The 55,428-nt window shown below is 67.9% G+C and carries 60 protein-coding genes and 4 tRNA genes (1 of these 64 only partly in view); 43 read left to right on the top strand and 21 right to left on the bottom strand.

The features are described from left to right. Positions 1 to 190: 190 nt before the first annotated feature. Complete coding sequence (locus ACWDXS_RS24885; protein ID WP_378991035.1) at positions 191 to 1,216, bottom strand: HAD family hydrolase; 1,026 nt, start codon at positions 1,214 to 1,216, stop codon at positions 191 to 193. Between the two features lie 88 nt (positions 1,217 to 1,304). Between ACWDXS_RS24885 and ACWDXS_RS24890 the strand changes: the two genes are divergently transcribed. The 5 genes from ACWDXS_RS24890 to ACWDXS_RS24910 all read left to right on the top strand — a co-directional run bounded on the left by ACWDXS_RS24890 (position 1,305) and on the right by ACWDXS_RS24910 (position 6,804). Further along, complete coding sequence (locus ACWDXS_RS24890; RefSeq protein ID WP_378991033.1) at positions 1,305 to 1,586, top strand: glutaredoxin family protein; 282 nt, start codon at positions 1,305 to 1,307, stop codon at positions 1,584 to 1,586. A 206-nt stretch (positions 1,587 to 1,792) separates the two neighbouring features. Continuing rightward, positions 1,793 to 2,656, top strand: coding sequence for a redox-sensing transcriptional repressor Rex (locus tag ACWDXS_RS24895; RefSeq protein ID WP_378634153.1), 864 nt, complete (start codon positions 1,793 to 1,795; stop codon positions 2,654 to 2,656). 76 nt (positions 2,657 to 2,732) lie between these two features. Then, positions 2,733 to 4,205 (top strand): glutamyl-tRNA reductase, encoded by a 1,473-nt coding sequence (locus ACWDXS_RS24900; protein ID WP_379313521.1) that lies wholly within the window; start codon positions 2,733 to 2,735, stop codon positions 4,203 to 4,205. After that, positions 4,202 to 5,233, top strand: coding sequence for a hydroxymethylbilane synthase (gene hemC / locus ACWDXS_RS24905; RefSeq protein WP_379298615.1), 1,032 nt, complete (start codon positions 4,202 to 4,204; stop codon positions 5,231 to 5,233). Before ACWDXS_RS24900 ends, hemC begins: the two co-directional genes overlap by 4 nt. Then, positions 5,230 to 6,804: a bifunctional uroporphyrinogen-III C-methyltransferase/uroporphyrinogen-III synthase gene (locus ACWDXS_RS24910; RefSeq protein ID WP_378634163.1), complete on the top strand. Its 1,575-nt coding sequence runs from the start codon at positions 5,230 to 5,232 to the stop codon at positions 6,802 to 6,804. The genes hemC and ACWDXS_RS24910 overlap by 4 nt, the downstream gene beginning before the upstream one ends. Before the next feature lie 56 nt (positions 6,805 to 6,860). Here ACWDXS_RS24910 and ACWDXS_RS24915 read toward each other — a convergent pair whose 3' ends face one another. Beyond that, positions 6,861 to 7,139, bottom strand: a complete 279-nt coding sequence (locus ACWDXS_RS24915) for a hypothetical protein (protein WP_364403472.1) — start codon at positions 7,137 to 7,139, stop codon at positions 6,861 to 6,863. 254 nt (positions 7,140 to 7,393) lie between these two features. On the opposite strand from ACWDXS_RS24915, the gene ACWDXS_RS24920 reads away from it, so the two are divergent. From ACWDXS_RS24920 to ACWDXS_RS24945, 6 genes are all read left to right on the top strand, one after another. Further along, a complete protein-coding gene (locus ACWDXS_RS24920) occupies positions 7,394 to 8,572 on the top strand; it encodes a serine hydrolase domain-containing protein (protein WP_449969175.1) in 1,179 nt (392 codons plus the stop codon). Between the two features lie 42 nt (positions 8,573 to 8,614). Beyond that, positions 8,615 to 9,592: a porphobilinogen synthase gene (gene hemB / locus ACWDXS_RS24925; protein WP_449969178.1), complete on the top strand. Its 978-nt coding sequence runs from the start codon at positions 8,615 to 8,617 to the stop codon at positions 9,590 to 9,592. Beyond that, on the top strand, positions 9,589 to 10,101 hold the full coding sequence (locus ACWDXS_RS24930; protein WP_378991025.1) for a hypothetical protein: 513 nt from the start codon (positions 9,589 to 9,591) through the stop codon (positions 10,099 to 10,101). The genes hemB and ACWDXS_RS24930 overlap by 4 nt, the downstream gene beginning before the upstream one ends. 59 nt (positions 10,102 to 10,160) lie before the next feature. Next, positions 10,161 to 10,283 carry a hypothetical protein gene (locus ACWDXS_RS24935; protein ID WP_281258081.1) on the top strand — a complete coding sequence of 41 codons (123 nt, stop codon included), beginning with the start codon at positions 10,161 to 10,163 and terminating at the stop codon, positions 10,281 to 10,283. 30 nt (positions 10,284 to 10,313) lie between these two features. After that, the gene (locus tag ACWDXS_RS24940; protein WP_449969182.1) at positions 10,314 to 10,577 is read left to right on the top strand and encodes a hypothetical protein; all 264 of its coding nucleotides are present in this window, start codon (positions 10,314 to 10,316) and stop codon (positions 10,575 to 10,577) included. Positions 10,578 to 10,653: 76 nt separating this feature from the next. After that, positions 10,654 to 10,878 carry a hypothetical protein gene (locus tag ACWDXS_RS24945; RefSeq protein WP_449969185.1) on the top strand — a complete coding sequence of 75 codons (225 nt, stop codon included), beginning with the start codon at positions 10,654 to 10,656 and terminating at the stop codon, positions 10,876 to 10,878. On the opposite strand, the gene ACWDXS_RS24950 is transcribed toward ACWDXS_RS24945, so the two are convergent. After that, a complete protein-coding gene (locus ACWDXS_RS24950; protein WP_378991023.1) occupies positions 10,879 to 11,265 on the bottom strand; it encodes a hypothetical protein in 387 nt (128 codons plus the stop codon). It abuts the gene before it with no gap. Positions 11,266 to 11,472: 207 nt separating this feature from the next. Between ACWDXS_RS24950 and hemL the strand changes: the two genes are divergently transcribed. The 8 genes from hemL to ACWDXS_RS24990 all read left to right on the top strand — a co-directional run bounded on the left by hemL (position 11,473) and on the right by ACWDXS_RS24990 (position 18,910). Beyond that, positions 11,473 to 12,792, top strand: coding sequence for a glutamate-1-semialdehyde 2,1-aminomutase (hemL, locus tag ACWDXS_RS24955; RefSeq protein WP_378991020.1), 1,320 nt, complete (start codon positions 11,473 to 11,475; stop codon positions 12,790 to 12,792). Positions 12,793 to 12,911: 119 nt separating this feature from the next. Next, the gene (locus ACWDXS_RS24960; protein WP_378943160.1) at positions 12,912 to 13,529 is read left to right on the top strand and encodes a histidine phosphatase family protein; all 618 of its coding nucleotides are present in this window, start codon (positions 12,912 to 12,914) and stop codon (positions 13,527 to 13,529) included. Continuing rightward, the gene (locus ACWDXS_RS24965) at positions 13,526 to 14,167 is read left to right on the top strand and encodes a TlpA disulfide reductase family protein (RefSeq protein WP_379318188.1); all 642 of its coding nucleotides are present in this window, start codon (positions 13,526 to 13,528) and stop codon (positions 14,165 to 14,167) included. Before ACWDXS_RS24960 ends, ACWDXS_RS24965 begins: the two co-directional genes overlap by 4 nt. After that, positions 14,164 to 14,400 (top strand): hypothetical protein, encoded by a 237-nt coding sequence (locus tag ACWDXS_RS24970; protein ID WP_378991018.1) that lies wholly within the window; start codon positions 14,164 to 14,166, stop codon positions 14,398 to 14,400. Before ACWDXS_RS24965 ends, ACWDXS_RS24970 begins: the two co-directional genes overlap by 4 nt. Then, on the top strand, positions 14,397 to 15,212 hold the full coding sequence (locus ACWDXS_RS24975; protein ID WP_378991016.1) for a cytochrome c biogenesis CcdA family protein: 816 nt from the start codon (positions 14,397 to 14,399) through the stop codon (positions 15,210 to 15,212). Before ACWDXS_RS24970 ends, ACWDXS_RS24975 begins: the two co-directional genes overlap by 4 nt. Beyond that, entirely contained in the window at positions 15,212 to 16,840 is a 1,629-nt protein-coding gene (resB, locus tag ACWDXS_RS24980) for a cytochrome c biogenesis protein ResB (RefSeq protein WP_378991014.1), read from the top strand. The genes ACWDXS_RS24975 and resB overlap by 1 nt, the downstream gene beginning before the upstream one ends. Before the next feature lie 31 nt (positions 16,841 to 16,871). Further along, entirely contained in the window at positions 16,872 to 17,828 is a 957-nt protein-coding gene (gene ccsB / locus ACWDXS_RS24985; protein WP_387445679.1) for a c-type cytochrome biogenesis protein CcsB, read from the top strand. 59 nt (positions 17,829 to 17,887) lie between these two features. Then, positions 17,888 to 18,910 carry a tetratricopeptide repeat protein gene (locus ACWDXS_RS24990; RefSeq protein WP_449969192.1) on the top strand — a complete coding sequence of 341 codons (1,023 nt, stop codon included), beginning with the start codon at positions 17,888 to 17,890 and terminating at the stop codon, positions 18,908 to 18,910. Between the two features lie 12 nt (positions 18,911 to 18,922). Here the strand turns inward: ACWDXS_RS24990 and ACWDXS_RS24995 are convergent, their stop codons facing one another. The 3 genes from ACWDXS_RS24995 to ACWDXS_RS25005 form a co-directional block, all read right to left on the bottom strand. Then, positions 18,923 to 19,573 carry a hypothetical protein gene (locus ACWDXS_RS24995; protein ID WP_378634197.1) on the bottom strand — a complete coding sequence of 217 codons (651 nt, stop codon included), beginning with the start codon at positions 19,571 to 19,573 and terminating at the stop codon, positions 18,923 to 18,925. Positions 19,574 to 19,653: 80 nt separating this feature from the next. Beyond that, on the bottom strand, positions 19,654 to 19,845 hold the full coding sequence (locus tag ACWDXS_RS25000; RefSeq protein ID WP_378634199.1) for a hypothetical protein: 192 nt from the start codon (positions 19,843 to 19,845) through the stop codon (positions 19,654 to 19,656). Between the two features lie 114 nt (positions 19,846 to 19,959). Continuing rightward, entirely contained in the window at positions 19,960 to 20,169 is a 210-nt protein-coding gene (locus tag ACWDXS_RS25005; RefSeq protein WP_056814442.1) for a BldC family transcriptional regulator, read from the bottom strand. Positions 20,170 to 20,331: 162 nt separating this feature from the next. Here ACWDXS_RS25005 and ACWDXS_RS25010 point away from each other — a divergent pair, with 162 nt between their 5' ends. The 5 genes from ACWDXS_RS25010 (at position 20,332) to ACWDXS_RS25030 (ending at position 23,087) form a co-directional block, all read left to right on the top strand. Then, positions 20,332 to 20,658: a DUF4229 domain-containing protein gene (locus tag ACWDXS_RS25010; protein ID WP_378991009.1), complete on the top strand. Its 327-nt coding sequence runs from the start codon at positions 20,332 to 20,334 to the stop codon at positions 20,656 to 20,658. Continuing rightward, positions 20,655 to 21,740 (top strand): PLP-dependent cysteine synthase family protein, encoded by a 1,086-nt coding sequence (locus tag ACWDXS_RS25015; RefSeq protein ID WP_449969197.1) that lies wholly within the window; start codon positions 20,655 to 20,657, stop codon positions 21,738 to 21,740. The genes ACWDXS_RS25010 and ACWDXS_RS25015 overlap by 4 nt, the downstream gene beginning before the upstream one ends. 91 nt (positions 21,741 to 21,831) lie before the next feature. Further along, positions 21,832 to 22,053, top strand: coding sequence for a hypothetical protein (locus ACWDXS_RS25020; RefSeq protein ID WP_019049431.1), 222 nt, complete (start codon positions 21,832 to 21,834; stop codon positions 22,051 to 22,053). Continuing rightward, positions 22,053 to 22,628, top strand: coding sequence for a Clp protease N-terminal domain-containing protein (locus tag ACWDXS_RS25025; RefSeq protein WP_387445685.1), 576 nt, complete (start codon positions 22,053 to 22,055; stop codon positions 22,626 to 22,628). Before ACWDXS_RS25020 ends, ACWDXS_RS25025 begins: the two co-directional genes overlap by 1 nt. 63 nt (positions 22,629 to 22,691) lie before the next feature. Next, positions 22,692 to 23,087 (top strand): phage holin family protein, encoded by a 396-nt coding sequence (locus ACWDXS_RS25030; protein ID WP_378991002.1) that lies wholly within the window; start codon positions 22,692 to 22,694, stop codon positions 23,085 to 23,087. Here the strand turns inward: ACWDXS_RS25030 and ACWDXS_RS25035 are convergent. Continuing rightward, positions 23,084 to 23,956, bottom strand: coding sequence for a 1,4-dihydroxy-2-naphthoate polyprenyltransferase (locus ACWDXS_RS25035; RefSeq protein ID WP_387445687.1), 873 nt, complete (start codon positions 23,954 to 23,956; stop codon positions 23,084 to 23,086). The genes ACWDXS_RS25030 and ACWDXS_RS25035 overlap by 4 nt on opposite strands. A 78-nt stretch (positions 23,957 to 24,034) precedes the next feature. Further along, entirely contained in the window at positions 24,035 to 24,499 is a 465-nt protein-coding gene (locus tag ACWDXS_RS25040; RefSeq protein ID WP_449969203.1) for an SRPBCC family protein, read from the bottom strand. Positions 24,500 to 24,613: 114 nt separating this feature from the next. Here ACWDXS_RS25040 and ACWDXS_RS25045 point away from each other — a divergent pair, with 114 nt between their 5' ends. Next, positions 24,614 to 28,204 carry an AfsR/SARP family transcriptional regulator gene (locus tag ACWDXS_RS25045; RefSeq protein ID WP_449969206.1) on the top strand — a complete coding sequence of 1,197 codons (3,591 nt, stop codon included), beginning with the start codon at positions 24,614 to 24,616 and terminating at the stop codon, positions 28,202 to 28,204. Positions 28,205 to 28,258: 54 nt separating this feature from the next. On the opposite strand, the gene ACWDXS_RS25050 is transcribed toward ACWDXS_RS25045, so the two are convergent. The 5 genes from ACWDXS_RS25050 to ACWDXS_RS25070 all read right to left on the bottom strand — a co-directional run bounded on the left by ACWDXS_RS25050 (position 28,259) and on the right by ACWDXS_RS25070 (position 32,908). Next, a complete protein-coding gene (locus tag ACWDXS_RS25050) occupies positions 28,259 to 29,083 on the bottom strand; it encodes an ABC transporter permease (RefSeq protein ID WP_378990994.1) in 825 nt (274 codons plus the stop codon). Continuing rightward, entirely contained in the window at positions 29,080 to 30,066 is a 987-nt protein-coding gene (locus ACWDXS_RS25055; RefSeq protein ID WP_378990992.1) for an ATP-binding cassette domain-containing protein, read from the bottom strand. Before ACWDXS_RS25055 ends, ACWDXS_RS25050 begins: the two co-directional genes overlap by 4 nt. Before the next feature lie 59 nt (positions 30,067 to 30,125). Beyond that, a complete protein-coding gene (gene menE, locus ACWDXS_RS25060; RefSeq protein ID WP_379312391.1) occupies positions 30,126 to 31,250 on the bottom strand; it encodes an o-succinylbenzoate--CoA ligase in 1,125 nt (374 codons plus the stop codon). A gap of 358 nt (positions 31,251 to 31,608) precedes the next feature. Beyond that, the gene (locus ACWDXS_RS25065) at positions 31,609 to 32,001 is read right to left on the bottom strand and encodes a VOC family protein (protein ID WP_379312388.1); all 393 of its coding nucleotides are present in this window, start codon (positions 31,999 to 32,001) and stop codon (positions 31,609 to 31,611) included. A 13-nt stretch (positions 32,002 to 32,014) separates the two neighbouring features. Beyond that, positions 32,015 to 32,908: a 1,4-dihydroxy-2-naphthoyl-CoA synthase gene (locus tag ACWDXS_RS25070; RefSeq protein WP_056816187.1), complete on the bottom strand. Its 894-nt coding sequence runs from the start codon at positions 32,906 to 32,908 to the stop codon at positions 32,015 to 32,017. A 141-nt stretch (positions 32,909 to 33,049) separates the two neighbouring features. On the opposite strand from ACWDXS_RS25070, the gene ACWDXS_RS25075 reads away from it, so the two are divergent. The 3 genes from ACWDXS_RS25075 (at position 33,050) to menD (ending at position 36,008) form a co-directional block, all read left to right on the top strand. Beyond that, positions 33,050 to 33,496 carry a DUF6918 family protein gene (locus ACWDXS_RS25075; RefSeq protein WP_056814402.1) on the top strand — a complete coding sequence of 149 codons (447 nt, stop codon included), beginning with the start codon at positions 33,050 to 33,052 and terminating at the stop codon, positions 33,494 to 33,496. A gap of 364 nt (positions 33,497 to 33,860) precedes the next feature. Continuing rightward, positions 33,861 to 34,118 carry a hypothetical protein gene (locus ACWDXS_RS25080; RefSeq protein ID WP_378990990.1) on the top strand — a complete coding sequence of 86 codons (258 nt, stop codon included), beginning with the start codon at positions 33,861 to 33,863 and terminating at the stop codon, positions 34,116 to 34,118. 258 nt (positions 34,119 to 34,376) lie between these two features. Further along, positions 34,377 to 36,008 carry a 2-succinyl-5-enolpyruvyl-6-hydroxy-3-cyclohexene-1-carboxylic-acid synthase gene (gene menD, locus ACWDXS_RS25085; RefSeq protein ID WP_449969211.1) on the top strand — a complete coding sequence of 544 codons (1,632 nt, stop codon included), beginning with the start codon at positions 34,377 to 34,379 and terminating at the stop codon, positions 36,006 to 36,008. 59 nt (positions 36,009 to 36,067) lie between these two features. On the opposite strand, the gene ACWDXS_RS25090 is transcribed toward menD, so the two are convergent. Then, positions 36,068 to 36,322, bottom strand: a complete 255-nt coding sequence (locus ACWDXS_RS25090; RefSeq protein WP_378990986.1) for a hypothetical protein — start codon at positions 36,320 to 36,322, stop codon at positions 36,068 to 36,070. Between the two features lie 181 nt (positions 36,323 to 36,503). On the opposite strand from ACWDXS_RS25090, the gene ACWDXS_RS25095 reads away from it, so the two are divergent. After that, positions 36,504 to 37,094 (top strand): TIGR03086 family metal-binding protein, encoded by a 591-nt coding sequence (locus ACWDXS_RS25095; protein WP_449969215.1) that lies wholly within the window; start codon positions 36,504 to 36,506, stop codon positions 37,092 to 37,094. A gap of 25 nt (positions 37,095 to 37,119) precedes the next feature. On the opposite strand, the gene ACWDXS_RS25100 is transcribed toward ACWDXS_RS25095, so the two are convergent. Next, positions 37,120 to 37,752: a TetR/AcrR family transcriptional regulator C-terminal ligand-binding domain-containing protein gene (locus ACWDXS_RS25100; protein ID WP_449969217.1), complete on the bottom strand. Its 633-nt coding sequence runs from the start codon at positions 37,750 to 37,752 to the stop codon at positions 37,120 to 37,122. A gap of 82 nt (positions 37,753 to 37,834) precedes the next feature. On the opposite strand from ACWDXS_RS25100, the gene ACWDXS_RS25105 reads away from it, so the two are divergent. After that, entirely contained in the window at positions 37,835 to 38,881 is a 1,047-nt protein-coding gene (locus ACWDXS_RS25105; RefSeq protein ID WP_449969220.1) for an aldo/keto reductase, read from the top strand. Positions 38,882 to 38,886: 5 nt separating this feature from the next. Here ACWDXS_RS25105 and ACWDXS_RS25110 read toward each other — a convergent pair whose 3' ends face one another. The 4 genes from ACWDXS_RS25110 to ACWDXS_RS25125 form a co-directional block, all read right to left on the bottom strand. Then, positions 38,887 to 43,140, bottom strand: coding sequence for a molybdopterin-dependent oxidoreductase (locus ACWDXS_RS25110; protein WP_449969223.1), 4,254 nt, complete (start codon positions 43,138 to 43,140; stop codon positions 38,887 to 38,889). Positions 43,141 to 43,338: 198 nt separating this feature from the next. Continuing rightward, complete coding sequence (locus tag ACWDXS_RS25115) at positions 43,339 to 44,052, bottom strand: demethylmenaquinone methyltransferase (RefSeq protein WP_378990977.1); 714 nt, start codon at positions 44,050 to 44,052, stop codon at positions 43,339 to 43,341. 51 nt (positions 44,053 to 44,103) lie between these two features. Further along, a complete protein-coding gene (locus ACWDXS_RS25120; protein WP_449969226.1) occupies positions 44,104 to 45,246 on the bottom strand; it encodes a glycosyltransferase family 4 protein in 1,143 nt (380 codons plus the stop codon). Between the two features lie 72 nt (positions 45,247 to 45,318). Beyond that, complete coding sequence (locus ACWDXS_RS25125) at positions 45,319 to 45,759, bottom strand: DUF3592 domain-containing protein (RefSeq protein ID WP_379316246.1); 441 nt, start codon at positions 45,757 to 45,759, stop codon at positions 45,319 to 45,321. Positions 45,760 to 45,844: 85 nt separating this feature from the next. Here ACWDXS_RS25125 and ACWDXS_RS25130 point away from each other — a divergent pair, with 85 nt between their 5' ends. Then, positions 45,845 to 46,342, top strand: a complete 498-nt coding sequence (locus tag ACWDXS_RS25130; RefSeq protein WP_378658681.1) for a DUF2505 domain-containing protein — start codon at positions 45,845 to 45,847, stop codon at positions 46,340 to 46,342. A gap of 49 nt (positions 46,343 to 46,391) precedes the next feature. On the opposite strand, the gene ACWDXS_RS25135 is transcribed toward ACWDXS_RS25130, so the two are convergent. Then, positions 46,392 to 47,657 (bottom strand): geranylgeranyl reductase family protein, encoded by a 1,266-nt coding sequence (locus ACWDXS_RS25135; RefSeq protein ID WP_387445707.1) that lies wholly within the window; start codon positions 47,655 to 47,657, stop codon positions 46,392 to 46,394. A gap of 145 nt (positions 47,658 to 47,802) precedes the next feature. Between ACWDXS_RS25135 and ACWDXS_RS25140 the strand changes: the two genes are divergently transcribed. After that, a complete protein-coding gene (locus ACWDXS_RS25140) occupies positions 47,803 to 48,825 on the top strand; it encodes a polyprenyl synthetase family protein (protein WP_378634250.1) in 1,023 nt (340 codons plus the stop codon). Between the two features lie 173 nt (positions 48,826 to 48,998). Beyond that, complete coding sequence (gene htpX / locus ACWDXS_RS25145; RefSeq protein WP_378990970.1) at positions 48,999 to 49,862, top strand: zinc metalloprotease HtpX; 864 nt, start codon at positions 48,999 to 49,001, stop codon at positions 49,860 to 49,862. Between the two features lie 18 nt (positions 49,863 to 49,880). Here the strand turns inward: htpX and ACWDXS_RS25150 are convergent, their stop codons facing one another. Continuing rightward, positions 49,881 to 50,372, bottom strand: coding sequence for a YajQ family cyclic di-GMP-binding protein (locus tag ACWDXS_RS25150; RefSeq protein ID WP_378634254.1), 492 nt, complete (start codon positions 50,370 to 50,372; stop codon positions 49,881 to 49,883). Between the two features lie 176 nt (positions 50,373 to 50,548). On the opposite strand from ACWDXS_RS25150, the gene ACWDXS_RS25155 reads away from it, so the two are divergent. From ACWDXS_RS25155 to rplA, 10 genes are all read left to right on the top strand, one after another. After that, positions 50,549 to 50,631: transfer RNA gene (locus tag ACWDXS_RS25155), tRNA-Tyr, on the top strand. A 242-nt stretch (positions 50,632 to 50,873) separates the two neighbouring features. Continuing rightward, positions 50,874 to 50,946, top strand: a tRNA-Thr gene (locus tag ACWDXS_RS25160). A gap of 59 nt (positions 50,947 to 51,005) precedes the next feature. Further along, positions 51,006 to 51,081: transfer RNA gene (locus ACWDXS_RS25165), tRNA-Met, on the top strand. Between the two features lie 36 nt (positions 51,082 to 51,117). Continuing rightward, entirely contained in the window at positions 51,118 to 51,288 is a 171-nt protein-coding gene (rpmG, locus tag ACWDXS_RS25170) for a 50S ribosomal protein L33 (protein ID WP_056814348.1), read from the top strand. Between the two features lie 163 nt (positions 51,289 to 51,451). Then, on the top strand, positions 51,452 to 52,519 hold the full coding sequence (locus ACWDXS_RS25175) for a fused (3R)-hydroxyacyl-ACP dehydratase subunits HadA/HadB (RefSeq protein ID WP_449969388.1): 1,068 nt from the start codon (positions 51,452 to 51,454) through the stop codon (positions 52,517 to 52,519). 194 nt (positions 52,520 to 52,713) lie between these two features. After that, positions 52,714 to 52,786 (top strand) — tRNA-Trp (locus ACWDXS_RS25180). 31 nt (positions 52,787 to 52,817) lie between these two features. Then, entirely contained in the window at positions 52,818 to 53,198 is a 381-nt protein-coding gene (secE, locus tag ACWDXS_RS25185) for a preprotein translocase subunit SecE (protein WP_378990968.1), read from the top strand. Between the two features lie 112 nt (positions 53,199 to 53,310). Further along, positions 53,311 to 54,129 (top strand): transcription termination/antitermination protein NusG, encoded by an 819-nt coding sequence (gene nusG / locus ACWDXS_RS25190; protein WP_378990967.1) that lies wholly within the window; start codon positions 53,311 to 53,313, stop codon positions 54,127 to 54,129. Between the two features lie 216 nt (positions 54,130 to 54,345). Continuing rightward, entirely contained in the window at positions 54,346 to 54,780 is a 435-nt protein-coding gene (gene rplK, locus ACWDXS_RS25195; RefSeq protein WP_019049397.1) for a 50S ribosomal protein L11, read from the top strand. A 79-nt stretch (positions 54,781 to 54,859) separates the two neighbouring features. Next, positions 54,860 to 55,428, top strand: partial view of a 50S ribosomal protein L1 gene (gene rplA, locus ACWDXS_RS25200; RefSeq protein WP_301903705.1) — the 5' portion only. Its footprint extends 145 nt past the window's final position; only the first 569 of its 714 coding nucleotides appear in the window; it begins with the start codon at positions 54,860 to 54,862; its stop codon lies off the right edge, out of view.

Here is a 55,428-nt window from a genome sequence, read left to right on the forward strand (position 1 = left end):
TTGGAGCGCTGGCGCGCTCGAGTCGCGGCCCTGAGGGGCCGCCGGTTAGCCACCGGGGCTTGCTCCTTCGTCGCCTACGCCCCGGCGGCTAACCGGCGACCCGGCCGCGACCGGCCACTTCGTGGCCGCCGCTCCCTAGGGGTCGCGGGTGCGGGGTTGGGGTTTATGGGGTGTGGAAGGCGGCCGGGACTCAGTGTTCGCGGTGGCGGGCTACTACTGCTGCTACCGCGCCACCCGCGGCGCCCAGCGCCAGGGCGGTGGGGACGCCGATCTTGGCTGCTTTGCGGCCGGTGCGGAAGTCGCGGATTTCCCAGCCGCGGTTCTTCGCGACCTCGCGCAGGTCGGAGTCGGGGTTGATGGCGACAGCGGTGCCGACCAGCGACAGCATGGGGACGTCGTTGTGGCTGTCGGAGTAGGCGGTGCAGCGCTTGAGGTTGAGCCCTTCGCGGATGGCGAGGGTACGCACCGCGTGCGCCTTGCCGAGCCCGTGCAGGATGTCGCCGACCAGGCGGCCGGTGAACTTGCCGTCGACACTCTCGGCGACCGTGCCGAGGGCGCCGGTCAGACCGAGGCGTTTGGCGATCACATTGGCCAGCTCGACGGGGGTGGCGGTCACCAGCCAGACCTGCTGGCCGGCGTCGAGGTGCATCTGGGCGAGTGCGCGGGTGCCGGGCCAGATCTTGTCGGCGATGATCTCGTCGTAGATCTCCTCGCCGAGTGCCGCGAGTTCGGCCGTGGGGCGGCCCGCGATGAAGCTGAGCGCCTTCTCCCGGCCCGAGACCATGTCGGAGGAGTTCTCCTTGCCGGTGACCCGGAACTTCACCTGCTTCCAGGCGACGTCGACCAGATCGGAGGTCTTGAAGTACTTGCGCGCGGCCAACCCGCGGGCGAAGTGGACGATCGAGGCACCCTGCACGAGGGTGTTGTCGACGTCGAAGAACGCCGCGGCGGTGAGGTCGCGCGGAACCTCGGGGCCCGCGTCGGCACCCTGCTCGGCGAGCTCGGCATCGTGCAGCTCGAGCGCGGCGTCGGCGCTGGCCTCACCGGCCAGGTTGGCGCGTAACTCTTCTTCGCTCGGTCCGAACGGGCTGCGTGGCAGCCGTGCGAACTGTTCCTGCAGTTCCTGACCGAGGCGGCTGGGCTGCCACCGTGCAGGGAACTCCCCGAATCGCCCTGCGACGAATCCGGCCCTAGTCACCTTCGAACGTTCCGGCACCAGTACCCTCCGCTAGTCGCGCGAACCATGTCCACAGTAACCGGCTGCACCGACAACCCGCTGCGGGCTCGGGGATTAAATAGGACTCATGACTAATCCCACACCGACGGTGACCCTGTTGACCCGCGCTGGTTGCGGCATGTGCAGCGCGGCACTGGAGCAATTGCGGATGATCTGTGGTGATTTCGGTCTCCCGGTCGCCACTGTAGACGTCGACGAAGCCGCGGTCAGGGAGCCGGAACTGCGTGCCGAATACGGTGATCGCCTGCCGGTGGTCCTGTTGAACGGCCGTGAACACAGCTATTTCGACGTCGATGAGCCCCGTTTGCGGGCGGACCTGAGCCGGATCGCTGGTCGCGACGGAAAATGAGGCCGAATTCACCGACTTTGTGAACGCCTGCACAAGCGGTTACGGTGGTGACACGCAATCCGCACCGCCGCTCCACGCGGCGGCGGTGGCCGGGTTTGTACCGCCCCTATGGCACCGGTCGCGCTCTCGTAATTGCAGCGACCCACACCGGTGAACGAAACAGAGGAACCGGACCGCGATCAGGCCCGGAACGAGGAGCCGACGACGTGACAGAGCAGCACGAGACGCCGAGTGGCGTCTCCGGCAAGGCTCTTGTGCGGGACATTCCGCAGGCCACGGTGACTCGTCTTGCTACCTATCTCCGGGTTCTCGCCGGGTTGGCCGACGAGGGTGTAGTCATCGTATCGAGTGAGGAACTCGCTGTCGCGGCGGGTGTCAATTCGGCGAAGCTGCGCAAGGATCTTTCCTTCCTCGGACCCAACGGTGTGCGGGGTGTCGGCTATGACGTAGCCAAGTTGCGCACGAGGATCGAAGATGTGCTCGGACTGTCGCAGGGACATCGGGTAGTGCTGATCGGCGCGGGCAATCTGGGTCGCGCGCTGGTCGGTTACGGCGGATTCGGGGTACGAGGCTTCACCGTGGTCGGGATCTTCGACAACGACCCGTCGGTGATCGGCCAGTCGTACGCCGGTCTCGTCGTGCGCGATGTCGAGCAACTGACCGCGCAGATTCCGGCGCTGACGCCGACGATCGCGGTGGTGGCCGTGCCCGACGAAGCCGCCCAGGACGTGTGTGACCGGCTCGTCGACGCCGGACTGCCGTCGATCCTGAGTTTCGCGCCGCTGGAACTGCGCGCGCCCGCCCATGTCCAGGTCCGCCGCGTCGACCTGGCGATGGAACTGCAGATGCTGTCCTTCGATGCCGCGCGCAACGACGCGCCCGCGCTGCCCGAGATCGCCGAGGTCGGCTCCGGCCGCGTCGCGCGCCGGGTACCGCCGCCGAACCACCTCACCCATGCCGCACCGGTCGAACCGGCCCGCGGCAGGCCGACACGGCGTACCGCGCCGCACTCGGCCACACCCCACTCGGCAACGGAGCCAAGCACCAAGGGATCGGTGATCACGCCATGAGCGAGCGCCAGCGAGCTGAACAGCGACACGGCGTGCGGACACGCATGACAGGGCACAGCGCCGGCGAGGTGTGGTCATGAGTGTTCTGCTGGTAGGGATTTCGCACCGCAGCGCCCCGGTGTCGGTGCTGGAGAAGGTGGCCATCAGTGAGGCCGATCGGCCGAAGCTGGTGGATCGGCTGCTCGCCTCGAGCCACGTGTCGGAGGCGATGATCGTCTCCACCTGTAACCGGGTCGAGGTCTACGCGGTCGTCGACGCCTTCCACGGCGGACTCGGCGAGGTGAGCGAGCTGCTCACCAAGCATTCCGGACTGCCGCTGGGCGACCTCACCAAGCACGCCTACGTGCGCTACAGCGAGGCCGCGGCCGAGCATCTGTTCGCGGTCGCCAGCGGCTTGGACTCGATGGTCGTCGGCGAGCAGCAGGTGCTCAGCCAGATTCGCAGCGCCTACGCCAGCGCCGACGGTCAGCAGGCGGTCGGGCGCACCCTGCACGAGCTGGCTCAGCACGGGTTGCGGGTCGGCAAGCGGGTGCACTCGGAGACCGGGATCGACCGGGCCGGTGCCTCGGTGGTGTCGGTGGCGCTGGATCGGGCGCGCGGTGTCGTGGGCGATCTCGCCGGACGGACCGCCGTGGTGGTCGGTGCGGGCGCGATGGGCGGGCTGGCCGTCGCGCATCTGTCGCGGGCCGGGATCGGGCGCATCATCGTCGTCAACCGGACCCTTGAACGCGCACAGCGTCTCGCCGAGACCGGGCGCACCATGCACGGTGTCGACGCCGAGGCGGTCGAGATGTCGCGGCTCACCGAGGCCATGGCGGGTACCGATGTGGTGATCACCTGTACGGGCGCGGTCGGGTCCGTGGTGACTCTGGCCGATACCCATCGCGCGCTCGCGGGCCGGGCGCGCACCGACGCCGCCGAGCGTCCACTGGTCTTCTGCGATCTGGGCCTGCCCCGCGATGTGGAGCACGCCGTGGCAGGCCTGCCCGGCGTCGCCGTCATCGACATCGAATCGCTGCAGCGCGATCCGGCCGCGGGAGCCGCGGCCGACGACACCGCCGCCGCGCGCGTCATCGTCGCCGACGAACTCGCCAAATACCTTGCCGGGCAACGCATGGCGGAGGTCACTCCTACGGTGGCCGCGCTGCGTCAGCGTGCCGCCGATGTGGTGGAGGCCGAACTGCTCCGCCTCGATTCGCGGCTGCCCGACCTGGCCGACCCGGCCCGCGACGAGGTGGCCCGCACGGTGCGCCGCGTCGTCGACAAGTTGCTGCACGCGCCGACCGTGCGGGTGAAGCAGCTGGCATCGACGCCGGGCGGCGACAGCTACGCCGAAGCGTTGCGTGAGCTGTTCGAACTGAAACCTGGTGCGGTACAAGCGGTTGCCGCCCCGATGGAGGTCGCCGCGGCGGAGTCCGCGCTGGCCGACGACTTCACCGCAGGCCACCTCGGCGATGGGCCGTCACGCTTGACCGAGTCAAGACCCGACACAGGCAGCATGCGAAACCACGCAGCGCCGCTCGGGCATGCGCAGGAGGAAACCGCATGACCACGACAGTGCAGGAAGAGGACACCGTGACCGCAGGCAGCAGCAGTGCGCCGTGGCGGATCGGCACGCGCGGCAGCCTGCTCGCGCTGACACAGGCGGGCACCATCCGTGATGCGCTGATCGCGGTGGGGCAGCCCGCCGAACTGGTGGTCATCAAGACGCCGGGCGATCTGTCCTCGGATCCGGTGCAGAAGATCGGTGTCGGGGTGTTCACCTCCGCGCTGCGCGACGAGCTCGCCGCGGGCGGCATCGACATCGCGGTGCATTCCTATAAGGACCTCCCCACCGCGCAGGACCCGCGCTTCACCATCGCCGCGATCCCGCCCCGCGAGGACCCGCGCGACGCGCTGGTGGCTCGTGACGGCATGGTGCTCGGCGAACTGCCCGCCGGTGCTCGCGTCGGGACCTCGGCGCCGCGCCGCGCCGCGCAGCTGCGCGCACTCGGCCTCGGCCTCGACATCCTTCCGCTGCGCGGCAATATCGACTCCCGCCTGCGCAAGGTGAGCGAGGGCGAACTCGACGCGATCGTCATCGCCCGCGCCGGCCTGTGCCGGATCGGGCGCACCGACGAGATCACCGAATCGCTCGAACCGGTGCAGATGCTGCCCGCCCCCTCGCAGGGCGCGCTCGCGGTCGAATGCCGCAGTGACGACCCGCAATTGATCGAGATACTCGCCGGTCTGGACGATGCCGCGACCAGAGCCGCGGTGCTCGCCGAGCGTTCGCTGCTCGGTGAGCTCGAGGCAGGCTGCACCGCGCCGATCGGAGCGCTCGCCGAGATCGTCGAGTCGATCGACGAGGACGGCCGGATCTTCGACGAACTCTCGCTGCGCGCCTGTGCCGCCGCGATCGACGGCTCCGATGTCCTTCGCGCCTCGATCGTCGGCGCGCCGAAAGACGCGGCCGAACTCGGTCGCACGCTGGCGCGCGAACTGCTGGACCTGGGTGCTCGCGCATTGCTGAGCGTCACAGACGAACCGGCGCCCACCGACTTCACTAATTCCAGCCCGATGGAGAACAACCGATGAGCAGCAGCCGAGCTACCAAGAAGCAACCAGGGCGGATCCTCTTCGTCGGATCCGGCCCCGGCGACCCGGCCCTGCTGACCGTGCGTGCCCGTGAGGTGCTCGAGCGGGCGATGCTGGCCTTCACCGACCCCGATGTCGACAAGGGCGTGCTCGCCCTGATCGGTAGCGCGGTCGAGGTGGGGGAGGACGGCGAGAGCCCGGTCGACGTGCGGCCCGCCCTCGGCGAACCCGCCGAGGTGGCCAAGACGCTGATCGCCGAGGCGCGCAACGGTCACGACGTGGTCCGCATCGTCACCGGCGACCCGTTGACCACCGATTCGGTGATCAACGAGGTCAACGCCGTCACCCGCTCGCACATGGTGTTCGAGGTGCTGCCGGGCCTGCCCAACGGCTCGGCCGTGCCCAGCTACGCGGGCATCGCGCTGGGCTCCGGGCACACCGAGGCCGATGTGCGCGGCGAGGTCGACTGGTCGGCGCTGGCCGCCGCCCCCGGCCCGCTGGTGCTGCACGCCACCTCCGGTCACCTGGCCGAGACCGCCAGCGCGCTGGTGGAACACGGTATGGCGCCGCAGACGCCGGTCGCGGTCACCGTGCGTGGCACCACTCGTCAGCAGCGCACCATCGAGGCCACGCTGGCCTCGCTGAACAACGCCGCGTCCGAGCTCGTCGGCCCGCTGGTCGTGACGGTCGGCAAGGAAGTCGACAAGCGCGCCAAGATGTCGTGGTGGGAGTCGCGTGCCCTCTACGGCTGGACCGTGCTCGTCCCGCGCACCAAGGATCAGGCGGGGGAGATGAGCGAGCGGCTCGTCACCCACGGCGCGATCCCGATCGAGGTGCCGACCATCGCGGTGGAGCCGCCGCGCAGCCCCGCCCAGATGGAACGGGCCGTGAAGGGTCTGGTCGACGGGCGCTACCAGTGGGTGGTGTTCACCTCCACCAACGCGGTGCGCGCGGTGTGGGAGAAGTTCGCCGAGTTCGGACTGGACGCTCGCGCGTTCTCCGGTGTGAAGATCGCCTGCGTCGGCGAGGCCACCGCGGAGCGGGTGCGCTCCTTCGGTATCAACCCCGAACTGGTGCCCAGCGGCGAACAGTCCTCCGAGGGCCTGCTCGCCGACTTCCCGCCCTACGACGACGTGTTCGATCCGGTGAACCGGGTGCTGTTGCCCCGCGCCGACATCGCCACCGAGACCCTGGCCGAGGGCCTGCGTGAGCGCGGCTGGGAGATCGACGACGTCACCGCCTACCGCACGGTGCGCGCCTCGCCGCCGCCCGCGGAGACCCGCGAGATGATCAAGACCGGCGGTTTCGACGCGGTCCTGTTCACCTCGTCCTCCACGGTGCGCAACCTGGTCGGCATCGCGGGCAAGCCGCACGCTCGCACCATCGTGGCCTGCATCGGCCCGAAGACCGCGGAGACCGCGATCGAGTTCGGTCTGCGTGTGGACGTGCAGCCCGAGACGGCTCAGGTGGGCCCACTGGTGGAGGCACTGGCCGAGCACGCGTCGCGCCTGCGCGCCGAGGGCTTGCTGCCGCCGCCGCGTAAGAAGAGCCGCCGCAGCAGCAGCCGCTGATCTCAGCAGATACCCCGAAAGCCCGCCCGCAACGGCGGGCTTTCGGCGTATCGAGGTCATCGGCTGTAGCGCAGCAGTGTGCGCACGAGCCGGCAGGTGGCATCGGACGGCGGGCGGATGTCGATCTTCTCGGCGGTGCGCCGGATCGTGTCGTTGGTGGCCTGATTGGGTAGGTACACACCGGAATCCAGCAGCGCGATCGTCAACCGCATGGCCTTGAGCCGACGGTTGTGCGCCACGTACCAGCGGCGCGGACGGCCCGCGGGCAGTCGCTTCTTCTCGAGCGGCACGTACGGCGCGGTGATGAAAGTGGTCTGAGCGGCAATGGCATTCATTCGGCGTCCTCCCGTTGCGTTTGGGTCCCGCCCCCGATCGTCGGAACCCTCGAACACGCTTTCGATTATACCGAGGGGCACCGACAGGTTTCGTCGATCTCTCGCGGAAGCCATTGAGCTCCAGTGGGTTTCGATGTTATCCACAGGTTCGCCGCGACCGGTCGCCGACCTCGGCGAAGCGCCGCGCGTGGTGATTCGCGGGTAGCTGTCGGACCGCTGTGGTCTAGTAGCGCAAGGCAACCCGGGGAGAGGCGATGACCGTGAACGAGATCGACAAGCGGCTCGGCGCGCACGTCGCGGCGGACGAACTGCTCGGCCTGGCATGGCTCGTGGCAACCGGAGACGATGTCATCACCGGCGCCATCGGCCACCTCGACGACACCCGCACCACCCCGACGCGCACCGACACCATCTTCCGGATCTCCTCGATGACCAAACCGCTCACCGCGGCGGCGGCCTCGATTCTGATCGACGACGGCGTACTCGATCCGGCCGAACCGGTCGACCGGCTCCTCCCGGAACTCGCCGGCTTACGTGTGCTCGCGCACCCCACCGCCGAAGTCGCCGACACGGTCGCGGTGAACCGCCCGATCGCCGTCGGCGACCTGCTCACCTTCCGCCTCGGCTGGGGCATGGATTTCGCCGACTTCGCACCCAAGCCGTTCGACGCCGCCTGGAGTGCCCTCGACCTCGGCTGGGGCCCGCCGACGCCCGCGCGGATGTTGCCTCCGGACATCTGGCTGCGCCGGCTCGGCACCCTGCCCCTGCAGTATCAGCCCGGCGAACGCTGGCTCTACCACGTCGGCGCGTCGATCCTCGGATTCCTGGTCGCCAGGGCAGCGAGCAAACCGCTCTCGGAATTCCTGGCGGAGCGTGTCCTGCGCCCACTCGGCATGACCGACACCGGTTTCTCCGTCCCGCCTGACAAGCTGGCCCGATTCGGCCCGCATTACTCGGAAACAGACGGCACCCGCACCGTCTTCGACCCCGTCGACGGTCAATGGAGCACTCCACCCGACTTCGAAGGGGGCGGTGACGGCCTGGTCTCCACTCTCGCCGACTACTACCGCTTCGCGCGGATGCTGCGCGACGGCGGCGAACTCGACGGCATCCGAGTGCTGTCCGAGCGAGCCGTCGCGGCCATGACCACCAACCACCTCACCGCCGAGCAACTGGCCCGCGGCGGACCCGGCCCCGGCGACAGCGCGGGGTGGGGTTACGGCGTCGGCGTCCAGGTACGCGACCAACCCGACGGCCCACGCGCAGGTGCCTACGGCTGGGCAGGCGGTCTCGGCTCGACCTGGTCCAATGACGGCGCGGTGACGGCGATCCTGCTCACCAACGAAACGTGGAGTTCGGCCGGCCCGTCCCCGGTCTTCGCAACTTTCGAGCAGATTCTGGGCGAAACCGCCCGCCGTCGCGACCCGTTGTAGGCGCTGCGGCGACCATCGGGGGACAGGCGTATTCTGCGGGCTATGACCGCTTTCGACCGCCCGCGGCGGTTGCGCAGGACACCCGCATTGCGTCGACTCGTCGCCGAGACCACGCTGCAGCCGCGTCAGTTGGTACTGCCGATGTTCGTGGCCGACGGACTCGACGAGCCGCGGGAGATCAGCTCGATGCCGGGGGTGTATCAGCACACGCTGGACTCGCTGCGCAAGGCCGCCGCGGAATCGGTGGCCGCCGGGGTGGGCGGACTGATGCTGTTCGGTGTGCCGCTGTCCGAGGACAAGGACGCCACCGGCAGCCAGGCCAGTGATCCGAACGGGATCCTGAACCGCGGTCTGCGCGCGCTGGCCGAAGAAGTCGGGGACGCGACGGTCATCATGGCCGACACCTGCCTCGACGAATTCACCGACCACGGCCACTGCGGGGTCATCGGCACCGATGGCGCGGTCGACAACGACGCCACCTTGCACCGCTACGTGGAGATGGCGCTGTCGCAGGCCGAAGCCGGTGCCGATCTGCTCGGAACCAGCGGCATGATGGACGGACAGGTCGGCGCGATCCGGCGTGGGCTCGATGCGGTCGGGCGCACCGACACCGCCATCCTCGCCTACGCGGCCAAGTACGCCTCGGCCTTCTACGGCCCCTTCCGTGAGGCCGTCGGCTCGTCGCTGGAAGGCGATCGCCGCACCTATCAGCAGGATCCGGCCAACCGCCGCGAGTCGCTGCGCGAGCTCGACCTCGACCTCGCCGAGGGCGCCGACATCGTGATGGTGAAGCCCGCGATGTCCTACCTCGACATCCTGCGCGACGTCGCCGACCGTTCCACCGTCCCCGTCGCGGCCTATCAGATCTCCGGCGAGTACGCGATGATCACCGCCGCCGCCGAGCGTGGCTGGATCGATCGCCGGGCTTCGATCCTGGAGTCGCTGATCGGCATCCGGCGGGCAGGCGCGGACATCGTGCTCACCTACTGGGCGACCGAGGCAGCACACTGGCTGTCGTGATCGTTCCGCCGAACAAACCCGAAACCCTTCCCGTGCCGGAGGACGTCGGCACCGCTCGTCAGCTGTGGTGGGGAATCGCCGGCCTCGGTGTCGTCTACACCTTCGCCAGTGTCATCACCATGACCGGGGAGCGCGACAAGCTCAGCAAGCAGTTCCTCGACGAGATGCACAAGTCGGATCCGAACTTCCCGGCGTCGACCGTCGACGTGATGGTGCTGGTGGCTTTCGCGCTGACCGCGCTGGTCGGGGTGCTGCTGGCCGGTGTCACCGTGGCGATCGCGCATCAGCTCGGCCGTGGCAAGAGCTGGGCGCGCACGGTGCTCACTGTTGTCGCGATCTGGCTCGGACTCGGCGCCGTCGCCACCATGTTCAGCTTCTCCGCGGTCGCCAATCCAGCGACGATCGTGGCGGGCGGCTCGGCGATCGTGCAGGGCGTGCTCGCCGCGGGGGCCGCGTTCCTCAGCTACCGGCCCGAGTCGACGAAGTACTTCCAGTCCCGCCGGAAGTGACACCACACAGTGTATGGTGAGGATTGTCACACCGGTTGAGCGCCGGGGGAGCGGAGGCAATGATGCGCGTGGTGATCGAGCAACCACACAGCCTGCGACGCGACCTGTTGGTGATCGGGCTGATGGTTGTACTCACCCTCGCCGTCATCGCGCTGATTCTGCTACCGAGCCTGGTCGGCTGATTCGATCTCGCCCCTGGCAGGATCGCAGGAATGAGACGCTGGATCGCGCTGTTCGAACTCGGCTTCGCCGTGCTCTTCCTTGCCTGCGCGATCGTCAGCTGGTGCGCCGCACGGCGCACGACCGAATTCGCTGGCACCGATGAGCACCCCGGGTTCGAGGCGGTGCGCTACGTGCCGCCGTTGCTGGTGCTCGCCTGTGCGCTGGTGATCGTGAGCGGGGTGCTGGTCATCGATGTCATCACCAGGATCTACCGCGGATCTGTAGCACCGCGCGATCTCGAACCGATGATCTAGAGGAAGCCGAATTCCGATGTGTGCGTGGGGGTTCGGGACGCGAGCTCGCACCGCGGGCTCCCTCGAGGAGGAATCGATGACCAGACTGACCGCAGGAATCTGTGCCGTCGCCGCCGCGGTGGCGACGATCGCCCTGGCCGCGGCGCCCGCCCAGGCCGCCCCCGGCCTGCCGCTCACCCCGATGATCGCCGAGCCGGCCGCCGACGGTTTCGCCCCGGAGACCGGCTCGAGCGGCATCTACAACGGCATCATGTGCCAGCTGCACACGATCTCGGCCGAAGTGCCCTGCATGTACACCTGATCAGCTGGTCCACTGCTGGTAGACGTCGACGATGCGGCCGCCGCGCGTGCCGGGCGCGTTCAGGAAGACGGAGACGGTGCCGTCGGGATGGGCCGCCGCTTCCGTCACCACCTGACGCAGGGTGGCGTGGATGCCGCCGTCGGCGTCGCGGTACAGATCGCTGTCGGGATGCAGACCCGCGCCGATCCGATTGGCGGGTACGAGCATCGCGGTGATCGCCGGAATCGGCCCCGCCCCGAGGGCCGCGGTCTCCTCGTGGCTGAGTTGGGCACCGATCCGATCGGGCTGGGCCTGTGGTGCGAACGCGGTGGCCGAACCCGCGCCGAGTAGCACTCCCGCCGCGACGAATCCTGTGCCAAGGGCAGTGCTGGTGACGCCGAAACGCATGAAATACCCTCTCGCTGATACCTGATTTCCCTATGGCTCAGGTGCTGAGCCGCCCGGAGCGTAGTCGCAGGCCAATGGGCCTAGATCGAATTCTTTCCCGGATCGGGGCGGCGTGTCGGGCGTGTCGTCGGTGGGTCGCTGCGGTCTGGGTCACTGTGCTCCACCCTGTCGTCCGGCGTGCCGAGGCGAACTGAGACACTGGAATCCGTGAGTCTTACGCAGGTACCGGTTTCGGCCCAGCTCTTCGAGCGGGCGGCCGCCGTGATCCCGGGTGGCGTCAATTCCCCGGTTCGTGCGTTCAACTCGGTCGGCGGTACGCCACGGTTCATCACCTCCGCGAGCGGCTACACGCTCACCGATGCCGACGGCAACGACTACGTCGATCTGGTGTGCTCATGGGGGCCGATGATCCTCGGTCACGCCCACCCCGCCGTCGTCGAGGCCGTGCAGAAGGCCGCGACGAGCGGACTGTCGTTCGGTGCGCCGACCGAGGCCGAGATCGAGCTGGCCGAGGCCATCGCCGCCCGCGTCGACCCCGTCGAGCGGGTCCGCCTGGTGAACTCCGGTACCGAGGCCACGATGAGCGCGGTCCGCTTGGCCCGCGGTTTCACCGGCCGATCCAAGATCATCAAATTCTCCGGCTGCTACCACGGTCACGTCGACGCGTTGCTGGCCGACGCGGGCTCCGGTGTCGCAACCCTCGGTCTGCCGACCTCACCCGGCGTCACCGGCGCGCAGGCCGCCGACACCATCGTGTTGCCCTACAACGACCTCGCCGCCGTCGCCGCTGCCTTCGACGCGCACCCCGGCCTGATCGCCTGCGTCATCACCGAGGCGGCCGCGGGCAACATGGGCGCGGTCGCGCCGCTGCCCGGCTTCAACGAAGGTCTGCGCACCCTCGCCCACGACAACGGCGCGCTGCTGATCATGGACGAGGTGATGACCGGATTCCGGGTCAGCGCGTCGGGTTGGTACGGCCGCGAAGGCGTCGCCGGTGACCTCTACACCTTCGGCAAGGTGATGAGCGGTGGCCTGCCCGCCGCCGCGTTCGGCGGTCGCGCCGAGATCATGAACAACCTCGCCCCGCTCGGCCCGGTGTATCAGGCGGGCACGCTGTCCGGTAACCCCGTCGCCGTCGCCGCGGGCCTGGCGACCCTGCGTGCGGCCGACGACGAGGTGTACGCGGCGCTGGACCGCAATGCCGATCGTCTCGGCGCGTTGTTCGCGAAAGCCCTGACAGAGGCCGGTGTCGAGCATCAAGTCCAGTTCGCAGGCAATATGGTGAGCGTGTTCTTCGCCGAGCGTCCGGTGACCGATTACGCCGCCGCCAAAGCGAGCCAGACCTGGCGTTACCCTGCCTTCTTCCACGCCCTGCTCGACGCGGGCGTGTACGCGCCGCCGAGCGCGTTCGAGGCATGGTTCGTCTCCGCGGCACTCGACGAGGACGCGTTCGACCGTATCGCCGCCGCTCTGCCCGCCGCCGCCCTCGCGGCCGCGGCCGCAACCCCCGAAGGATCCCCAGCGTGAGCTCCGACCAGCCCGACGCAGAATTCGCCCCAGTCCCGGCGGATAGCGACGAGGCGCCCCATCCTGCCCCCGCCGCCGCACCCCCCGCCCTCGACGACGACCCGTCGAGCGTCGAAACCATCGTGCACGTGCTGCGCCACGGCGAAGTGCACAACCCGAACGGCATCCTCTACGGTCGCCTGCCCGGCTTCAGCCTCTCGGTGGCCGGTCGCTCGCAGGCCGGTGCGGTCGCGCGCTCGCTGGCCGATCACGACATCGCGATGGTGATCGCCTCCCCGTTGCAGCGCGCCCAGGAGACCGCGGCGCCGATCGCGGCCGCCCACGACCTGATCGTGCGCACCGACGAGAACCTGATCGAAGCGGGCAACACCTTCGAGGGCCTGCGCGTCTCCGTCGGTGACGGTGCGCTGCGCAAGCCGCGGCACTGGTGGAAGCTGCGCGACCCGTTCACCCCGTCCTGGGGCGAGCCGTATCTGCAGATCGCTCATCGCATGCTCGCCGCGGTGAACAAGGCCCGCGTCGAGGCCGCCGGTCACGAGGTGGTGCTGGTCTCGCATCAGCTGCCCGTGTGGACGCTGCGCCGATTCCTGCAGGGTCAGCGGTTGTGGCACGACCCGCGCAACCGGCAGTGCTCGCTGGCATCGCTGACCTCGCTGGTCTACCACGGCGACACGCTCGTCGACATCGTCTATTCCGAGCCCGCCGGGGCGTCGGATCCGTCGGTCCACGGCGCATGACACGCTGCACCTCGTCGGGAACCGCCCGTGGCCGTCGGCCGCGGGCGCTGACCGCCGTTCTGTCCGCCCTGCTGGTGATCATCGCCGCGGCGGGCTGTTCGACGGGTACCGATGCGGTCGCCACCGGCGGTGGGACCTTCGAATTCGTCTCACCCGGTGGTAAAACGGATATCTACTACGATCCGCCCGCCACGCGCGGGACGATCGGCACGCTCTCGGGGCCCGATCTGATGAACGAGGGAAAGACCGTTTCGGTCGACGATTTCCCGAACCAGATCGTGGTCGTGAACCTGTGGGGACAGTGGTGTGGCCCGTGCCGCGCCGAGTCGCCCGCTCTCGAAAAAGTCTTCGCGGCGACCAGAGATCAAGGCGTCGCGTTCCTGGGGATCAACGTCCGTGACCATCAGCGCGACAAAGCCCAGGACTTCGTAGTGGACAACAAGATCGAATACCCGTCCATCTACGACCCGTCGATGCGGACCTTGCTCGCTCTCGGCGGAAACTTTCCCACCAGTGTTATTCCGACCACGTTGATCCTGGATCGTCAGCACCGGGTCGCCGCGGTCTTCCTTCGCTCGCTATTGGCCGAAGACCTTCAGCCCGTGGTCGAGCGCATCGCCGCCGAGGAGAAGCAGTGAGCAGCCGTCGTCGTCCAGGAAATCTGACCGCGTGTCGTCCCCGTCAGGGCGCCCGCCGAATGGGTGCGGGCTGGACGGTCGACGACCGTTGGGCCGGCATCGCGACCGTGCCGCGCAGTGTCGCCGGCGCCGGTCTGTTCGATTTCGGCCCCGCTGATCCGGCCGAGACCGAGCGAACCCTGTCGTTGCCGCGCGACGAGCAGCATGACATGGATACGGACACCGACGAGTGATTCCGCTCGCCGCAGTCGGGGATTCCTTCCAGCAGACGGCGGCATCGGGTCCGCTTCTGCTGGCGCTGGGAGCCTGCCTGCTCGCGGGCCTGGTGTCGTTCGCTTCACCGTGTGTCGTGCCGCTCGTCCCCGGCTATCTGTCCTACCTGGCCGGGCTGGTCGGTGCCGAGGCGCCGCCTGCCACCAACGCGCAGGCGAGCACGCTCACCGCGCAGCGCCGTAGCGCGAAGATGCGGGTGGCCGGTGCCGCCGGGCTGTTCGTCGCCGGGTTCACGGTGGTGTTCGTGCTGGCCACGGCCACTGTTTTCGGCGTGATCCAGACCCTCAATGTGAATCGGGAACTGCTGCAGCGCATCGGCGGTGTGGTGACGATCCTGATGGGTCTGGTGTTCATCGGCCTGGTCCCCGCCCTGCAGCGCGACACGCGGATGGAGCCGCGCAGGCTCACCAGCATCCTCGGCGCGCCGCTGCTCGGCGGGGTGTTCGCGCTCGGCTGGACCCCGTGTCTGGGGCCCACGCTGTCGGGTGTGATGGCGGTGTCCGCGGGTACCGAGGGCACCACCGCCGTGCGCGGGGTGACGTTGATCGTCGCCTACTGCCTCGGTCTCGGGCTGCCGTTCATCGTGCTGGCCTTCGGGTCGGCCGGTGCGTTGCGCGGGGTCGGCTGGCTGCGGCGCAATTCGCGCACCATTCAGGTAATCGGGGGTTTTCTGCTCGTCGCCGTCGGCGTCGCGCTGGTCACGGGGGCATGGGATCAGTTCGTCGGCTGGGTGCGTGACGGGTTCGTCTCCGAGGTGACTCTTCCGATCTGATGACTGACACGCTGACCACACCGACCACCCCCACCCCGCCCGTCCGGCAGTCGCTGCTGGGCCGGGCCTGGGCCCTGGTCCGTAATTCCTGGCGCGGCCTCACGAGCATGCGTACCGCACTGGTGCTGCTGTTCCTGCTCGCGCTGGCCGCCATCCCCGGCGCCCTGCTGCCGCAACGCAGCCTCAACGCGCAGAAGGTCGACCAGTACATCGCCGACCGTCCGACACTGGGTCCGTGGATGGACCGGTTCGAACTGTTCGACGTGTTCGGCAGCTTCTGGTTCACCGCCATCTACGTGCTGCTGTTCATCTCGCTGGTCGGCTGCATCCTGCCGCGCTGCTGGGACCACTACCGGGCACTGCGTACCCCGCCGGTGCCCGCGCCGCGCAACCTCAGCCGGTTGCCGCACCACTCCAGCGAAACCGACGACCGGACTCCCGACGAGGTGATCGAGGCCGCCAAGGCTTCCTTGCGTGGGTGGCGGACCGAGGTGCGCCCCGGTCAGCGCGACGGCGAAGTGACGCTGTCCGCGGAGAAGGGCTATCTGCGCGAGTTCGGCAACCTGGTGTTCCACCTGTCGCTGGTCGGGCTGCTCGTCGCGATCGCGCTGGGCAAGCTGCTCGGGTACGAGGGCAATGTCATCGTGATCGCCAACGATGGTCCCGGCTTCTGCACCACCTCGCCCGCGGTCTTCGACTCGTTCCGGGCGGGCAACACCAACGACGGCACCGGCATGACGCCGCTGTGCATCAAGGTGAAGGACTTCAAGGCCGACTACCTGCCCACCGGCCAGGCCGAGATGTTCCACTCGAACATCGAGTACCAGGCGGGCGCGGACCTGAGCACCGACACGTGGCGCAGCACCGAGCTCCAGGTGAACCATCCGTTGCGGGTCGCCGGTGACCGCGTCTACCTGCAGGGGCACGGCTTCGCGCCGACGTTCACCGTCACCTTCCCCAACGGGCAGACCCGCACCGAGACCATCCAGTGGCGGCCCGACGACGCGCAGACCTTCCTGTCCAGCGGTGTGCTGCGCATCGACCCGCCCGGCGGCATGTACGCCACCGACGAGGAACGTCGGCAGAACCAGATCGCCATCGAGGGCCTGTTCGCGCCGACCGCGATGTTTCACGGCAGCCTGCTCACCTCGTCGTTCCCCCGGATGGATGACCCAGCGGTCGCGGTCGATGTCTATCGCGGCAATACCGGTCTCGACACCGGTCGTTCCCAGTCGCTGTTCTCGCTGGACCCGGAGATGATCAAGCAGGGTCGGTTGACCAAGGAGGCGCGGGTCAACCTGCGTCCCGGCGAGTCGACCACGTTGCCGAGCGGGGCGAAGGTCACCTTCGACGGCGCCGAGGAATTCGTGAACCTGCAGGTCTCGCACGACCCCGCCCAGCAGTGGGTGCTGGTGAGCGCGCTGACGATGATGGCCGGTCTGCTGGTGTCGCTGTTGCTGAAACGGCGACGGATCTGGATCCGGGCGTACCCGGTCGAGGCCGCGGCGGGTACCGTGGGTCAACGACGCGCCGTAGTAGAAATGGGCGGCCTGGCCAGAAGCGATCAAGCGGGCTGGGGCGCCGAGTTCGATCGACTGCGGACACGGCTGCTGGGAGCGGAGAAGTGATCCGCGCACTCGACATGGAGACGGAATCCTGATGCAGATCGACGAAACGCTGGCACGGTACAGCGACTTCGCGTTCATGTCGGCCATGGCCATCTACGCCCTGGCCACGGTCCTGCTGATCGTGCAGTATGCCTCGGCGCGCGCCAAGCAGGTCGCCGCCCGCGAACTCGTCCCCGCCGGCGACCCCGGGTTGCCCGGCAGGATCGAGACCCCCGAGGCCAAACCGCTCGCCGAACGGCTGGGCAACATGGCCTTCTCGGTGCTGGTGGTCGGCGCGGTCCTGCACATCGGTTCGATCGTGCTGCGCGGCTTCGCCACCCACCGCTTCCCGCTGGGCAACATGTACGAGTTCACCACCATGGCCACCGCGGCCGCCGTGGTGATCGGCCTGATCTTCCTGCGCGACCAGCGCTACCGGGCCATGTGGGCGTTCCTGCTGGTCCCCGTGCTGATCCTGATGTTCCTGGCAGGCACGGTCCTCTACGCCGACGCCGCCCCCGTGGTCCCCGCCCTTCGCTCGTTCTGGCTGCCGATCCACGTCACCATCGTCAGCATCGGCAGCGGCGTCTTCCTGGTCTCGGGCGTGGCCAGCCTGCTCTACCTGTTCCGCATGCGTCAGCCCGCGGGCGAGGAATCCACCAACATCGTCGGCATCATCGCCCGCCGCCTCCCCGACGCCCGCACCCTCGACCAGCTCGCCTACAAAACCACCATCATCGGCTTCCCCCTCTTCGGCGCAGGCGTCATCCTCGGCGCCATCTGGGCCGAAGCCGCCTGGGGCCGCTTCTGGGGCTGGGACCCCAAGGAAACCTGCTCCTTCATCGCCTGGGTCCTCTACGCGGCCTACCTGCACGCCCGAGCCACCTCGGGCTGGCGAGACACCAAGGCAGCCTGGATCAACATCGCCGGCTTCGTAGCGATGCTGTTCAACCTCTTCATCATCAACATGGTGATCAGCGGATTGCACAGCTATGCGGGGCTGAACTGAGCGGCCGCTACCTCCGATATAGCGTGTCTGCATAGCTCCGAGATGAGACCATAGGTCTTGTGGCACACGATCTTCGGCTGTCCGGTGTGACCTACGGGGCGGGGGATCGGTCCGGGGGATCGACTGAGCGTGCGGGGAAGTTGAGTTTCTCGCATTCGGAAATCCGGTGGCGCCGATCGGTGCGCTCGGCGTTCGTGGTCGGCTGGCGCGAGGTGACGGGTGTCGATGTGCGCACGCCCGACCTTGTCGAAGTGATCAGTGCCGGAATCGGGTGGGCCGACGGCTCCGTGATTCGCCTGGATGTGGCGGGGGCTACCCACCGATTCCACGTTGCGGGCACGCAGCCCGAGCAGCTGCGAGAAACGCTGATGGCATGGGTCGTTCGCGAGGCGCCGCCGTCGAAACCGTGGCCCGTGGCGCCTGCGCGTCCGATGGTGGCGCGGGCACCGGTCGATATCGCGTACGCGGCGGCGGCGATCTGGCGAGCCAGCGGCCTGGGACGCGCACCGTTTTCCGAGATCACTACGGCGTCGTATCGGGTGGCTGTCGCGGAGAATCACCGCGACAGCGGACGCTACTCGGAAGCGATCGCGGTGTTGGAGCCGCTCGCTCAACAGTGCGCGGAGAAGTTCGGTGCCGACCAGCCCATCACGTTGCAGGTGCGAAATGCCCTCGGCCGGTCCTACTGCGATGCAGGGTACTTCTCCGAAGGACTGGAGGTGCTGAACGATATCGTGTCGATCGCCGAGCATGTTCTCGGCGTCGACGACGACATGACGCTCACCCTTCGCAACAATCTGGCATTGGGGTATTCCGCTGCCGGTGAGTACCGTCATGCCCTTGACCTACTCGACTCGAACGTCGACTACAGCGAACGGAAACTCGGCGACGACAGTCTCGAAACGCTCGGGCGTCGCAACAACTTGGCGGCGACACAGGCGCTGGCCGGGCTTCGGCAACGCGCTGCGGCCTCGTACTGGAGCATCCTCGATCGGCTGCATCCCGACAGTTACGCGCACAGTCTCGCGGTCACCGCACGCCAGAACCTGGCCATCTTGCACAACCCGCTGTGGGAGCCCTGAGGCGCCTCGGAGTCAGCAGTAGTAGCAGATCTTGTTGGCGGGGAGTTCCACGTGGCAGTTGAGGCAGACCGGCTTGCGCACCGGCTCCGGCTTGGGGATGGCGGCTACGGTGCGGCGGGCGGCGGAGGGGCGTTTGACGGCTGCCTCGGCTGCTTCGGCGGTGGCCAGGTCCGCGGAGGTGGACTGGCGGATGGCGGCGACCTTCGGGGGGAGGGTGGGCAGGCCGCCGTCGGCGGGGAGGTCGGTGGCGTAGTGCTGGTAGCACTGCCAGCGGGCCGCGGCCGCGTGCATTTCGAGGTCGTCGGGGATGGGCAGGCCCGCGAGTTCGAGGATGTAGCGGTAGCCGGTGCCCACGGTCTGGTTCTTGCGCACGCACAGCGCGCTCAGGGGCGGCTCGTTGTTCTTGTGACAGTGCTCGGCGACTTTGTCCAGCACGACCGGCAGCCAGTGCTGCCACTTCACCGCGGTGCGGATCCCGGATTCTTCCTGGACCAGCTCGGCCAACTCCGTATTGACGATGAAGTTGTTGAACCGGGTAGCGGTGTCGGCCAGCACCTCGTGTGCGGCGCGAGTCCACTCCGACCGTGCCTCGGTGAACGTCACGGCGCTGCCGTCGGCCGCGCGCCAAGTGGTCGGGACAGAACCCTGCTGCACATCAATCACCGGAATACGTTATCTACCCAGCTCTTTCGACGCGCAACGGGGGTATGTGCGTCAGCTCACGGCGACGCACATCGTGAGGGTCACTCGGCTGGGCCGGAGTCGTCACGTGGTTGTTTGCCGAGGCGCCAGAGGAATTCCGGGTCGTCGTCGGGGCCGAGAACCGGTCTGCGCGAGGGTGGGCCGGGATTCGGGCGTTGCATTTCGGGGCCGAACGCCTTCCAGCACAACACCGCGATGGCCACGATCGCGATGAGTGCCAATAGGTACGTCACGTCGCTCACCTCCTGCTATCGAGGGTAGCCGTGTCCGCGCCGTGTGCACATCCGCAACGGGAGGGAAATTTTTGGCGAACGCGAGCCCGCGGTGGGCTCGCGTCGGCCGGTGAGTCAGCGGGGTGCTGCCTCGGTGGTCAGTGATCTGAGCAACTGCAGGACCTCGGACTCGCGGAAACGGCGATGTCCGCCCGGTGTACGCAGTGAGCCGAGTCTGCCCGCATGGGCCCACCGGGTGACGGTCTTGGGATCTACGTGGAACATGGCGGCCACTTGGCCTGGTGTCAGCAGAGTGTCCTGAAGGCCGACGGTGATCGCAGTCATAGCTAACCTCTCCGTTCTCGACAGTTCCCTCATCAGTGGCGTCATCGTCGCACTGCGACCCCCATGTAGTCGAACCACCTACTGTTGGTAAAGGGGAAGTAATAGACAAAAGCCGCGAACGGGGCCGCATCGGCGAGATTCGCGCCGGGCTACGCTGTAGTCGTGAGTGAAGCAACAGGTCAGCAGGGTCCTGGCGCAGGGAAGCGGCTGGTCCGCAATCTCGCGCTCTACACGCTGGCTCGTCTCGGGCTGGTCGTGGTGATCGCCGCGTTGATCGTAGGCGTGGCCAAGCTGATCGGTGTCGACGTGCCGGTCATCGTCGCGGCGCTGTTCGCGCTGATCGTCGCGATGCCGCTGTCGCTGACGTTGTTCAAGAAGCTGCGGGTGAAGGTGAACGAGGACATCGCCGTGGTCGACGCGCGCCGCCGCCAGGACAAGGCGCAGCTGCGGGCCCGCTTGCGGGGTGACGACGACGGCGCCTCGGCGTGAAATACCTCGATCGCAGCGCCCCGCGTGACTGGGTCGACAATGCCGTCCGGCTGATCGACGCCGACACGCAGCGCTCCGCCGACACCCACCTGCTGCGGTATCCGCTGCCCGCCGACTGGCCGGTGCAGCTCTATCTCAAGGACGAGTCGACCCACATCACCGGCAGTCTCAAGCACCGGCTGGCACGGTCGCTGTTCCTGTACGCGATCTGCAACGGCTGGGTCACCGAGGGCACGACGGTGGTCGAGGCGTCGTCGGGTTCGACGGCGGTGAGCGAGGCCTACTTCGCGAAGCTGCTCGGTCTGGACTTCGTCGCGGTGATGCCCGCGAGCACGTCGCCGCAGAAGGTCGCGCTCATCGAAGCGCAGGGTGGCCGATGTCATTTCGTCGATCGACCACCGGACATGTACACCGAGGCCAAGCGTCTCGCCGCCGAATCCGGCGGGCATTTCATGGATCAGTTCACCCATGCCGAGCGGGCCACCGACTGGCGTGGCAACAACAACATCGCCGAGTCCATCTTCGAACAGCTGGCGCTGGAGAAGCACCCGGTGCCGGAGTGGATCGTGGTCGGTGCGGGTACCGGCGGCACCAGCGCGACGATCGGGCGCTACATCCGGTATCGCAGGCACGCGACGCGGCTGGCCGTGGTGGACCCGGAGCATTCGGCGTTCTACGGTGGCTACGAGTCGGGCGACGCGGGCTATGAGACCGGAATGCCGTCGCGCATCGAGGGAATCGGCCGTCCTCGGGTGGAGCCGTCGTTCGTGGGCCAGGTGGTCGATCGGATGATCGTGGTTCCCGACGCGGCCTCGATCGCCACCGCCCGTCATGCGAGCGCCGCACTGGGCCGTCGCGTCGGCGGTTCGACCGGCACGAACCTGTGGGGCGCCTTCCACCTCGTCGCCGAGCTGGTCGCGGCGGGTCGCAGCGGAAGTGTGGTCACGCTCCTGTGTGACGGCGGCGACCGGTACGCGGGCACCTATTTCGACGACGTCTGGGTGGCCGCCCAGAACATGGATCTGACCGGCCCGACCGAGATTCTCACCGAATTCGCCACCACCGGCCGCTGGAACGGCTGACAACCCCGCCACACCCTTTCCGGGTCTGTTCGCGCTCAGCGATGTCAATTTTTGTTGACAAACGCGGCTGTCGTCAAGCAAAATTGACGTCATGACCGATGCAACAACCCTCGCCTCAGCGGCAGGCAACCCCGACCCCGCCGTCGGGCTGCGCGCGGTGCTCGCCCTGCGTAGGCTGGCCGACCGGCTCGAAACCATCCAGGTCGCCAATGCCAGAGCCAACGGCTGGTCGTGGCAGGCCATCGCCGAGGCGCTCGAGGTGAGTAAGCAAGCGGTCCATCAGAAACACAACCGGAAAGGTGGAACCCGCTGATGTTCGAAAAATTCAGCCGCGAGGCCAGAGTCGCGGTGGTCGGTGCCCAGGACGACGCCAAGGAGCTGGGCGCGAAGCGGATCGGGCCGGAGCATGTGCTGCTCGGCACCTTGTCGAACGCCGAACCGGACCTGCGCGCGGTGCTCGACGCGCGCGGCATCACCGCCGGCGGTGTGCGCGCCGCCCTCGCCGCCCGCACGAGCGAGCCGCCGCTGGGCGCCGATGACGCGCAGGCCCTGCGCTCGATCGGCATCGACCTGGATGCTGTGCAGGCCAGCATCGCCGACAACTTCGGCTCGCAGGCCTGGGACCAGGCCGAACCGGAGGCCAAACGCGGCATGTTCGGCCGACTGCTCGGCTCCGGGCACATCCCGTTCACCAGCACGGCCAAGAAGTCGCTCGAACTCGCGCTGCGCGAGGCGATCCACCGCAAGGATCGGGAGATCTCCTCGACCTACCTGCTGCTCGGCATCCTGCGCGGGGCCGACCCGGCCACCACCGACCTGCTCGGCGGCCGCGACGCGGTGTCCGGCCTACGCGCCGATCTCTACGCGATGCTCGACCGCGCCGCGTGAATTCCACATCGGGTGTGTGTCAGACCCGCCGCAATGTCCGTTTCCCGGCCTAGCATTGCGTGCATGCAACTAGCAATCCGGTTGGTCATCAACGCCATAGCCATCTGGGCTGCGGCCGCGTGGATCGACAAGATCGATATCTACGTGCCGCCAGAGTGGTCAGCGGAGTGGGGTAACTGGGGCAAGGCCCTGGTCCTGCTCATCGTCGCGCTCGTGTTCACGGCGGTCAATGCCGTGATCAAGCCGATCGTGCAACTCCTGTCGTTGCCGTTCGTGATCCTCACGCTCGGCCTGTTCCTGCTGGTGGTGAACGCGGGGATGCTGTGGCTCACCGCCAAGATCACCGAGCTCACCGACTACGGCCTTCGCGTCGACGGTTTCTGGGCGGCGTTGTGGGGTGGCTTGATCATCACGCTGGTCAACTGGGTGCTCGGCATTCTGGTGCCCGACGGCGACTAGCCCGCGAGCCCGACGGCCAGCGCGCTCAGCGCCGACCAAGCCAGCAGGGCAAGCCCCGAATCGCGGAGAGCGGGAATCAGTTCCAGCCCGCCCTTACCGGTGCGCACAGGGGCGTTGGCCCGGATCGCCAGCGGCAACGCGAGCAGTCCGGCCAGCGCCCATGGCGTGCGCGCGATCAGCGCGAGGCTGATCACGAACGGCGCCGCGAGCAACACCAGGTGCAGGGTGCGGGTGCGCGCATCGCCGAGTTTCACCGCGAGCGTGACCTTGCCCGACTCGGTGTCGGTCGGGATGTCACGCAGGTTGTTGGCCACCAGCACCGCGCTGGAGAACGCGCCGACGCCGATCGCGAGCAGCAGGCCGACCCAGTCGACCCGCAGCGCCTGCACGTACTGGGTGCCGAGCACCGCGATCAGCCCGAAGAACACGAACACGGCGATCTCGCCGAAACCGCTGTAGCCATACGGCTTGCTGCCGCCGGTGTAGAACCACGCGCCCGCCAGGCACAGCGCGCCGATCAGTACCAGCCACCACGCGGTCGTCACGGCCAGCACGAGGCCGGCGACCGCGCCGATCGCGAGGCTGAGCACCGCGGCGGTGCGAACAGCTGTGGGGGAGGCCAGTTTCGAGCCGACCAGGCGCAGTGGGCCCACCCGCACGTCGTCGGTGCCGCGAATGCCGTCGGAGTAGTCGTTGGCGTAGTTCACCCCGACGATCAGCGCCAGCGAAACCAGCAGCGCCAGAATTGCTTTCCACCAGACGGCCCCGTCGATGGATGCGGCAGCGCCGGTGCCCGCGAGTACCGGCGCGATCGCGTTGGGCAGCGTCCGCGGTCGGGCGCCCTCGATCCATTCCGCTGCTGTAGCCATGGATCGAAGCCTAATCCGACACGGACGCTCCCCGCTCCTGGAGCCCCTCGCGCACGGCCGGAGGGCGCCTGATCGCGGTCAGGCCGGGGTGGACTCGGCGACCGTCTTGAGCCGGGCCAGTCCCTTGTCGAAGTCCTTGCCGATGAGGTTGTCGATCGGGAACACCTTGCCGAGCACGCCCATCAGCCCGGAGTGGGTGCCGGTCATCTGCCAGGTCACCTCGGTGCCACCGGCAACCGGAGCGAGCGTGAAGGTGACGAAATTGGTGGCTTTGAACGGTTTCTCGAAGGTGAGCTCCACGCCGACCTCGCGTTCGGCGTCGGCCTTGATCTCCATCACGCCCGCACCGGCTTTGCGGTTGCCCCGCCAGGCGTAGCGGGCGCCGACGCCGGATTCCGGGCCGGTGTAGGTACGGGCGAGCTGCGGGTCGGCGTCTTCCCACGGCGACCACAGCCGCCACTGGCGGAAGTTGTCGATCAGTGCGTGGATCCGTGCCGGTTCAGCGGCGATGACGGTGCGCCGCGACACCTCGAAGTTGCCCATGTGCGTGAGCCTAAAGCGAGGTGGGGACAAAATCGCGGGACACAACGTCGGAGGTGTCGCGCTGGGGCGCGAACCGGGAACCCGTCGCCGCCCTCGCCTACGATGACATCCGGCATGTCTGTACAGCATCGCGGCCCCGAGGGGTCGCCCTCCGAGGCACTCTCCCGCGTTGTCGTGGGGGTGCTCGGCGTGATCGCGATCCGCCGCGACGACGCCGTGATCGCGCTACCCGGCGCCCGCGCCCGGCTGCTGCTGGCCGCCCTCGCAGTGCATCCAGGGCGGGCTCGGAGCGCCCAAACGCTGATCGACGAGGTGTGGGGCGAACAACCACCCCGCGCACCGATGAACGCGCTGCACACGCAGGTCTCGCGCCTGCGGGCGATGCTGCCCGACGGCGCACTGGAGATCGGCCCGGCCGGTTACCGGCTGAGATTGCCCGCCGACAGCGTCGACCTCACCGCGGTCGCCGCGCTCGCCCGCCGAGCCGATGAACACCTGGCTGAGGGAAACGTCGCCGACAGCCTCGCCGCGATCGCGCTGGCCCGGACGCTGTGGCGCGGTGAACCGGGCGCCGATCTCCCCGATTCCGCCCCGGCCGCCGACCTGCGCACAGCCGCCGCCGACCTGGGCCGCCGCCTCGATCACACCGAACTCACCGCCCACCTCACGCACGGCGACGTGGCCGACGCCGTTCCCCTCGCCCGCGCCGCGGTCGTAGCCAACCCGCTGGACGAATCCGCTCACGCGACCCTGATCCGGGTCCTCGCCGCCGCGGGCCGGCCGAGCGAAGCCCTCGAGGTCTTCGCCGCCTACCGCCTACGCTTGATCGAAGAACTGGGCGCCGACCCGGGCCCCACCCTCCTCGCCCTCAACACCGCCGTCCTCCGCGGAGAACCGATCGAGCTGCCCGGACGCGCACCACAACACCGCGTCCAGTCGGGTCCGAGTGCCGCGACGACCAGCGGCCGATCCGCCGGCGCAGGGTCGTCGGTCGGCGTCAACGGCGACCGGCCCGGCCGGTCGGGCAGCGACGCCGGGAGCTCCGACGGTGGGGGAGCCGGCCCCGGGGTCGCAGACGGGGTGGGGACCGGTCAGCGCGGCCGGCCGGTCGGCGCCACCGGAAACGACTCCGGTGAGACCGCCGATTCCCAGTCCGCGGCCGGCGCTGGAGATACCGCGGCCACCGACCGGCGCGGCCCGGGCAGCCCCACACCGCGCACCGCCGTCGGACTACGCGCAGCGCCCAACGAACTACTCGGTCGCACAGTGGATCTCGACGCGATCACTGACCTGGCACGGCGCTCCCGAGTGACGACCGTCCTCGGACCAGGCGGCACCGGCAAGACCAGGGTCGCCAACGCGGTGGGTGAACGCATGGCCGGTTCGGTGCCGGTGGTACTCGTCGAATTGGCCTCGGTGCAGCCCGAATCGGAGGCCGGACCGCAATCGCGCAAAGACATCGAGGTCGCCATCGGGCAGGTGATCGGCCTGGGTGAGATGCGGGAGACGGGTGCCATCCGGGCGGGCGTGCGCGTGGACGTGAGCACCCGTCTGCGTGAGGCGCTCGCGGCGCGGCCGATGGTGCTGATCCTGGACAATTGCGAGCACGTGATCGATGCCGCGGCTGAGGTGGTCGCCGATCTCGTCGGCAGTTGCGCCCAGTTGACCGTGCTCACCACCAGTCGTTCGCCGCTGTCGATCACCGCCGAATCCGTCTATCCCCTAGCTCCTTTGGCGATCGACGCGGCCGGTTCGCCTGCCACGGACCTGTTCTCGGCTCGCGCCAGGGCGGTACGCCCCGATGTCCGCCTCGACCCCGACACCGTGGCCCGGCTGTGCCGCACCCTCGACGGTCTCCCGCTGGCGATCGAGCTCGCCGCCGCGCGGGTGCGCACGATGAGCGTCGCCGAGATCGAGACCAGGCTCGACCATCGTTTCGCCCTGTTGCGCAGCGGTGATCGGTCCGCGCCGCACCGGCATCGCACGCTGCACGCGGTGATCGCCTGGAGCTGGAACCTCCTCGACCCCGATCAGCAGGTGACCTTGCGCAGGCTGAGCCGTTTCCCGGCCGGGTTCACCGCGGCCGCGGCCGAGGTGGTCGCGGCGGGCACGGATGTGGCTGTCGCGGTGGACGGGCTGGTCGCCCAGTCCCTGCTCACCGTTCTGGACGACCCCGACGGCGCGGGCATCCGCTATCGCATGCTCGAAACGGTCCGTGAGTTCGGCGCCGAACAGATCGCCACCGTCGACGCGGTGACCGATGGCGCCGAATCCGCGCTCGTGCTCGACAGGATGTTCTGCTGGGCCAGGGAATTCGCGCTGGGGTCGTTCCGCGACTACCGCGGCGGCGGTCAGGTGAGGTCCGTGCTCGCGGTGTCGGCCGACCTGGACAACCTGGTCGCCGTGCTGCGCTCCGCTGTCGATCGCGCCGACGCGCCGACCGCGTACTCGGTCTTCCCGGTGGTCGCGATGGTTTGGGTGATGCGCGGCGCGCACCTGGAATTCACCGGGTGGGCAATGCGATTGGTCGCTCTCGCGCCGCCGCCACCGTCCTCGGCCGAGGACGCCGACCTGCAGATGATCGCGCATCTGCTGACCTGCTTGCACATGCTGTTCCTCAAGGACGGTGGCACCCGCGCGACGGCGATCGTGCGCACCCGTGCGCGGCGGCTGCTGACCAACCCTGTTCTCGATCCGGGCCTGTACTTCCTCGGTACGGTGATCACCTTGCGGCCCGAGCCGTTCCGGTTGGGCAGGTTGTTCGCCCGGGGCGCGCGTTCACACCATCAGCAGGTCCGGGTCGCCGCGCTGGTGGCGCGAGCCAACTTCTGGGAGAACGGCGGCAACGTCGCGGGCTCGACCCGCGACTCCTTCCGCACCCTCGACGACATGGATCCGGCGGAGGTGTGGGGGACGGCGACAGTGTGCCAGCACCTGGCCCAGCTGTCCGGCCAGTCCGCGAACTATGACGACGCAGTGAAGTATTACCGCCGCACGCTGGAGCTGATGGGCGAGCTCCGCGTGCACGAGGAGATCATGGAGAGTCGCTGCTACCTGGCCGCCGCTTTGGTCGGCGGCGGGCACCTCGAGCAGGCGCGTGCCGAACTCGACTTCATCGTGCGACCGAACGATTCCGGTGTCAGCCCCGTTGACGACCCCATGGTTCGCCGTAACCACCGGCTGGCGAACGCCGCTACCGCGCTCGCCGAACTCGAACTCGCCGAGGGCGATGTCGACGCCGGGCTCCGCCATTACCGCCGCGGGCTCGAGCTACTCGGGTGGCCCGATTTCGAACCGACGCCGGGCCCCGGTTCGCTGATGGTGGCGGCGGCCACCCTGAGTGCCCATGTGCTCCACGGCCGGGCATCCGCTGCCGCGGGTCTGGCGACCGAGCTGATCGAGACCGCCGATCAGCGGTTGGCGCAGTACATCGACCTACCGCAGATCGGGGCGGTCGCGTGCGGGCTCGGGTCCTACCTGCTCACCACCGAGTCCGGGCGCGCCGACGGTCTCGAACTGCTCACCCTCGCAAGGACATCGGTGGCCAGGCAGGACGGCCCCTCGATGGAGCTGGCCGCCCACATCGCCCTGCACCGGGGTGTCGTCGGCGATGCCGCGATGGACGCGGCCCTGCATCGCGCGGCGGGTACGCGTCGTCTCGAGGCCGCGAAGCGCATCGTCGAGATCATCGCCGGACTGCACTGACACGACAACGGCATCCGACCCACTGGATCGGATGCCGTTGCGGAGGAGCGGTGTTCAGGCGCGGCGCATGTAGGCCCGCACCGCCAGTGGCGCGAAGATCGCGATCACTACGAGTGATCCGACCAGCGACCAGACGAGGTCGGTGCCGTAACTGTTGGTGTTCATCAGTTCTCGGCAGGTATTGACCATGTAGTACACGGGGTTGACGTGGTTGAGACCCTGCATCCAGCCCGGCATGGTGCTCACCGGGGCGAAGGCGCCCGACATGAACGTCAGCGGGAACATCACCATCATCGAGATGCCCTGCACCGACGCGGCGCTCTTGCCGGTGACGCCCACCAGCGCCCAGATCCAGCTGACCGCGAACGAGCACACCACGACCACCAGGCAGGCCGCGACAACCCCGACCAGACCGCCGCCTGGCCGGTAGCCCAGGCAGAGCCCGACCAGCACGGTCAGCGTCGAGGCGATGGCGTAGCGCACCATGTCGGCCAGTAGCGCACCGGACAGTGCCGAGACCCGGGCGATGGGCAGGGATTTGAAGCGGTCGAACACGCCCTTGTCCATGTCCTCACGCAACTGCGTGCCGGTGACCACCGAGGTCAGCACCACGGTTTGCACGAGAATGCCCGGGATGAGCACCGGCAGGTAGCCGGACACGCTGCCCGAGATCGCGCCGCCGAAGATGTAGGTGAACAGCGCCGTGAACAGGATCGGCTGCACCGTCACGTCGAAGAGCTGTTCGGGATTGTGTTTGATCTTGAGCAGGCCGCGATAGGCCATCGTGAACGAGGTGGAGATCGTGTCGCGCAGGCTGATTCGGTCGCTGGCCTGGGGAATGTCGTCGATGGCTGTGGGAGCGGTGAGAACTGCGGTCATGCCGCGCTCCGTTCGGTGTCGTCGGATTCGTCGGCCGGGTGGCCGGTGATGGTGAGGAAGACTTCGTCCAGCGTCGGCTTGCTGACGGTGATCTCCTCGACCCCGATCTCCCAGTCGCGCAACCGGATCAGCAGGTCGGCGGTGAGATTCGGGTCGGGCAGCGGCGCGGTGAGCCTGCCCGCCTCGGGGCTGATCTGCGCGCTCACGTCGAGGAAGTCGCCGACGATGCGGCGGGCCTCGTCGAGCTGCTCGGGATCGACCAGGGTCAGGTGGACCGACGCGCCGCCGATGGAGGCCTTGAGCTCGTCGGCGGTGCCGTCGGCGATCACCTTGCCGCGGTCGATCACCGCGATCCGGTCGGCCAGCTGGTCGGCCTCGTCGAGGTACTGGGTGGTGAGCAGCACCGTCGCGCCCTCGCGGACCAGCCTGCGGATGGTGTCCCACATCTGCGCGCGGGTGCGGGGATCGAGGCCGGTGGTCGGCTCGTCGAGGAACAGCAGGGGCGGGGTGGAGATGAGGCTGGCAGCGAGGTCGAGGCGCCTGCGCATACCGCCGGAGAAGTTCTTCAACGGCTTGGACGCGGCCTCGACGAGGTCGAATTCCTCGAGCAGCTCGACGGCTTTGCGCCGGGCATCGCCCCTGCTCAGGCCGAGCAGGCGGGCGAAGATGATCAGGTTCTCGGTGGCGGTGAGTTCCTCGTCGACCGAGGCGTACTGGCCGGTGACGCCGATCAGCGAGCGCACCGCGTTCGGTTCGGCCACGACGTCGCGGCCGAAGATCCGGGCGCTACCGCCGTCGGGGCGGAGCAGGGTCGCCAGCATCTTGATGGTCGTGGTCTTGCCCGCGCCGTTCGGTCCGAGTACGCCGTACACAGCGCCGCGCGGCACCGTCAGGCTGACCCCGTCGACCGCCCGCTGCTTCCCGAACACCTTGACCAGCCCGTCCGCCTCGACGGCGAGGGATGAAGTGGGTGTGTAAGTCATGAGCACTACCGTGCCCACCCCGACTTGCACGCCCCTTGCGCAGCGCTGTCGTCGTGGGGTTACTCGGCCAGCAGGAGCGTGCGCAGGGCCGCACGGTCGGGCTTGCCGGGGCCGCGGAGCGGGATTTCGGACAGGACGGCCAGTTCACGCGGTGCGGCGATCGAGTCGAGTTCGGCCACCACGTGGGCACGTATTTCGTCCAGCGTCGGCGCGGCACCGGGTGTCGGCACGATCGCGACCGCGACCCGCTGACCCAGCCGTTCATCGGGCAGGCCGAGCACGATGCATTCGCGGATACCGGGGTGGTTGGCCAGCACAGCCTCCACCACCTGCGGAATCACCAGCAGTCCGCCGGTCATGATCGCCTCGTCGAGGCGGCCCGAAATCGAGAGCACACCGTCGTCGAAGGAGCCCGCGTCCTCGGTCCGGAACCAGCCGGGCTCGGCGAAGGCCGGGTGGTCGGGCAGATTGCGGTAACCGCGCGCGATCATCGCACCGCCCAGAATGACGCGACCGTCCTCGATCCGCACCTCGGTGCCGTCGAGCGGCACGCCCTCGTAGACGCACCCGCCGCAGGTCTCGCTCATCCCGTACGTGCGAACCACCGTGATACCGAGGTCGCGTGCCCGGTCCAGCACCGGCGCGGGCGTGGCCGCACCGCCGACCAGGACACCGTCGAGTTCGGCCAGCGCCTTGGCCGCTATCGGCGAATCCAGCGACTTGATCAGCTGGGTGGGTACCAGCGCGGTGTAGCGACGCGGTCCGCGCATCGCGCCGACAGCGCCGGCCAGCGCCTCGGGCAGGAATCCGCCCGACACGTCGAGCACGGTCGGCTCGGTACCGGCGAGAATGCTGCGCAGCAGTACCTGGATACCGGCGATGTGATGGGTGGGCAGCGCCAGCAGCCAACTGCCCGGCCCGCCGAGACGGTCGTGGGTGGCGTTACCGCTGGCACGCAGTGCCTCGGCGCCGAGCAGCGCGCCCTTGGGGATACCGGTGGTGCCCGAGGTCGTCACGACCAGCGCGACATCGTCATCGATCGGATCGCCCGGTTTGAGCGCGTCGGAGAGTCTGCGCGCCTCCCGGCGATCGGTGGTCGGGATCGGTAGCCACGCCGGGCCGCTGCCGTCGAGGGCTTGGCGCAGGTGGGGCATCACTTCGCTCACCCCGGCGCCGGTCGGCATCTGCAGCGTCCGCAGGGTTCTGCTCACGCCGCGGCCTCGCTGGCGCTCGGCCGCACCGTGCGCATCGCGCGCTGGCACATGATTCGCTCGCTGTGCTCCCTCATGCCCACCACCTCCGGAAACAGCTTGCCGCGCGCCCTCACGGCTTCGATCGTGTCATGCGACCGACAAGACCCGGCCAACGGGTCGGTTTGTCGGGAAACGGGTCGGGAAAGCCAGACATAGCGACTGCGATTCAGTAGATGGACAACACCACTCGCACTGCGGTCCGGACGGCGTCGGTCGGGCGCTTGCTCGCAGCTATCGTGCGCGGCCGAGCCGTCATCGGCAACTCGGCTCGGCCGCGGGCACAGCCCTCTCACTCCGGTGACCAGCGCTGATCCCGCCGGATCGGATGTTCGGCGGGAACCTGCACCAGCACGATGGCGACCCCGTCCGGATCGCGCACCCACATCTCCCACAGACCCCAGTGTTCGAGCACCGGTGCGCGCTCGATCTCGATTCCCTTCAGCGCCAACTCCGCCGCCGCGTCCTCGACATCGCGCACCTGCAACCAGATCGCGCCGTCGAAGCTGCCTGCCTGCCCGCTGCCACCGTGTGCGGCGACCTCGAGCAGCGACTGCCCGGCGAAGAACACCGTGCCGCCCGGGTACTCCCGTGCGATCGCCAAGCCGAGGCTGTCGCGGTAGAACGCCAGCGTGCGACCGTAGTCGCTGGGACGCACGATGATCCGGCTGTTGAGAATCTCCATGGGGTGTCCGTTCTCAGAAGTACCAGGGGTAGGGCGTCCAATCGGGCTTGCGCTTCTCCAAGAACGAGTCTCGGCCCTCGACCGCTTCGTCGGTCATGTACGCCAGGCGAGTCGCCTCGCCCGCGAACAGCTGCTGACCGACCAGGCCATCATCGAGCAGGTTGAACGCGTACTTCAGCATGCGCTGCGCCTGCGGCGATTTGCCGTTGATGTCGGCGGTCCACTCGAGCGCGACGTTCTCCAGCTCGTCGTGATCGACGACCTTGTTCACCGCACCCATCTGGTGCATCTCTTCGGCCGTGTACGGCCTGCCGAGGAAGAAGATCTCGCGCGCGAACTTCTGGCCCACCATCTTCGCCAGATACGCGCTGCCGTAACCACCGTCGAACGAACCGACGTCGGCGTCGGTCTGCTTGAACCGCGCGTGCTCGCGCGAGGCGAGCGTCAGATCGCAGACCACGTGCAGGCTGTGCCCGCCACCCGCCGCCCAACCGTTGACCAGCGCGATCACCACCTTGGGCATGAAACGGATCAGCCGCTGCACCTCGAGGATGTGCAGTCGGCCCGCGCGCGCCGCGTCGACCGTGTCGGCGGTCTCGCCGTCGGCGTACTGGTAGCCGTTGCGGCCGCGGATGCGCTGGTCACCACCGGAACAGAACGCCCAGCCACCGTCCTTCTCGCTCGGACCGTTGCCGGTGAGCAGCACAGCGCCCACGTCGGGGCTCATCCGCGCGTGATCGAGCGCGCGGTACAGCTCGTCGACGGTGTGCGGACGGAATGCGTTACGGACCTCGGGCCGGTCGAACGCGACCCGCACCGTGCCCTGCTCGATATGGCGGTGATAGGTGATGTCGGTCAGGTCCTCGAACCCGGGGACGGGCTGCCACAGCTTCGGATCGAAAGTCACGACCACGATTATTGCCCTACCTTCCGACGTCGCGGTACGAGGTCGTAACACTGCAGCTCGAGCGGTCGCCGCATACTCTGAGCACCCGATGCGTATAGTTGCGCCTGCTCGTACATCGAACCGATCCGGAGGAACCTGAAAGTGGTTGCAGCACTGTCTGAATCCCTGCTCGACGACGCCAAGCGTCCGGCTTTCCTTGCTGACGCCGTCGAGGTGCTCGACGCCGAGGTCTCGGACAAAGGTGGTGCGTCCGGCCTGGCAGTGAAGGGTGGCTACGCGGCGGTCAAGAAGATCAGCCCGACCATCGTTCCCGACGGCCTCGCGTCGCTGGCGCCGAAACTGCTCGATCAGCTCCAGCCGTACTGGGCGGAGTTCACCACCTCCGGCACCGGCACCTTCGCCGATCTGCTGGCCGCGAAGTCCGATGAGGTTGCCGAGTCGCTGCTGGCCGTCACCGACGCCCGCGCCGAGTCGTCCACCCGGCCTGCGCTGAAGAAGGTGTACTCGTCGATGCGTGGTTCGGCCAAGAAGCACGTCATCGAGGCACTGCCGCGCGTCGGCGATCTGGTGCAGAAGCACGCAGGCTGAGCGGTAAGGCGAGGTAGCCCTCGCCGCGATCGTCCGATTGGGCCGGTGTGAGTTCGGGTAACCGAACCGCACCGGCCTTTTCGCGTTCGTGGGTGACCACCCTCACGCAACAGGGGTGTGCGGTGGTGGCGGACACATCGATTCCCGGTCGGCGGTAAATTCCGGGTCGGTCTGTGTGAGGAATATTACCGCTCCGGTGAACGCCAGGATAATTGCGGGTTGCCACGAATTCGTCATATGCGCGTGCGTCATCTTCGCGATTGACAACTACCCGGCCTTATCGGTTACGTTGCCAATCAAGCGATTCGAAAGGTGAATTGCTTCAAGTGACTGCATTGCACAGGTCGAAAGGAAGTTTGCTCACATGATCTCTCGCAAGACCCTCGCCGCCACCGGTGCTGCCGCTGCCGCCGCTGTCATGTTCTTCGGTCCCGCCGTCGCGAGCGCCGACACCGGCTCCGCCGAGGCCTCCACCGGCTCGGCTGACGTGCTGACCGGCTCGTCCTCGGGTTCCGGCGTGCTCGAGTCGGGCAGCGCCGCTGCCGACAGCGCCACCTCCGCTGTTCTCAACATCATCGAGTCCATCACGGGCATCCAGGATCTCACCGCCCCCGCGGAGTGAGCTGACTCTTCGTTCGGCCGGCCTTTTACCGGGTTGGCGGAAATTCCGGCGGCGGGCGTCTTGCTCGTCGCCGGATTTCTTTCTTTTGTTGTTCTCTTTGCGATTTCATGAATATCGATTGCTGCTGGATATCAATAGCTGTCCGGCTCTTCGGTAATTGGTTGAGGCGTTCGTAAATCGATACGCCGCCCGGCTCGGTGACGCACGCAACGCGGGCCGGGGGCAGACGGGTGCGCGCCGGTCTGACAGGCTGTGATTGTGAATCCGTCTACTGCGCAGGCTCGAGTGGTCGTCGACGAGCTCGTCCGCGGCGGCGTCCGCGAAGTGGTGCTGTGCCCCGGATCGCGTAACGCGCCACTGGCCTTCGCGCTGCAGGCGGCGGACGCGGCCGGCGAGCTGCGGCTGCACATGCGCGTCGACGAGCGCACCGCGGGATTTCTCGCGATCGGTCTCGCGGTGTCGTCGGGGCGGCCGGTTCCGGTTGTGATGACCTCCGGCACCGCGGTGGCGAACCTGGGCCCGGCGGTCCTGGAGGCCAACTACGCGCGGGTGCCGCTGATCGTCGTCAGTGCCAACCGGCCCTACGAGATGCTCGGTACCGGCGCCAATCAGACGGTGGAACAGCTCGGGCTGTTCGGCTCTCAGGTGCGTGCCACGATCAGCCTCGGGCTGGCCGAAGCCGAAGCGGGGGAGTCGGCCTACCCGCGACAGAACAGTGTGTGGCGTTCGTCGGTGTGCCGGGTGCTCGCCGCCGCGCGCGGAACCCGTTCCGGCAACGCGGGTCCGGTCCAGTTCGACATTCCGCTGCGGGAACCGCTGGTCCCGGAGCTGTCCGACGACCCGCTGCCCCTCGGCCGCGAGGGCGACCGGCCGTGGACGGCAACCCAGTACGCCACCCTCGACGTGCCGCTCGACATCGATCTGACGCCCGACACCGTCGTCATCTCCGGCCACGGCGCCCGGCTGCTGCCCGAACTCGCCGCGCTGCCGACGGTGGCCGAGCCGACCGCGCCGATGCACGGCCCCGCCCTGCATCCGCTCGCGCTGTCGCTGCTGAAGCCCACCCAGGCGATCATCACCGGTCGCCCCACCCTGCACCGGCAGGTCTCGCGCGTGCTGGCCGATCCGGACGTCACCGTGTTCGCGCTCACCACCGGTCCGCGCTGGCCCGATGTCTCCGGCAATGTCGTCGGCACCGGCACTCGCGCGGTGACCACCGGCGCGCCCGCGCCCGCGTGGCTGGCGCGCTGCTCCGAACTGAACCAGCAGGCCGAATCGGTGGTGCGGGCCGAGCTGGCCGCGCACCCCAAGGCGACCGGCCTGCATGTGGCGGCCGTGGTCATGGACGGACTACGCGAAGGCGATCAGCTTCTGCTCGGTGCGTCGAACCCGGTGCGCGACGCCGCCCTGGTCTCGCATCCACGGCCGGGTATCCGCGTGCTGTCCAATCGCGGCGTGGCCGGGATCGACGGCACGGTCTCCGGTGCCGTCGGTGCCGCGCTGGCGCATCCGGGCCGCACCGTGGCGCTGATGGGTGACCTCACGTTTCTGCACGATGCGTCCGGTCTGCTGATCGGTCGTGGCGAACCACGTCCGGACAACCTCACGATCGTCGTCGCCAACGACGACGGCGGCGGCATCTTCGAGCTGCTCGAACAGGGCGATCCGCAGTACGCGGGTGTGTTCGAGCGGGTTTTCGGCACACCGCACGGCATGGATCTGGCCGCGCTGTGCGCCGCCTACCGCATCCCGCACCGTCAGCTCGATCCCGCCGAACTGGCCGTGGAACTGGCCGCCGACGCGCACGGTCTGCGGGTGCTCGAGGTGGCGACCGAGCGTTCCAGCCTGCGTGAACTGCACGCGGGTCTGCGGGCGAAGATCGCCGGTTAGGCGAACCTCCGCCCTCGCCGCGGCCGTGCGCGAACGGCGATCGAACGCTGTCGCGCCGGTCAGCCTTCCTCGGCGACGGTGAACTCCTCGCCGCCCTCGTCGAAAGGGACGGGGATGGTCTGTTCGATCACGTCCGCCGGATTCGCGGTCTCGGCCTCACGGGCGATGGTGGCCGCCATCTCGTCGGTGTAGTCGGCGGCGTCGGAGTAGGCGGGATCGTCGGGGTCGTCATCGCGAAAGGCGGACTGTTCCTGTTCGACGCGATCGGCCTCGGGGACCTCGTCCAGTGGGCGAGAGCTTTCGTAGTCGATCATCGGTGCTCCTCGTTCGTCGGCCTGCTCGATCGGTTGAGCCTCGGACGTGATGTGACGCTGATCGGGTCCTGCGCTGTCCAGGGTGCGCCGATCCGGTGCCCGCGGCAACCCGCACCGATGACTTTCCGGCGACGGTGTCGTCTGCATGAGTGCAGCCACCTGCCATCGCTGAGGAGCGCTCATGGAACCACAGTTCGATTTCGAACCAGCCGCCCGATCGCTGGCCGCGGTCGTCGACGGCATCACCGACGACCAGCTCGCCGACCCGACGCCGTGCGCCGAGTCCACGGTGCGCGATCTGCTCGCCCACGTGGTCGGGCTGACCGAGGCGTTCCGCCAGGCCGCGACCAAGGAATCGATCGGCCGGTCCGTGCCACCGCCCGCCGGTTCCGACAGCCCGCTGCCCGATGACTGGCGCACTCGCATCGCCGCGCAGCTCGAGACGTTGACGTCGGTGTGGCGCGTGCCCGAGGCATGGGAGGGTGACACCGAGGCCGGTGGAGTGGAGCTGCCCGCCGCGGTCATGGCGATCGTCGCGCTCGACGAGATCACCATCCACGCGTGGGATCTCGCCGTCGCCACCGGACAGCATGTGACCGTCGCCCCCGCGGACCTCGCGATCCTGCACGAGTTCCTGCGCGAGACCGACCCCGCCGGCACTCCCGGCTTGTTCGGCCCGGTCGTCGAGATCCCGGCCGACGCTCCCGCCTTCGATCGGCTGCTCGGTCTCACCGGTCGCGACCCGGCCTGGCGTTCCCCGGCGGTCGCCTAGCACCGCGCTCCGTTGTCCCCGGCGTTCAGTCGTCGAGGCTCTCCGCGGCGATGACGAATGTCCCCGCGGCGGCGGCGATGGCGGCGGCCCGGGCCGATCGGTCGGCGATGTCGTCGTCGATGGGATCGCCGCTGGCCAGTAATCGGTAGTAGAGCGGCGCGGAGACCGCGGAGAGCACGGCGCGCGGGTCGGTGCCGACGGGCGCCTCGCCACGGATGACGGCGGCCTCGACACACGGCGCCCATTCGTTGAGCCGGGTGTCGTAGAAGGTGTGCAGCGCGGCGGCGGTGGCATCGTCGCAGGTGGCGGCCGCGATGACCGCGCGAAACAGGTTGCTCTGGCGACCGTCGGCGAGAGTCTTGGCCACCAGGCGGGCGTTCGCGGTCAGATCGTCGAGCAGTGAGCCGGTGTCGGCGCGGGGCAGTGACTGCTCGGCCATGTCGACGAGCAGATCGGCGACCAACCCCGCGGGCGTGCGCCAGCGGCGGTAGACGGTTGTCTTGCCGACCCCGGCACCGGTGGCGACCTCGGTCAGGTCGAGGTGCGCGAATCCGCGGTCCGCCAGCAGATCACCGGCCACTTCCAGGACGGACTCGCGCACCCGGGCGGTGCGTCCACCAGGCCGAACGGAGCCCGGCCAAGCGATGCCGTGGTCCATAACGGAACTCCTGTTTCATTTAGCGCGCATCGGGTGTACTGTCGGTCGTGTTAACGAAACTATAGACCCTTTAGGAGCTCTCATGGAGTACCGACGGCTCGGCGCATCTGGTCTTCTCGTTCCGGCACTCGGCTTCGGCGCGGGTACTTTCGGCGGTCGCGGTGCGCTGTTCAGCGCATGGGGTGATACCGATGCCGCGCAGGCCAGGCGCTTGATCGACATCAGCGTGGAGGCCGGCGTCACCCTGTTCGACACGGCCGACGTCTATTCCGACGGCGCGTCGGAGGAGGTACTCGGCGCGGCGATCAAGGGCAGGCGCGAACAGGTGCTGCTGTCGACCAAATCGGCGCTGCCCACCGGCCCCGGCCCACACGAGGCGGGCTCGAGCCGCGCAAGGCTGATCCGCGCCGTCGACGCCTCGCTGCGCCGTCTCGGCACCGACTACCTCGACCTGTTCCAGCTGCACGCCTTCGACGCGGGCACGCCGCTGGCGGAAACACTCACAGCCCTGGACGATCTGGTGCGGGCAGGCAAGATCCGCTATCTCGGCGTCTCCAACTTCGCCGGCTGGGAACTGATGAAAACACTCGCTACCGCCGAGGCTCTCGGCCTGGAAAGGCCGGTAGCGCACCAGGTCTACTACTCGCTGGTCGGTCGCGACTACGAATGGGAACTGATGCCGCTCGGTGCCGACCAGGGCGTCGGCTCCATCATCTGGAGTCCGCTCGGCTGGGGCAGGCTCACCGGCAAAATCCGTCGCGGACAACCGCTTCCGGCGGGAAGCAGACTGCACGAGACGGCTCAGGCGGGTCCGCCCGTCGACGACGAACGGCTCTACGACGTTGTCGAGGTGCTCGATCGTATCGCCGCCGAAACCGGCCGCAGCGTCCCGCAGATCTCGCTGAACTGGCTGCTCACCCGGCCCACGGTCGCCACGGTGTTGATCGGCGCCCGCAACGAGGAGCAGTTACGCCAGAACCTCGGTGCGGTCGGTTGGCAGCTCGACCCCGAACACCTGGCCGCGCTCGATGCGGCGAGTGCGACGACACCCCCGTACCCCTACTACCCGTACCACCGGCTGCCCGACTTCGCCCGGCTCAACCCGCCGACGATCCACGCGGCGGCCTGATCGGATCAGTACACGTCGCGCACGTACCGCTTCTCGGCGACGAGCTGCTTCTTGAAGGCCAGCGCGCCGGCCTCGTCCAGCTTTCCGTGAATCTGGGCGATCCGCAGCAGGGTGTCGTCGACATCCTTGGCCATCCGGGCCGCATCACCGCAGACATAGAAGTGGCCGCCGTCGCGCAGCCACGACCACAGCTCGGCGCCGTGCTCGATCATTCGGTGCTGGACATAGACCCGCTCGCGCTGATCGCGGGAGAAGGCGAGGTCGAGCCGGGTGAGGAAACCGGAGCGGAACATGTCTTCGAGCTCGGCGCGGTAGTAGAAGTTCTGGGCGGCGTGCTGGTCGCCGAAGAACAGCCAGTTGCGACCGGTCGCGCCGATGGCCCGGCGCTCGTGCAGGAAACCGCGGAAGGGAGCGATACCGGTACCCGGCCCCACCATGATCATCGGGGCGTTCGGGTCCAACGGCGGACGGAAATGAGGTGCCCGCTGCAGAAAGATCGGCACCTCGGTCGTGCCCCGGTCGGCCAGGAACGTCGAGCACACCCCACCGCGCCGTGCCGAGGTGCCCACCGGGTCGCCGTAGCGGACGACACCGACCGTCAGCTGCACCTCGTCGGGCGTGGTCAACGGGCTCGAGGAGATCGAATACTGGCGTGGTTGCAGCTTTTTCAGTGCGCCCAGCCAGTCGACGAGATCGGTGCGTACCGGGAAGTCACGCAGCACGTCGACCGCCTGGCGGTCCCACAGGTAGGAGGCGAGCTCATTGCGATTGTCGCGACGCAGCAGCTTGGCCAGCTGTGGGTGTGGGTTGCGCTCGCCGATGAAGCCGAGCAGGTCCTGGCTCACCTTGGTGATGTCGTAGTGGGTGCGCAGGGCATCGGTGAGCGTGAGTTCGCGGTCGTCGACCTCGATCACGCGCCGGCCGTCGAGTCCGGTGCAGGTGAGCCATTCGTCGACCAGATCCGGACAGTTGGCGGGCAGCACGCCCAGCGAATCGCCCACTTCGTACCCGGCGTCGAGGTCGTGCAGGTCGAAACCGAAGCGCCGCACCTCTTTCGGTGAGCCGGGTGCACTGAGGATCTCGTTGCGCATCAGGGTGGCGCGGACCGGCGACTGGCGGGTGAACGGAGCGGCGGCGGCGCGCTTCGCTCGGGCAGGCGCGAGTTGCCGGTCGAGCACGGTCGTTCCACCGCGACCGGCCGGTGACGGCATCGCACGGCCCGAATCGGCGTGCCGGGCAACGTTGCTGGTGCCGATCGAATCGCAGCCGTTCGATGCGCCGACGAGCGAGGCATCGCGGCCGCGCGGAGCGCCACCGGTCGGACCGCCGTCGTCGGGCGATCCGCTGGTGATCGCGATCAGGACATCGTCGAGCCACTGATCGGCGGTGTCGGCGAAATCGGGCTCGCTGTCCACCCGCGCCAGCAGTCGCTTCGCGCCACGTTCGGCGAACAGGGTGTCGAGCTTGCGGCCATGGCCACAGAAGTCGTCGTAGGAGGAATCGCCGAGTGCGAACACCGCGTACCGAACACCGTTGAGGCGAATGATGCTGTCTTCGAGCCTGGTCCAGAAGTCGGCACCGTTGTCCGGCGGGCCACCGTCACCGAAGGTGCTGGTGACGAGGAGAACGTCACCGGTGATCGAGGTCAGCTCGCACGAATCCATGTCGAGCAACGACGGCGTGAGTCCCGCCTCCGAGAGGCGGGCCGCGACGGTGGCGGCCAGTTCTTCGGCGTTGCCGGTCTGGGAGGCCCACAGGACGGTGACCGGGTGGGAGTCGGGGCTGTTGGTGGCTTCGGTGGCGGCGCCTGCGTTGCGGGAGTACATGCCGGCCAGCAGTCCGTCGACCCACAGGCGTGACTGTGTCGACAACGGTGCGCTCACCGGAAGCACCGGCTGCCCGGTCACCGGTAGCGACTGCAGGGCGGCGAGGTAACCGCCGAGATAGATGCGCTCGGTCTCGCTGAGCGTGGGGGAGATGCCGGCGTCGAGGCCGAGGATCCCGGCCAGTGGATGCGCGGCCGGTTGGGCGGGCAGCTGCGCGGGGTGCGGGGGTGCTTGCTCAGGTGTGGCGGCCGGGCCGACCCGGCGCAGCGCCACCGCGCACGCCTTGAACTCCGGCTGCAACGAGGCCGGATCTACCGCGTCGTTAGTGACCGCGTTGATCGTCAGGTATTCGCCCTGTTCGTCATTCCAGTGGAAAGGAGCAAAGCAATCACCAGGTCGTACCCGGTCGCTGATCCGCACCGGCAGCACAGCACGGCCCCGGCGCGACGCGATCTCGAGCTGATCGCCCGGCTTCAGATCGAGCTTCTCGGCGTCGGTGGGATGAACTTCGACGAACGGCTCGCCGTTCAGCTTCGTCAGCTTGGCGACCTTGCCTGTCTTGGTCATCGTGTGCCACTGATGCTGCAGCCGACCGGTATTGAGCAGGAAGGGATAGTCGTCGTCGGGCAGTTCGGCGGCGGGCATATGCGGGCGGGGAAAGAACACCGCGCGCCTGCTCGCTGTAGCGAAAGCGAGCCGCGGCGTGGTGCCGTCGGCCGCCGTGTGCAGCGGCTGATGGGTGCCGTCGTTGAGATAGCGGATCGGGTTGCGCGGGGTATCCGCGTCATTGCACGGCCACTGCATCGACCCCTGTGCCAGGCGCTCGTAGCTCATGCCGCTGAGGTCGTAGCCGGTGGCCGGGTTGGTGAACTGCCGCAGCTCGGCGAACACCTCGGCGCTGGAGGCGAAATCGAAGCCGGGGAAACCCATCGCCGTGGCGACTTGGGCGATCAGCAGCCAGTCCGGTCGCGCGTCGCCGATCGGGTCGACCGACTGCTGCAACAGGGTGACGTTGCGCTCCGAATTCACCATCACCGCATCGGCTTCGGCCCACAGTGCGGCGGGCAGCAGCAGGTCGGCGTAGGCGTTGGTCGCGGTCTCGGTGTAGGCATCCTGCACCACGACCAACTCGGCCGCCTCGAGGCCCGCGATCACCGTTTTGCGGTTGGCCACGGTGGCCACGGGATTGGTGCAGATGATCCACGCGGCCTTGATCTCACCGTCGGCCAACCCGCGGAACATGTCGATCGTGCCGGGGCCCGACTCGGTGCGCAGGGTGCCGTCGGGCAGATCCCATGCGGTTTCGACGAAGGTGCGGTCGGCGGGGGAGAGCAGGCTGCGTTGCCCGGGCAGGCCGGGGCCCATGTAACCCATCTCGCGGCCGCCCATGGCGTTGGGCTGGCCGGTGAGCGAGAAGGGCCCACTGCCCGGCCTGCAGATGGTGCCGGTGGCCAGGTGCAGGTTCACCAGCGCGTTGGTGTTCCAGGTGCCGTGCGTGGACTGATTGAGCCCCATCGTCCACAGCGACATCCACTCGTCGGCTTCGGCGATCATCGTGGCCGCGGTGCGGATATCGGCTTCGGCGAGGCCGGTCAGTTCCGCGACGCGGTCCGGGGGATAGTCGGCGAGGAACTCGGGCATCGCATCCCAGCCCTCGGTGTGCTCGGCGATGAAGTCGGTGTCGATCGCACCGTCGGTGACCAGCAGGTGCAGCAGCCCGTTGAGCAGGGCGAGGTCGGTACCCGGTGCGATCTGCAGGAACAGATCGGCGCGCGCGGCGGTATCGGTGCGGCGTGGGTCGACCACGATCAGCTTGGCGCCCGCCTTGAGCCGGTCGGCCATACGCAGATACAGGATGGGGTGGCAGTCGGCCATGTTCGCGCCGCTGACCAGGAACAGGTCGGCGTGTTCGAAGTCGTCGTAGGAACCGGGCGGCCCGTCCGCGCCGAGCGACTGCTTGTAGCCAGTGCCGGCGCTGGCCATGCACAGGCGCGAGTTGGCCTCGATGTGTTTGGTCCGCAGGTAGCCCTTGGCCAGTTTGGTGGCCAAGTACTGGGCTTCCAGCGACATCTGCCCCGAGACGTAGAGGGCGATCGCGTCGGGGCCGTGCTCGTCGAGGATCGCGCGCAGGCGGGTGGCGGTTTCGTGAACGGCCTCGTCGACCGGCAGTGGGACGGGGACCTGCCCGCGTTCGGGGCGCCGGTAGGCGGTGTCCATCCGGCCGGGCGCGGCCATCATCTCCGCGTGGGTGGCGCCCTTGGTGCACAGCCTGCCCGCGTTCGCCGGATGCAGCTTGTCGCCGCTGACCTTCGCGATCAACCGCGCACCAGACTGATCAGTCTTTGTCTGGACGTTTATGCCGCAGCCGACGCCACAATACGAGCACTGTGTACGCACAGTGTCCGTGCCGCGGCCGTCCGCTTCCCCTGTCATGACTCGATCATCCGCATCGGTCGTTGCGCTCGATTTACCGAACGTTATGTCCAGGTGACAATCGACCTCACAAGACGAAATCCCGACGGTGAGGATACGGCCCGAATATCACCCCTGATCAGGGCGCATTCCGGGCTGTCGGCGCACGACCACGGACGAGTCGGGGTGACCGGACTCACCCCCGCCGCCGCCGGTGTTTCAGCCCAGTTTGTAGCCGCGGTGCAGTGCCACCACACCACCGGTGAGGTCACGCCACTGCACCGAGTCCCAGCCGGCGTCCGCGACCCGGCGGGCCAGCCTGCGCTGGTTCGGCCAGGCACGGATCGACTCGGCCAGGTACACGTACGCGTCCGGGTTGGAGCTCACGGCGCGTGCCACCCGGGGCAGCGCCTTCATCAGGTACTCCATGTACACGGTGCGGAACGGTCCGAACACCGGTGTGGAGAACTCGCAGACCACCACCCGGCCGCCCGGTTTGGTCACCCGCAGCATCTCGCGCAGTGCCAGATCGATGTCGGCGACATTGCGCAGCCCGAACGAGATGGTCACCGCGTCGAACGAATCATCGGCGAACGGCAGCGCCATCGCATCGCCGGCCACCATCGGCACCTGCCGGAACCGGCCCGCCGCGAGCATCCCCTGAGAGAAGTCGGCGGCCACACACCAGGCGCCGGACTTGCCGAGTTCCACGGTCGAGACGCCGGTACCCGCGGCCAGGTCGAGGACCCGCTCGCCGGGACGCAGCGCGAGAGCACGTCGCGTCGCCCACCGCCAGTACCGGTCCTGGCCACCGGAGATGACCGTATTGGTGAGGTCGTAGCGCTTCGCCACACCGTCGAACATCGACGCGACCTCGTGGGGTTGCTTGTCCAGCGAAGCCCGAATCGGTTCTCGCTGCTCTGTTGTCGCCACGCACCGAGCTTAGAGTTTTTTCGCCGCGATAGCGCGGGTGGGTTGCGCCACTCAGGCCGTGCGCGGCAATCGCTCGCGCATCCCGGTGACGTCGGCATAGTGACCCATCAGCTCGGTGCAGATCGCGGGCCAGGTGCGGTGCAGCACCGACTTGTGCGCCGCCGCCGCGAACCGGCCGCGCTGGCCCGCGTCACGCAGGGCCGACACCGCGCTCGGCAGCAATTCCGCGAACCGGTCGACCGGCAGCAGATACCCGTTGCGGCAGTGCGAGATCAGATCCCGTGGCCCACCGGCATCGGGCCCGATCACCGGCACACCCGAGGACAGCGCTTCCTGCACGCCCTGACAGAACGTCTCGTGCTCGCCGGGATGCACCATCACGTCCAGGCTGGCGTAGTGCGTGGCCAGTTCGCTGCCACCCAGTTCGCCGGTGAACACCGCGTCCGGCATCACTCTGCGCAGCCGGGCCCGTTCCGGTCCGTCGCCCACCACGACGAGCTGGATCGACGGGTCACCGGCCAGTGCGGCCAGCCGTTCCACGTGCTTCTCCGGTGCGAGCCTGCCCACGAACCCGACGACGAGCCGGTCACTGGAACCGAGCCAGCTCGCCCGCAGCTCGGCACTGCGCGCGGCCGGGTTGAACCGGGCGATATCCACGCCACGGCCCCAGCGGTGCACCCGGGGAATCCCGTGCTCGGCGAGATCGTGCGCGGCCGCCGACGACGGTGCCAGCGTGCGGGTGGCGCCCTCGTGGATCCGGCGCGTCCACGCCCACGCGGCCCGTGCGGCCAGCCCGAGCCCGTAGCTTTTGGCGAACCCGGCCACATCGGTCTGATACACCGCGACGGTCGGCAGATCCAAGCGCGTCGCCGCGGCGAGCCCACCCGCGCCGAGCAGGAACGGCGAGGCCAGGTGCACCACATCGGGATCGAATGCGGCGATGGCGGCGGTGATGCCCGGTTGTGGCAGGCCCACCGGCAGCGAACTCACCTTCGGCACCATCATCGCGGGCACGCGGTGCACCGGGAATCGGCCGTGGAAGCGAGGTGCGGGTGGGGCGCCGCGCAGGGAATCGGGCGCCACGATCATCGCGTCGTGACCGTGCTGGTCCAGGTGATCCAACACCCGCAGCACGGAGTTGACGACGCCGTTCATGTTCGGCAGGAAAGACTCCGAGACGATGGCTACGCGCACTCTTCCAGGGTGACCGCCACACCGCGCGACACCCCCACACCGACGTGAAGCCGGGGCGAACAGCAAACGAAGTTACGACTCGCGCTGCTTGCGGCGCACGATCCAGAGCACCGGCAGGGCGAGCGCCCACGCCACAAAGATCACCGAGGCTGCCGGGATGATCGCCACCCGTGCGTCGCGCCCGGCCACCCGGACCAGGTCGGGGTCACGCGTGCTGTACTCCACGTTGATCCGCTGACCAGCGGTCAGATTGGTCGGATACAGGATGCCGACCTTCGGATTGTGGGTCACGCTGTCGGGCGTCACATAGATCACCGCCGAACGTAACCGGCCCGCCGACAGCACCTCGCCGGAGGTCACGCCACGATGGCGCTCGATTTCGAAGTCGTTGCGCCAGGCCGCGAGTACCAGCAACACCATCAGGACGCTGACCACGGTCGCTGCCCCGACCACCCACACCCGAACCCGGCGCAGGCGCTTGTTCCGCCGCTCCGACAGGCTGGTTTCCGACACCCGCCACACAGTACCGGTCACCTAGGGGACCGGAAGTTCCCGCACGCGCCGACGCCCCACGAGTCCCTCCCCTAACATTCCCGCTATGTCCCGCAAATTCAGCTTCACCGTGCCCTACACCGTCCCGGTCGAAGAGCTTCACCGGGCACTTGTCGACGACGCCGTCTGGCAGGCGCGTTTCGCCGGCGCCGAGACCGCGACCATCGAACTCTCCCATCCCGACGGCCCCGATTCGATCACCATCCATATGACCGAAACCCCCGGTAAGGACAAGGTTCCCGCGCTGGTGCGCAAGGTGCTCAAGAGCGATCTCGTTCTGGTCCGCACCGACAACTGGCAGCCACTGGCAGGCGAGGTCGCCAAGGGCAGTTTCACCGGCAACACCAGCGGCATCACCACCGAGATGTCGGGCACCTATGAACTGCGGCCCACCGCCGAGGGCAGCGAGATCGAGGTCGTCGGGACGGTCAAGGTGAAGGTTCCGCTGGTCGGCGGCGCTATCGAGCCGCTGGCCGAACAGTTGCACCAGCGCGTCCTGAACAGCGAACGCAAATTCATCGAGAACTGGTTCGCCAAGCTCTGAGCCGACAGCGAGGGTGCCGCTCCAGTGAGCGGCACCCTCGCGTCGGCCATCAGCTGAACGGCGGGAGTTCGTCGGCCCGCAGCGACGCCCGTCCGGCCGCTCGCCAGGCGCGGGCTGTGAGGTCGAGGTCCTCGTCGGTCACCAGATTGCCCATCACCCGAACCGCCGTGCGCTGCAGATACTTCGAGCGCATCACCGGCGGCCCCCCGAGTGGGACCATCTTCGGCTGGGTGGCCAGGCCGGCGAGCCTGCGCGCCACGGAGAAGGTGCGTCCGTAGTGGTCACGCAGCAACTGCGGCCACGCTTGGCTCAGATCGGGTTCGTCGAGCAGGTCCGCGAGCATGTGCCCGCCCTCCAGGCCGTAGTCGATGCCTTCGCCGTTGAGCGGGTTCACGCAGCCCGCGGCGTCACCGACCAGCACCCAGTTCGGGCCCGCCACGTTCGACACCGCGCCGCCCATCGGCAGCAGTGCCGAGGCCACCGCGCGTAGTTCGCCCTCGAGTTCCCATTCCTCGCGACGCAGCTGGGTGTAGTGCTCGAGCAGCGGCTTGAGGGCGACGTGTGAGGGCCGCGCCTCGGTGGCCAGCGAGCCGACGCCGATGTTCACCTCGCCGTTGCCGAGCGGGAAGATCCAGCCGTAGCCGGGGACCAGCTCGTCGGCGGCATTGCGCAGCTCCAGATGCGAGGAGATCCACTGGTCGTCGCTGCGACCGGACTTGATGTAGGCGCGGGCCGCGGTCCCGTAGGCGTAGCGGCGATGCCAGGTGCGACCCAGCTGTTTTCCGACGGGGGAGCGCACGCCGTCGGCCACCACCAGTACCCGGCAGCGCACCGTGTGGGTGGCCGCGCCGATCCGCACCGTCACCCCGGTGACCCGCTCACCCTCGCGCAATACCTCGGTGACCTTCGCGCCGTCGACCATCCGCGCACCGGACTTGATCGCGGTCTCGCGCAGTTTGTCGTCGAGTTCGGTTCGTGGAACCGCACTTCCGTACGTCGGGAACGACCCACCCGGCCACGGCAGCAGCGCTTCCTTGCCGAAGCCCGCCATCCGCAGGCCGTGGTTCACGGTGTGCGCGCGCAACCATTCGCCGAGACCCAGATGTTCCAGCTCGGCGGTGGCGCGGGGCGTCAGCCCGTCACCACACGTCTTGTCGCGCGGGAAAACCGCCGAATCGAGCAGGAGCACATCGCGTCCGGCGCGCGCGGCCCACGCCGCCGACGCGGAACCGGCGGGTCCTGCCCCGACGACCAGCACCTCGACGGTGGCAGGCAGCGGAGCGCGGTCGGCAGGGGTGAGATCCGGTGAACCCATGGCTCAATACTGGCACTGTCGGCCGCTGTGCGAGAGTGTCGGGTACACCGGGAATTGTCACTGTGTGACGGGGTTCATCGGCCATAGTGCCGGGACACGCTAGGTTGCTACCCGTCGGGGTCGGACGCATCGCTGGGAGAAGATAATGAGCACATCGGCTGTGAGCGACGAAAGCACCGTGGTTGCCGGGGTAGATCTCGTCGATCCCGAACTCGCCGTCACCGTGCGCGACGGACTGGCCGCGGTCGAGAAACTGCTCGTCGACGAACTCTCCGACGGTGAGGAATTCCTCCAGGAGGCGGCGCTGCACCTGGCCAGGGCGGGCGGCAAGCGGTTCCGGCCGCTGTTCACCGTGCTCACCGGCCAGCTCGGACCCAATCCGACCGACCCGGCGCTGATCACCGCGGGCACGGTCGTGGAACTCGTGCACCTCGCGACGCTCTACCACGACGACGTCATGGACGAGGCGACCCAGCGTCGTGGCGCGGAGAGCGTCAACTCGCGGTGGGGTAACAACATCGCGATCCTGGCGGGCGATTACCTGTTCGCCCACGCCTCGCGCCTGACCTCCACCCTCGGCCCCGACGCGGTCCGCATCATCGCCGAGACCTTCGCCGAGCTGGTCACGGGCCAGATGCGGGAAACCATGGGCGCCAAGCAGACCCAGGACCCCGTCGAGCACTACCTGCGCGTGGTGTGGGAGAAGACCGGCTCGCTCATCGCCGCCGCGGGCCGTTTCGGCGGCACCTTCTCCGGCGCGGGACTCGAGCACGTGGAACGCCTGGCGCGCCTCGGCGACGCGGTCGGCACGGCGTTCCAGATCTCCGACGACATCATCGACATCTCGTCCTCTGCCGAGCAGTCGGGCAAGACCCCGGGCACCGACCTGCGCGAAGGCGTGCACACCCTGCCGGTGCTCTACGCCCTGCGCGAGACCGGCGCCGACGGCGACCGACTGCGCACCCTGCTGGCGCGCCCGCTGGAAACCGACGCCGAGGTAGACGAGGCACTGGAACTGCTGCGCCGCTCGCCCGGCATGGCGCTGGCCAAGGAAAAGCTGGCCGAATACGCCGACCTCGCCGATACCGAGCTCGCCGCGCTTCCGCCCGGCCCCGCCAACGACGCCCTCACCCGCCTCGTCCGCTACACGATCGAACGCGTCGGCTGACCAGGAACCAACACCACCCGGCGCACGTTGTCCTGTCGCGACGAAACAACAGATTTCGACAGCACATGGGTAACTCGCCGGGTACGCCCAGAACCGTTCCCGTTGTCCACCGCAGGCCCGATGCCTGACGAACGCAGCGCCTGACGACCGGCACAAGGCGCGGGGAGGCGGAAATGCCCAATGGGATCAAGACGTTCGGTTTGATGGTGGGGATGTCGGCGTTGATCGTCGCCATCGGGGCGATGTTCCGCAGCCCGACGATCCTGATCATCTCGATCGTGCTGGCCATCGGCATGAACGCCTACGCCTACTTCAACAGCGACAAGCTGGCCTTGAAGGCGATGCACGCGCAACCGGTGAGCGAACTGGAGGCGCCGGTCATGTACCGGATCGTGCGCGAGCTCGCGACCACGGCGCGCCAGCCGATGCCGCGGCTCTACATCAGTCCCACCAGCGCCCCCAACGCGTTCGCCACCGGCCGCAATCCGCGCCACGCCGCGGTCTGCTGTACCAGCGGCATCCTGCAATTGCTCGACGAGCGCGAGCTGCGCGCGGTCCTCGGCCACGAGCTGTCCCACGTCTACAACCGCGACATCCTGATCTCGTCGGTGGCGGGCGCGATGGCCTCGGTCATCACCGGTCTGGCGAACATGGCGTTCTTCGCGAGTTCGTTCGGCAGCAGAGACGGCAACGGACCGAACATCATCGGTGTGCTGCTGGTCTCACTGCTCGGGCCGATCGCGGCGGGCCTGATCAAGATGGCGGTCTCGCGATCGCGGGAGTACCAGGCCGACCAGTCCGGCGCCGAGCTCACCGGCGACCCGCTGGCCCTTGCCTCGGCCCTGCGCAAGATCGAACGCGGCGTCCAGGCGGCCCCGCTGCCGCCGGACCCCAAGATCACCAGCGAATCGCATCTGATGATCGCCAACCCGTTCCGTGCGGGCGACCGCGTCGCCCGCTGGTACTCCACCCACCCCCCGATGGACGAGCGCATCAAGCGTCTGGAGGAGATGGCCGGCGGCACTCATCACCACTGAGTGCCGCCCACACCGGACCTATCGGTAGTTGACGAACTGCAGGGCGATTCCGAAGTCCTCGCCCTTGAGCAGCGAGATCACTTCCTGCAGGTCATCACGCTTCTTGCTGCTGACCCGCAGCTCCTCACCCTGGATCTGCGCCTTGACGCCCTTGGGGCCCTCGTCGCGGATCTTCTTCGAGATCTTCTTCGCCTTCTCGGTGTCGATACCCTGCACCAGCGTGCCGGTGATCTTGAAGATCTTGCCCGACGGCTGCGCCTCGCCGGCGTCGAACGCCTTCAGCGAGATGTCGCGACGGATCAGCTTCTCCTTGAAGACGTCGAGCGCCGCCTGCACTCGCTCCTCGGCATTGGCGGTCAGCACGATGGCCTCCTCGCCCGACCATGCGATCGACGCATCGGTGCCCTTGAAGTCGTAGCGCGAGTTCAGCTCCTTCTCCGCCTGATGCAGAGCGTTGTCGACCTCCTGTCGATCGACCTTGCTCACGACGTCGAATGACGAATCAGCCACACTGCGCTCCTGTCCTGTGAAGGTCCGGCGAACTCCGGGGCCGGGATGTGCCGGCCACCGAGACAGTTGTACCCGCATCGGGGGACGACCGGTGCTCGCAGGGGGTCTGTGCAGGCGTTTTGATAGTCCGGGTGGGTACGTTGTAAGCTGCTCAGCGCACCGGAAACGGCGCACACGGCAGATTGCCCGAGCGGCCAATGGGAGCGGACTGTAAATCCGTCGGCTTATGCCTACGTAGGTTCGAATCCTACATCTGCCACATCGAACCCCCGTCGATCATGAAGATCGGCGGGGGTTCCTTGGTTCTGCGGGTTGTTCTCGCGCGGATCCGGGTAGCCTCGATGTGAGCGGGTCGGAATCAGCGATCTGAACCCCGTGAAAATGCCCTTTGAGCTGCCGATTTGGTGCTCTGGCCGGGGAGTGTGTAATCTCGTTCAGGACGCCGGAGCACGGGGTCACGCTGATCGGCTTGCCGATACAGACTCTGTGCCACGTAGTCATGCCCCCTTAGCTCAGTCGGTAGAGCGTTTCCATGGTAAGGAAAAGGTCAACGGTTCGATTCCGTTAGGGGGCTCGCCGGATTGCCGGTGGTGAGCGGCTTACCGCGGCATCATCGGGATATTAGTCCGCCGTGGCGGTGTAGCTCAGTTGGTAGAGCAAACGACTCATAATCGTTGTGTCGCCGGTTCAAGTCCGGCCATCGCTACCAATTTCAACTCAGCCCAGACCGGAAAGAAGGCAAATCGTGGCCGCGAAGTCCACCGATGTCCGGCCAAAGATCACCTTGGCCTGCGACGAGTGCAAGCACCGCAACTACATCACCAAGAAGAACCGGCGTAACGACCCGGATCGCCTCGAGCTGAAGAAGTTCTGCCCGAACTGCGGAACTCACCGGGCGCACCGCGAGTCGCGCTAGTTTTCAGAAACATCTGCCGAAGGCCGGACGAGAGTCCGGCCTTTGTGCTTTTCCCGGGAAGTTCATGGAAAGTTCGGGGCCGATACAGTACCCGGACGCATCACGTTTTACACCGGTCGACTTCGGTGCTGTCTTACGAGTGAGTAAGGTCCACGTTGTGACAGTGAACACCGGAACTCACGAAGCGGTCCCTGCCGCAGCCGCCGAAACCTTCGATCCCGCCGCCCATGCGGCATCGATGGTCGGCCACCACTACCGCGTCGACGACTACTACGAGGTCGGCCGCGAGAAGGTGCGCGAATACGCCCGTGCGGTGCAGGATTACCACCCGGTGCACTGGGAGGAAGACATCGCGCGCGAGTACGGCCACCAGGGTCTGCTCGCCCCGCTCACGTTCATCTCCCTGGTGGGCATCCTCGCCCAGCGCAAGCTGTTCGAACGGATCGTGACCGGCTACGACCTGAGTCAGATCATGCAGACCGATCAGATCCTGGAATTCCACCGCCCGATTCGGGTCGGCGACCAGTTGACCTGTGATGTGTATCTGCATTCTTTCCGGCAGGCCTTCGGTGGCGACATCATCGTCACCAAGAACATCGTCACCGCCCAGGACGACGAACTGGTGCTCACCACCTACACCACGCTGATCGGACGCAGTGGCGGCGACATCGATCCTCGGATGTCGGACGCGGTCCGCAACGTGCTGATGCACGGACTCGGCGAGGAGGAGCCCGCCCACCACGCGCCGGCCGAGCTGTCCGTCGGGATCATCCCGGTCACCAAGCAGCCGGAGCCGACGGTCAGCGTGCACGCCCTGTCCTTCGACAGCGTGTCGGTCGGCGACGAACTGCCCGCCCGCGTGGCGCGACTCACCCGCGGCGACCTCGTCAACTACGCGGGCGTGTCCGGCGACGCGAACCCGATCCACTGGAGCGACGAGGTCGTGAAGCTGGTCGGCCTGGACAACGTGGTCGCGCACGGCATGCTCACGATGGGGCTCGGCGGCGGTTTCGTCACCTCGTGGCTGGGCGATCCCGGCGCGGTGAAGGAATACAACGTCCGCTTCACCAGCCCGGTCTACGTCGGTTCCGATGTCCCGGCGGAGGTCGAATACACCGGCAAGGTGAAATCGGTCGATCCGCAGACCCGCACCGCTGTGGTCGCCATCACGGCGAAGTCGGTGGGCAAAAAGATCTTCGGCCGCGCCACGGCAACCGTTCAGCTGTCCTGACCTGGTCGGGTGTCCCGGATTGGCGATAACCGCGCGCGGTGACGTATAGTCGGGTCTCTGGGGTCACGAGATGCTGCGCGCTGATCTTCCCGAGGGGTTATCTCCTCATGGAAGCGGCGCGCGTGTTGTGTGACACTGGAGACAACCGAATATCGAATGTGGTTGGGCATTACGGCTCAGGCTGGTCCAACCGAAGGGGCGTAGCTCAATTGGCAGAGCAGCGGTCTCCAAAACCGCAGGTTGCAGGTTCAAGTCCTGTCGCCCCTGCCCTGAATGCCAGCGACGAGAGAGGATCGACGTGAGCGACGAGCGGGATACTCGCGGCGAAGACAGCGAGGACACCGCCGCTGCCACTCGACCGAGTGGCAAGCGGTCTGCTCGTCGTGTGCGCGCGTCGGATGCTCCGGCAGACAACGGATCGGTGGCCACGCTCGATCGGCCGTCGGCCTCGCGCAAGGCAGACAAGACCGCCGGTAAGGCAAAGACGGGCAACCCGTTCAAGCGGCTGCTCAAGTTCCTGCGAGAGGTCATCGCGGAACTGCGCAAGGTGATCTGGCCCAACCGGAAGCAGATGGTCACCTATACGGCCGTCGTTCTGGTGTTCGTGGTCTTCATGGTCGCGTTCATCGCCGGGATCGACGTGGCGTTCGTCAAGGGTGTCGACTGGCTGTTCGGCTGATCGCCGACACCCACGCCGGTAGCCGATCGCGGGTCGGAACGGCGGAGTGTGCCTCCGCGCACCCGACCCGGCCCAGAGGATGTACGTGACGACACAGGAAGCGAGTGCCTCAGTGAGCACCCCGGAGAACGACACCAACGACGAGTTCCCGGTTGACGACGCTGTCGTGGCGGAAACCGCCACCGACGAGGTCGAGGCCGCCGAGCTCGCCGATGCCGACGAAGCCGCTGCCGACGAGGTCGTCGACGAAGCCGTGATCGAAGAAGTCGCCACCGAGGACGACCCCGAGGCCGACCCGATCGAGTCGATGAAGACCAAGCTGCGCCGCGTGCCCGGCGACTGGTACGTCGTGCACTCGTACGCGGGCTACGAGAACAAGGTCAAGACCAACCTCGAGACCCGCGTGCAGAACCTCGGACTCGAGGACTACATCTTCCAGGTCGAGGTGCCGACCGAAGAGGTCACCGAGATCAAGAACGGCCAGAAGAAGAACGTCAACCGCAAGGTGCTGCCGGGCTACATCCTGGTCCGGATGGAACTGAACAACGAGTCGTGGGGCGCGGTGCGCAACACCCCCGGCGTCACCGGTTTCGTCGGTATGACCGGCGGTGGCCCCGGCGCCAAGCCGACCCCGCTGACCATCAACGAGGTCGTGAAGTTCCTGGTTCCGGCTGGTGCGCAGGCGCAGAAGAAGGCCGCCGCGGCCGCTGCCGGTGGTTCGGATACCGGTAGCGCGGCTTCGGGCAAGCCCACCATCGAGGTCGACTTCGAGGTCGGCGAGTCGGTCACCGTCATGGACGGCCCGTTCGCGACGCTGCCCGCCTCGATCTCCGAGGTCAACGCCGAGCAGCAGAAGCTCAAGGTGCTGGTGTCGATCTTCGGTCGCGAGACCCCGGTCGAGCTGAACTTCACCCAGGTTTCCAAGATCTAGGATTTTCCACACTCGCGTCAACGGCACCGCTCACCGGCGGTGCCGTTGGTGTTTGTGCTGGTCACCACCCGATTGCTGGGTCGTGTGGCAGGTCCGGTAGAGTGTGATGGTTCGTGTTCTGACTTCCCCGCAGTACTTGTCGGGGCCTAGTCGTGCGCGGATACGAGGCTTACGGCAACCGTAAGGAACCGAACCCCAGAAAGCCAAGGAAGAAAGATGCCCCCCAAGAAGAAGAAGCTCGCCGGGATCATCAAGCTGCAGATCCAGGCCGGCGCAGCCAACCCGGCACCGCCGGTCGGCCCCGCGCTCGGTCAGCACGGCGTCAACATCATGGAGTTCTGCAAGGCGTACAACGCCGCGACCGAGTCGCAGCGTGGCAACGTCATCCCGGTCGAGATCTCGGTGTACGAGGACCGGACGTTCGACTTCAAGCTGAAGACCCCGCCTGCCGCTCGTCTGCTGCTCAAGGCCGCCGGTGTGCAGAAGGGCTCCGCTGAGCCGCACAAGACCAAGGTCGCGAAGGTCACCATGGACCAGGTCCGGGAGATCGCCAAGACCAAGGCCGAGGATCTCAACGCCACTGATCTCGATCAGGCCGCGAAGATCATCGCCGGTACCGCGCGTTCGATGGGTATCACCGTCGAAGGCTGAGCGAATCTCGCTCTCATGTGGGAGGGCCGGCCAGGCCCGACAACCACATCTGAACTCGAAACTTTAAGGACAGAAAATCATGGCAAAACGAAGCAAGGCGTACCTCGCCGCTGCTGAGAAGGTCGATCGCGACAACCTGTACTCCCCGCTGGCCGCCGCGCGCCTGGCGAAGGAGACCGCGACCACCAAGACCGACGCAACCGTCGAGGTCGCCGTCCGTCTCGGCGTGGATCCCCGCAAGGCCGACCAGATGGTCCGTGGCACCGTCAACCTGCCGCACGGCACCGGTAAGACCGCTCGCGTCATCGTGTTCGCCGCGGGTGAGAAGGCTTCCGAGGCCGAGGCCGCAGGCGCCGACGCCGTGGGCGCCGAGGACTTGATCGAGCGGATCCAGGGCGGCTGGCTCGACTTCGACGCCGCGATCGCCACCCCGGATCAGATGGCCAAGGTCGGCCGCATCGCGCGTGTCCTCGGCCCGCGTGGTCTGATGCCGAACCCGAAGACGGGCACCGTCACCAACGATGTGACCAAGGCCGTCAACGAGATCAAGGGCGGCAAGATCAACTTCCGCGTCGACAAGCAGGCCAACCTGCACTTCGTCATCGGCAAGGCGTCCTTCGACGACGCCAAGCTGGTGGAGAACTACGG

Source organism: Nocardia sp. NPDC003183 (assembly GCF_053590715.1).

Coding starts and splice junctions, on each gene's coding strand:
- ACWDXS_RS24900 (WP_379313521.1), top strand. CDS start 2,733: ATGAGTGTTCTGCTGGTAGGGATTTCGCACCGCAGCGCCCCGGTGTCG.
- ACWDXS_RS24910 (WP_378634163.1), top strand. CDS start 5,230: ATGAGCAGCAGCCGAGCTACCAAGAAGCAACCAGGGCGGATCCTCTTC.
- ACWDXS_RS25045 (WP_449969206.1), top strand. CDS start 24,614: ATGTCTGTACAGCATCGCGGCCCCGAGGGGTCGCCCTCCGAGGCACTC.
- htpX (WP_378990970.1), top strand. CDS start 48,999: ATGCCCAATGGGATCAAGACGTTCGGTTTGATGGTGGGGATGTCGGCG.
- ACWDXS_RS25130 (WP_378658681.1), top strand. CDS start 45,845: ATGTCCCGCAAATTCAGCTTCACCGTGCCCTACACCGTCCCGGTCGAA.
- ACWDXS_RS25040 (WP_449969203.1), bottom strand. CDS start 24,499: ATGGGCAACTTCGAGGTGTCGCGGCGCACCGTCATCGCCGCTGAACCG.
- hemB (WP_449969178.1), top strand. CDS start 8,615: ATGACCGCTTTCGACCGCCCGCGGCGGTTGCGCAGGACACCCGCATTG.
- ACWDXS_RS25030 (WP_378991002.1), top strand. CDS start 22,692: ATGCAACTAGCAATCCGGTTGGTCATCAACGCCATAGCCATCTGGGCT.
- ACWDXS_RS25025 (WP_387445685.1), top strand. CDS start 22,053: ATGTTCGAAAAATTCAGCCGCGAGGCCAGAGTCGCGGTGGTCGGTGCC.
- ACWDXS_RS24920 (WP_449969175.1), top strand. CDS start 7,394: ATGACCGTGAACGAGATCGACAAGCGGCTCGGCGCGCACGTCGCGGCG.
- ACWDXS_RS25050 (WP_378990994.1), bottom strand. CDS start 29,083: ATGACCGCAGTTCTCACCGCTCCCACAGCCATCGACGACATTCCCCAG.
- ACWDXS_RS25065 (WP_379312388.1), bottom strand. CDS start 32,001: ATGGAGATTCTCAACAGCCGGATCATCGTGCGTCCCAGCGACTACGGT.
- ACWDXS_RS24950 (WP_378991023.1), bottom strand. CDS start 11,265: ATGCGTTTCGGCGTCACCAGCACTGCCCTTGGCACAGGATTCGTCGCG.
- ACWDXS_RS25055 (WP_378990992.1), bottom strand. CDS start 30,066: ATGACTTACACACCCACTTCATCCCTCGCCGTCGAGGCGGACGGGCTG.
- ACWDXS_RS24890 (WP_378991033.1), top strand. CDS start 1,305: ATGACTAATCCCACACCGACGGTGACCCTGTTGACCCGCGCTGGTTGC.
- ACWDXS_RS25080 (WP_378990990.1), top strand. CDS start 33,861: ATGATCTCTCGCAAGACCCTCGCCGCCACCGGTGCTGCCGCTGCCGCC.
- ACWDXS_RS24940 (WP_449969182.1), top strand. CDS start 10,314: ATGAGACGCTGGATCGCGCTGTTCGAACTCGGCTTCGCCGTGCTCTTC.
- hemC (WP_379298615.1), top strand. CDS start 4,202: ATGACCACGACAGTGCAGGAAGAGGACACCGTGACCGCAGGCAGCAGC.
- ACWDXS_RS24915 (WP_364403472.1), bottom strand. CDS start 7,139: ATGAATGCCATTGCCGCTCAGACCACTTTCATCACCGCGCCGTACGTG.
- ACWDXS_RS25135 (WP_387445707.1), bottom strand. CDS start 47,657: ATGGGTTCACCGGATCTCACCCCTGCCGACCGCGCTCCGCTGCCTGCC.
- ACWDXS_RS25090 (WP_378990986.1), bottom strand. CDS start 36,322: ATGATCGACTACGAAAGCTCTCGCCCACTGGACGAGGTCCCCGAGGCC.
- rplK (WP_019049397.1), top strand. CDS start 54,346: ATGCCCCCCAAGAAGAAGAAGCTCGCCGGGATCATCAAGCTGCAGATC.
- resB (WP_378991014.1), top strand. CDS start 15,212: ATGACTGACACGCTGACCACACCGACCACCCCCACCCCGCCCGTCCGG.
- ACWDXS_RS25110 (WP_449969223.1), bottom strand. CDS start 43,140: ATGACAGGGGAAGCGGACGGCCGCGGCACGGACACTGTGCGTACACAG.
- ACWDXS_RS24935 (WP_281258081.1), top strand. CDS start 10,161: ATGATGCGCGTGGTGATCGAGCAACCACACAGCCTGCGACGCGACCTG.
- ACWDXS_RS25095 (WP_449969215.1), top strand. CDS start 36,504: ATGGAACCACAGTTCGATTTCGAACCAGCCGCCCGATCGCTGGCCGCG.
- ACWDXS_RS24945 (WP_449969185.1), top strand. CDS start 10,654: ATGACCAGACTGACCGCAGGAATCTGTGCCGTCGCCGCCGCGGTGGCG.
- ACWDXS_RS25005 (WP_056814442.1), bottom strand. CDS start 20,169: ATGACTGCGATCACCGTCGGCCTTCAGGACACTCTGCTGACACCAGGC.
- ccsB (WP_387445679.1), top strand. CDS start 16,872: ATGCAGATCGACGAAACGCTGGCACGGTACAGCGACTTCGCGTTCATG.
- ACWDXS_RS25100 (WP_449969217.1), bottom strand. CDS start 37,752: ATGGACCACGGCATCGCTTGGCCGGGCTCCGTTCGGCCTGGTGGACGC.
- ACWDXS_RS24965 (WP_379318188.1), top strand. CDS start 13,526: ATGACACGCTGCACCTCGTCGGGAACCGCCCGTGGCCGTCGGCCGCGG.
- ACWDXS_RS25140 (WP_378634250.1), top strand. CDS start 47,803: ATGAGCACATCGGCTGTGAGCGACGAAAGCACCGTGGTTGCCGGGGTA.
- ACWDXS_RS25035 (WP_387445687.1), bottom strand. CDS start 23,956: ATGGCTACAGCAGCGGAATGGATCGAGGGCGCCCGACCGCGGACGCTG.
- menE (WP_379312391.1), bottom strand. CDS start 31,250: ATGCCGACCGGCGCCGGGGTGAGCGAAGTGATGCCCCACCTGCGCCAA.
- ACWDXS_RS25020 (WP_019049431.1), top strand. CDS start 21,832: ATGACCGATGCAACAACCCTCGCCTCAGCGGCAGGCAACCCCGACCCC.
- ACWDXS_RS25105 (WP_449969220.1), top strand. CDS start 37,835: ATGGAGTACCGACGGCTCGGCGCATCTGGTCTTCTCGTTCCGGCACTC.